51 protein-coding genes and 1 pseudogene (2 of these 52 running past the window's edge) are annotated in these 57,671 nt (G+C 66.0%); 26 read left to right on the top strand and 26 right to left on the bottom strand.

The window, feature by feature from the left end:
- Window positions 1–190, bottom strand: the 5' portion of a protein-coding gene (locus tag HYG77_RS31245; protein WP_109335113.1) for a hypothetical protein. Its footprint begins 89 nt before the window's first position; the window shows 190 of its 279 coding nt (coding positions 1–190); its start codon is at window positions 188–190; the stop codon falls past the left edge of the window.
- 777 nt (window positions 191–967) lie between these two features.
- Here HYG77_RS31245 and HYG77_RS31240 point away from each other — a divergent pair.
- Together HYG77_RS31240 and HYG77_RS31235 are read left to right on the top strand one after the other, a co-directional pair.
- The gene (locus tag HYG77_RS31240) at window positions 968–1,273 is read left to right on the top strand and encodes a hypothetical protein (protein ID WP_208961525.1); all 306 of its coding nucleotides are present in this window, start codon (window positions 968–970) and stop codon (window positions 1,271–1,273) included.
- 334 nt (window positions 1,274–1,607) lie between these two features.
- Complete coding sequence (locus HYG77_RS31235) at window positions 1,608–1,946, top strand: SRPBCC family protein (RefSeq protein WP_244373355.1); 339 nt, start codon at window positions 1,608–1,610, stop codon at window positions 1,944–1,946.
- Between the two features lie 415 nt (window positions 1,947–2,361).
- On the opposite strand, the gene HYG77_RS31230 is transcribed toward HYG77_RS31235, so the two are convergent.
- The 5 genes from HYG77_RS31230 to HYG77_RS31210 form a co-directional block, all read right to left on the bottom strand.
- Window positions 2,362–2,691: a hypothetical protein gene (locus HYG77_RS31230; RefSeq protein ID WP_208961524.1), complete on the bottom strand. Its 330-nt coding sequence runs from the start codon at window positions 2,689–2,691 to the stop codon at window positions 2,362–2,364.
- A gap of 274 nt (window positions 2,692–2,965) precedes the next feature.
- The gene (locus HYG77_RS31225; RefSeq protein WP_208961523.1) at window positions 2,966–4,615 is read right to left on the bottom strand and encodes a glycoside hydrolase family 13 protein; all 1,650 of its coding nucleotides are present in this window, start codon (window positions 4,613–4,615) and stop codon (window positions 2,966–2,968) included.
- 51 nt (window positions 4,616–4,666) lie between these two features.
- Window positions 4,667–5,491, bottom strand: coding sequence for a carbohydrate ABC transporter permease (locus HYG77_RS31220; protein WP_208961522.1), 825 nt, complete (start codon window positions 5,489–5,491; stop codon window positions 4,667–4,669).
- A gap of 2 nt (window positions 5,492–5,493) precedes the next feature.
- On the bottom strand, window positions 5,494–6,441 hold the full coding sequence (locus tag HYG77_RS31215) for a sugar ABC transporter permease (RefSeq protein WP_208961521.1): 948 nt from the start codon (window positions 6,439–6,441) through the stop codon (window positions 5,494–5,496).
- Complete coding sequence (locus tag HYG77_RS31210; protein ID WP_208961520.1) at window positions 6,438–7,787, bottom strand: extracellular solute-binding protein; 1,350 nt, start codon at window positions 7,785–7,787, stop codon at window positions 6,438–6,440. Before HYG77_RS31210 ends, HYG77_RS31215 begins: the two co-directional genes overlap by 4 nt.
- Window positions 7,788–7,889: 102 nt before the next feature.
- Between HYG77_RS31210 and HYG77_RS31205 the strand changes: the two genes are divergently transcribed.
- The 7 genes from HYG77_RS31205 to HYG77_RS31170 all read left to right on the top strand — a co-directional run bounded on the left by HYG77_RS31205 (window position 7,890) and on the right by HYG77_RS31170 (window position 13,916).
- Window positions 7,890–9,014 (top strand): LacI family DNA-binding transcriptional regulator, encoded by a 1,125-nt coding sequence (locus HYG77_RS31205; protein WP_244373351.1) that lies wholly within the window; start codon window positions 7,890–7,892, stop codon window positions 9,012–9,014.
- Window positions 9,011–9,940 (top strand): glycoside hydrolase family 68 protein, encoded by a 930-nt coding sequence (locus tag HYG77_RS31200; RefSeq protein WP_244373348.1) that lies wholly within the window; start codon window positions 9,011–9,013, stop codon window positions 9,938–9,940. Before HYG77_RS31205 ends, HYG77_RS31200 begins: the two co-directional genes overlap by 4 nt.
- A 94-nt stretch (window positions 9,941–10,034) precedes the next feature.
- Entirely contained in the window at window positions 10,035–11,111 is a 1,077-nt protein-coding gene (gene ugpC / locus HYG77_RS31195) for a sn-glycerol-3-phosphate ABC transporter ATP-binding protein UgpC (RefSeq protein ID WP_208961519.1), read from the top strand.
- 288 nt (window positions 11,112–11,399) lie between these two features.
- On the top strand, window positions 11,400–12,014 hold the full coding sequence (locus HYG77_RS31190; RefSeq protein WP_208961518.1) for a maleylpyruvate isomerase family mycothiol-dependent enzyme: 615 nt from the start codon (window positions 11,400–11,402) through the stop codon (window positions 12,012–12,014).
- Window positions 12,015–12,179: 165 nt separating this feature from the next.
- Window positions 12,180–12,740 carry a dihydrofolate reductase family protein gene (locus tag HYG77_RS31185; RefSeq protein ID WP_208961517.1) on the top strand — a complete coding sequence of 187 codons (561 nt, stop codon included), beginning with the start codon at window positions 12,180–12,182 and terminating at the stop codon, window positions 12,738–12,740.
- 345 nt (window positions 12,741–13,085) lie between these two features.
- Window positions 13,086–13,427, top strand: a complete 342-nt coding sequence (locus HYG77_RS31175; protein WP_208961515.1) for a metalloregulator ArsR/SmtB family transcription factor — start codon at window positions 13,086–13,088, stop codon at window positions 13,425–13,427.
- A 3-nt stretch (window positions 13,428–13,430) separates the two neighbouring features.
- Window positions 13,431–13,916 carry an SRPBCC domain-containing protein gene (locus HYG77_RS31170; RefSeq protein ID WP_109330147.1) on the top strand — a complete coding sequence of 162 codons (486 nt, stop codon included), beginning with the start codon at window positions 13,431–13,433 and terminating at the stop codon, window positions 13,914–13,916.
- A gap of 100 nt (window positions 13,917–14,016) precedes the next feature.
- On the opposite strand, the gene lexA is transcribed toward HYG77_RS31170, so the two are convergent.
- Entirely contained in the window at window positions 14,017–14,655 is a 639-nt protein-coding gene (lexA, locus tag HYG77_RS31165; RefSeq protein ID WP_244461398.1) for a transcriptional repressor LexA, read from the bottom strand.
- A 129-nt stretch (window positions 14,656–14,784) separates the two neighbouring features.
- Between lexA and HYG77_RS31160 the strand changes: the two genes are divergently transcribed.
- Window positions 14,785–15,402 (top strand): DUF1109 domain-containing protein, encoded by a 618-nt coding sequence (locus HYG77_RS31160; RefSeq protein WP_208961513.1) that lies wholly within the window; start codon window positions 14,785–14,787, stop codon window positions 15,400–15,402.
- Between the two features lie 452 nt (window positions 15,403–15,854).
- On the opposite strand, the gene HYG77_RS31155 is transcribed toward HYG77_RS31160, so the two are convergent.
- Entirely contained in the window at window positions 15,855–16,433 is a 579-nt protein-coding gene (locus HYG77_RS31155; protein ID WP_109335119.1) for a dihydrofolate reductase family protein, read from the bottom strand.
- Window positions 16,434–16,637: 204 nt separating this feature from the next.
- On the opposite strand from HYG77_RS31155, the gene HYG77_RS31150 reads away from it, so the two are divergent.
- Window positions 16,638–17,123 carry an SRPBCC family protein gene (locus tag HYG77_RS31150; protein WP_109330150.1) on the top strand — a complete coding sequence of 162 codons (486 nt, stop codon included), beginning with the start codon at window positions 16,638–16,640 and terminating at the stop codon, window positions 17,121–17,123.
- 291 nt (window positions 17,124–17,414) lie between these two features.
- On the opposite strand, the gene HYG77_RS31145 is transcribed toward HYG77_RS31150, so the two are convergent.
- The gene (locus tag HYG77_RS31145; RefSeq protein WP_208963584.1) at window positions 17,415–18,035 is read right to left on the bottom strand and encodes a hypothetical protein; all 621 of its coding nucleotides are present in this window, start codon (window positions 18,033–18,035) and stop codon (window positions 17,415–17,417) included.
- A gap of 173 nt (window positions 18,036–18,208) precedes the next feature.
- Between HYG77_RS31145 and HYG77_RS31140 the strand changes: the two genes are divergently transcribed.
- On the top strand, window positions 18,209–18,898 hold the full coding sequence (locus tag HYG77_RS31140) for a hypothetical protein (protein ID WP_109335121.1): 690 nt from the start codon (window positions 18,209–18,211) through the stop codon (window positions 18,896–18,898).
- 38 nt (window positions 18,899–18,936) lie between these two features.
- Here HYG77_RS31140 and HYG77_RS31135 read toward each other — a convergent pair whose 3' ends face one another.
- Window positions 18,937–19,461 carry a YceI family protein gene (locus HYG77_RS31135; RefSeq protein WP_109330152.1) on the bottom strand — a complete coding sequence of 175 codons (525 nt, stop codon included), beginning with the start codon at window positions 19,459–19,461 and terminating at the stop codon, window positions 18,937–18,939.
- Between the two features lie 217 nt (window positions 19,462–19,678).
- Between HYG77_RS31135 and HYG77_RS31130 the strand changes: the two genes are divergently transcribed.
- The gene (locus tag HYG77_RS31130) at window positions 19,679–20,458 is read left to right on the top strand and encodes a DUF899 domain-containing protein (protein ID WP_208961511.1); all 780 of its coding nucleotides are present in this window, start codon (window positions 19,679–19,681) and stop codon (window positions 20,456–20,458) included.
- 9 nt (window positions 20,459–20,467) lie between these two features.
- Here the strand turns inward: HYG77_RS31130 and meaB are convergent, their stop codons facing one another.
- The 3 genes from meaB to HYG77_RS31115 are packed head-to-tail and all read right to left on the bottom strand — an operon-like array spanning window position 20,468 to window position 25,651.
- Window positions 20,468–21,472, bottom strand: coding sequence for a methylmalonyl Co-A mutase-associated GTPase MeaB (gene meaB / locus HYG77_RS31125; RefSeq protein WP_109330156.1), 1,005 nt, complete (start codon window positions 21,470–21,472; stop codon window positions 20,468–20,470).
- Window position 21,473: 1 nt separating this feature from the next.
- The gene (gene scpA / locus HYG77_RS31120) at window positions 21,474–23,738 is read right to left on the bottom strand and encodes a methylmalonyl-CoA mutase (protein ID WP_109330158.1); all 2,265 of its coding nucleotides are present in this window, start codon (window positions 23,736–23,738) and stop codon (window positions 21,474–21,476) included.
- Complete coding sequence (locus HYG77_RS31115; protein ID WP_208961510.1) at window positions 23,735–25,651, bottom strand: methylmalonyl-CoA mutase family protein; 1,917 nt, start codon at window positions 25,649–25,651, stop codon at window positions 23,735–23,737. The genes scpA and HYG77_RS31115 overlap by 4 nt, the downstream gene beginning before the upstream one ends.
- A gap of 401 nt (window positions 25,652–26,052) precedes the next feature.
- On the opposite strand from HYG77_RS31115, the gene HYG77_RS31110 reads away from it, so the two are divergent.
- From HYG77_RS31110 to HYG77_RS31075, 8 genes are all read left to right on the top strand, one after another.
- Window positions 26,053–26,748, top strand: coding sequence for a TVP38/TMEM64 family protein (locus HYG77_RS31110; RefSeq protein ID WP_208961509.1), 696 nt, complete (start codon window positions 26,053–26,055; stop codon window positions 26,746–26,748).
- Between the two features lie 59 nt (window positions 26,749–26,807).
- Window positions 26,808–27,389 (top strand): hypothetical protein, encoded by a 582-nt coding sequence (locus tag HYG77_RS31105; RefSeq protein ID WP_109330161.1) that lies wholly within the window; start codon window positions 26,808–26,810, stop codon window positions 27,387–27,389.
- On the top strand, window positions 27,386–27,913 hold the full coding sequence (locus tag HYG77_RS31100) for a hypothetical protein (RefSeq protein WP_208961508.1): 528 nt from the start codon (window positions 27,386–27,388) through the stop codon (window positions 27,911–27,913). Before HYG77_RS31105 ends, HYG77_RS31100 begins: the two co-directional genes overlap by 4 nt.
- A gap of 150 nt (window positions 27,914–28,063) precedes the next feature.
- On the top strand, window positions 28,064–29,893 hold the full coding sequence (locus tag HYG77_RS31095) for a fatty acyl-AMP ligase (protein WP_244373342.1): 1,830 nt from the start codon (window positions 28,064–28,066) through the stop codon (window positions 29,891–29,893).
- Between the two features lie 37 nt (window positions 29,894–29,930).
- Window positions 29,931–30,215: an acyl carrier protein gene (locus HYG77_RS31090; RefSeq protein ID WP_109330165.1), complete on the top strand. Its 285-nt coding sequence runs from the start codon at window positions 29,931–29,933 to the stop codon at window positions 30,213–30,215.
- Window positions 30,212–34,567, top strand: a complete 4,356-nt coding sequence (locus HYG77_RS31085) for a type I polyketide synthase (RefSeq protein WP_208961507.1) — start codon at window positions 30,212–30,214, stop codon at window positions 34,565–34,567. The genes HYG77_RS31090 and HYG77_RS31085 overlap by 4 nt, the downstream gene beginning before the upstream one ends.
- 4 nt (window positions 34,568–34,571) lie before the next feature.
- Complete coding sequence (locus HYG77_RS31080) at window positions 34,572–35,345, top strand: alpha/beta fold hydrolase (RefSeq protein WP_208961506.1); 774 nt, start codon at window positions 34,572–34,574, stop codon at window positions 35,343–35,345.
- The gene (locus HYG77_RS31075; protein WP_208961505.1) at window positions 35,339–37,609 is read left to right on the top strand and encodes an MMPL family transporter; all 2,271 of its coding nucleotides are present in this window, start codon (window positions 35,339–35,341) and stop codon (window positions 37,607–37,609) included. The genes HYG77_RS31080 and HYG77_RS31075 overlap by 7 nt, the downstream gene beginning before the upstream one ends.
- Here HYG77_RS31075 and HYG77_RS31070 read toward each other — a convergent pair.
- The 3 genes from HYG77_RS31070 to HYG77_RS31060 are packed head-to-tail and all read right to left on the bottom strand — an operon-like array spanning window position 37,518 to window position 39,991.
- Window positions 37,518–38,711 (bottom strand): SPFH domain-containing protein, encoded by a 1,194-nt coding sequence (locus HYG77_RS31070; RefSeq protein ID WP_208961504.1) that lies wholly within the window; start codon window positions 38,709–38,711, stop codon window positions 37,518–37,520. The two genes, HYG77_RS31075 and HYG77_RS31070, sit on opposite strands and share 92 nt — an antisense overlap.
- The gene (locus HYG77_RS31065; protein ID WP_109330175.1) at window positions 38,712–39,143 is read right to left on the bottom strand and encodes an NfeD family protein; all 432 of its coding nucleotides are present in this window, start codon (window positions 39,141–39,143) and stop codon (window positions 38,712–38,714) included.
- Between the two features lie 8 nt (window positions 39,144–39,151).
- Complete coding sequence (locus tag HYG77_RS31060) at window positions 39,152–39,991, bottom strand: DUF3097 domain-containing protein (protein WP_109335124.1); 840 nt, start codon at window positions 39,989–39,991, stop codon at window positions 39,152–39,154.
- A gap of 67 nt (window positions 39,992–40,058) precedes the next feature.
- On the opposite strand from HYG77_RS31060, the gene HYG77_RS31055 reads away from it, so the two are divergent.
- Window positions 40,059–40,868: a hypothetical protein gene (locus tag HYG77_RS31055; RefSeq protein ID WP_208961503.1), complete on the top strand. Its 810-nt coding sequence runs from the start codon at window positions 40,059–40,061 to the stop codon at window positions 40,866–40,868.
- On the opposite strand, the gene HYG77_RS31050 is transcribed toward HYG77_RS31055, so the two are convergent.
- The 8 genes from HYG77_RS31050 to HYG77_RS31015 form a co-directional block, all read right to left on the bottom strand.
- Window positions 40,834–41,919, bottom strand: a complete 1,086-nt coding sequence (locus HYG77_RS31050; RefSeq protein ID WP_208961502.1) for a ferrochelatase — start codon at window positions 41,917–41,919, stop codon at window positions 40,834–40,836. The two genes, HYG77_RS31055 and HYG77_RS31050, sit on opposite strands and share 35 nt — an antisense overlap.
- Window positions 41,920–41,967: 48 nt before the next feature.
- Window positions 41,968–42,765, bottom strand: coding sequence for an NADH-dependent enoyl-ACP reductase InhA (gene inhA / locus HYG77_RS31045; protein WP_109330181.1), 798 nt, complete (start codon window positions 42,763–42,765; stop codon window positions 41,968–41,970).
- A 45-nt stretch (window positions 42,766–42,810) separates the two neighbouring features.
- Window positions 42,811–43,560: a 3-oxoacyl-ACP reductase FabG1 gene (fabG1, locus tag HYG77_RS31040; RefSeq protein WP_109330183.1), complete on the bottom strand. Its 750-nt coding sequence runs from the start codon at window positions 43,558–43,560 to the stop codon at window positions 42,811–42,813.
- Between the two features lie 57 nt (window positions 43,561–43,617).
- A complete protein-coding gene (locus HYG77_RS31035) occupies window positions 43,618–44,598 on the bottom strand; it encodes a VWA domain-containing protein (protein ID WP_109330185.1) in 981 nt (326 codons plus the stop codon).
- On the bottom strand, window positions 44,595–45,569 hold the full coding sequence (locus HYG77_RS31030; protein WP_208961501.1) for a DUF58 domain-containing protein: 975 nt from the start codon (window positions 45,567–45,569) through the stop codon (window positions 44,595–44,597). Before HYG77_RS31030 ends, HYG77_RS31035 begins: the two co-directional genes overlap by 4 nt.
- Window positions 45,566–46,810: a MoxR family ATPase gene (locus tag HYG77_RS31025; protein ID WP_109335125.1), complete on the bottom strand. Its 1,245-nt coding sequence runs from the start codon at window positions 46,808–46,810 to the stop codon at window positions 45,566–45,568. The genes HYG77_RS31030 and HYG77_RS31025 overlap by 4 nt, the downstream gene beginning before the upstream one ends.
- Before the next feature lie 129 nt (window positions 46,811–46,939).
- On the bottom strand, window positions 46,940–48,460 hold the full coding sequence (locus tag HYG77_RS31020; RefSeq protein WP_244461397.1) for an NlpC/P60 family protein: 1,521 nt from the start codon (window positions 48,458–48,460) through the stop codon (window positions 46,940–46,942).
- Between the two features lie 409 nt (window positions 48,461–48,869).
- A complete protein-coding gene (locus HYG77_RS31015) occupies window positions 48,870–49,475 on the bottom strand; it encodes a DUF6676 family protein (protein WP_230989854.1) in 606 nt (201 codons plus the stop codon).
- A gap of 304 nt (window positions 49,476–49,779) precedes the next feature.
- On the opposite strand from HYG77_RS31015, the gene acnA reads away from it, so the two are divergent.
- Together acnA and HYG77_RS31005 are read left to right on the top strand one after the other, a co-directional pair.
- A complete protein-coding gene (gene acnA / locus HYG77_RS31010) occupies window positions 49,780–52,584 on the top strand; it encodes an aconitate hydratase AcnA (RefSeq protein ID WP_109330191.1) in 2,805 nt (934 codons plus the stop codon).
- Between the two features lie 180 nt (window positions 52,585–52,764).
- A complete protein-coding gene (locus HYG77_RS31005; RefSeq protein ID WP_109330192.1) occupies window positions 52,765–53,331 on the top strand; it encodes a TetR/AcrR family transcriptional regulator in 567 nt (188 codons plus the stop codon).
- A 14-nt stretch (window positions 53,332–53,345) separates the two neighbouring features.
- Here HYG77_RS31005 and HYG77_RS31000 read toward each other — a convergent pair whose 3' ends face one another.
- Together HYG77_RS31000 and HYG77_RS30995 are read right to left on the bottom strand one after the other, a co-directional pair.
- On the bottom strand, window positions 53,346–53,561 hold the full coding sequence (locus HYG77_RS31000; RefSeq protein ID WP_109335127.1) for a helix-turn-helix domain-containing protein: 216 nt from the start codon (window positions 53,559–53,561) through the stop codon (window positions 53,346–53,348).
- Between the two features lie 72 nt (window positions 53,562–53,633).
- Complete coding sequence (locus HYG77_RS30995) at window positions 53,634–55,265, bottom strand: ABC-F family ATP-binding cassette domain-containing protein (protein ID WP_109335128.1); 1,632 nt, start codon at window positions 55,263–55,265, stop codon at window positions 53,634–53,636.
- 127 nt (window positions 55,266–55,392) lie between these two features.
- On the opposite strand from HYG77_RS30995, the pseudogene HYG77_RS30990 reads away from it, so the two are divergent.
- Window positions 55,393–56,178: pseudogene (locus HYG77_RS30990) on the top strand (SDR family oxidoreductase).
- 612 nt (window positions 56,179–56,790) lie between these two features.
- Window positions 56,791–57,671 carry the 5' portion of a lycopene cyclase family protein gene (locus HYG77_RS30985; protein ID WP_208961500.1) on the top strand. The gene runs 268 nt beyond the window's last position, so only the first 881 of its 1,149 coding nucleotides appear in the window; its start codon is at window positions 56,791–56,793; its stop codon lies beyond the right edge, outside the window.

Below are 57,671 nucleotides of genomic sequence, written 5' to 3'. Positions count from 1 at the left end.
GCCAGTCCCGAACACGGTCGACCGCCTCGATCGTCAGCAGCGGGGGCTTCGAGCGTGAGGTCGCAGCCTCGACCCCGTCCGGCCCGTGCCTGCGTCGAGATATCGCATCCGCGGTGACCGCGGCAGCAAGAGACACAGCGACCACGAACAGCGTGGCCTCGAGGACCGCGATCACCCAAAACATGTTCATACCGAACTCGACCTTCCTCGTATTCGGGCGCCCGTCACAGTCGGCGATTTCGCAGCCAATCGGTCGGCGCACCATTTTTGCGGGTCGTTCCGTTTACGTGAGATATCGCTCGAGCAATGGAGTACCCGTAACCGTCGACGCGGGGCCTGAGGCCGACGGTCGACGACTTTGGGTTGCTTCGATAAAATGGTCAGTTGCCCAAATCCATTCCGCTCTTGCACCCCATTGATTTGGGCGTTTGTTCAGTACGCGGCTATTCCAATCCTCGGGCTACGCGCGCAATGTCTGGTCCACACGAGTTTCGGCGCCCAGGGACTCCAGGGCGCCGAAACGCTCGGGTACGCTCGATGTCCCTGGTCAGCCCACGCCGATGTCGATCCCGAGCGCGATGCTCAGGAACTTGAGGAACGCGTCGATAGCCACACTGAAGTCGATTCCTGCAGAACCCATATCGGGATCGGGTCACCTCTTTCTGTTGAACTTTTTTCTGTGGATCCCCAACCTATTGCGTCTATCGCCATCAGCAGTCCCGGACGTTTCACCTTTCGGCGAATACATTCGAAGTAATTTCTTGAACACTCACCCAAATTTACTGGACGTCCGACTAGCTGAGGGTGCGCAATACGCGGTATCGGAAGACAGTGAATATGTGTTTAATCTCGTGTTTACAGGGAAATTCGAGAATGTCATGAGCGCGTGGGAACGGCCCGAGTTGGAAACCTGGGGTCGTTGCTCGCTCGCCCCAGAGTCGGGAATGTGCGAGACGAGGTGGGCACGATGAAGAAGATGGCAGTGCGGACGGCTGTTGCGTCGGCCGTGATCGCTCCGGCGATGGTATTCGGGGCGGGTACCGCTACGGCGGTACCGACCCTCGGTGTGGGCGCGGCCGGTGAAGTGACGGTGTCAGTGCCGGCCGGGGAGAGTTGGACCTGTTTCGGGTTCGACTCTGCCTTCAATTTCAAGACCGGTGCGTTCGGGGTGGGAAAAGGGACGCTCAGCGGTTTCGCGAAAGGCAATGCCACCGTGTTCTGCTTCGGTAATGCGGCGCCGTTCTTCTTCACCGGGAGCGTGATGGTCACGTAACCCAGATCGCACTGCACCGCACGTAGATGGCCGGGGCTTGGTAATCCCGGCCATCAACGAGATGGGTCCGGGCCAGCACCGACGAGGCAGTCTGCTCGATATCTCCCCCTTGCGTGTGCCTCTCGTCGAGGTGTCGTGACCACGAGGTTCCTCGAGTAGGGTGCAGATACTGGTCATCATCACCCCGCCCAGTTGATGTCACGACGGTGCGAGGTCGCACAGGAGGCCGTCATGATCGAGGTTGAGGACAGCATCGTTATCGCGCGTCCGATCGGCGAAGTGTTCACCTTTGTAGCGGACCCAGACCAACGCTCCCCGATGGCAAGAGGGACTGTTGGAGGTCCGCCGAGTTACAGAAGGACCGCCGGGGGTGGGTACCAAGCATGTTGTTGTCCGCAAATTCATGGGGCGGAAGCTCGAGCTGACGAACGAGTACGTCCACTATGAACCGAACACGAAGGTCACCTTCACTGGGGCTTCGGGACCGAGTCGTTTCGAGGCGGAGTATCTGGTCGAGGCAACTGCCGAGGGGACCCGATTGACGTGTCACATGCAGATGGAGCAGAAAGGCCTCTTCAAATTCGGTGACCCGCTGGTCGCGGCCAGCCTCCGCCGAGAATTCGCCGCGAACCTCCAGAAGCCCAGGGTCCTTCTCGAAACCACAGCAGATTAGCGCGCGAATGCCCGGACCCGCACGACAGCCGGATGATGCCCGCACCGATCATGCTGGGCACACCCTCGAAGATGACCGCGACCCAGAGGAATTGCGACCAGGAGGAGTCGACTGTCATGGCAGGAGTATGCACCCAGGCGACGCCGCTGATGATGGGGTCGTGGGCCCAGCGACGTAATGAAGCACCGGAAACGGATTCGTTTCCGATTCCGAGTCTCAGCGACCTGGATTCGGTGAACATGCCCGCTATGCGTTTGGCAAAATCGAATCACTAAGGAAGAGAGGGGCGTACGGCCGGATTGCTCAGCTCGGCTCGTCAGCTGAGCGGTGGTGAACGATGACAGCCGAAAGCGCCCGTGTCCGGCCCGGGTGTCGAGGACATCGACCAAAGGCTGTCGCGGTCGCGCTCAGTTGATCAACGAGCCGACTGAGCCGGTGGATTTACCTGCGGCGGCGTTCCGTAGAACCCGTAAGTGGTCCGGTACGTGGTACCGAGCAGCTTGTTTGATGCGTCGTACACCTTGCAGGATTCTTCCCGGTTGTTGCCGACCTTCTTAGTAGTGTGAACGCCGAGCACCGCCCCACTGGCATATGCCCCGGGATGGGCGACGCATGTTTCCTGGAATGTTGCTGCCTGGGCGGCGGGCGGCGGAAAGGCTGCGGCGAGTTGGTCTGCGTCGTACGGGCGGCGTCGGCGACCACGAAGGATTTCCCACAGTTTGTCGACGAAGCGTGATGTCGACATGCCGAAGTGGTGGAATGTCTCGTCGGCGGGGGCTCCACCGTATGGCGCCCAAATTCGGGCGAAGCGGAGGATCTCTTCAACCTCCCGATCGAGCGGTGGTGGTGGCGCTGAGCTGATCGGCCATCGACGATGGCGATTGTCGGCCACCGTGTCGTGGGGCTGGTGGGGGGATGGGTGTGGTCGGGGGTATGGGTTCACTGCGGTTCCTTCCTGGTCCGGTCCCGGGCTGTCCCTGCCCGACACCGTTCTTCGGTGGTGTGGTCGCGTCACCGCCCTATCGGTGTGTGCGCAGCCAGACGGCGGTGTCCGGTGGCAGATAGCCGACATCGGTCAGGTCGGCGGAGGCGAGCAGGACGGTGGTGTCCGGATCGATTGCAAGCGGTTGTCGAGACAGGTTCACGACGCACCGAAACGACGGCCCGCGGTCGAAGGCGAGGACATCGGTGGGCATCGGTCGCCAGGCGAAGCAGTCGCCGCGTAGGGCGGGCAGGGTGCGTCGGAAGTGAAGTGCGGTGCGGTAGAGGGTGAGCATCGAGTCGGGGTCGTTGGATTCGGCGGCCACGGTCTTCGATTTCCAGATGTCGGGCTGCGGAAGCCACGGTTGGGTCCCGCTGTTGCTGAATCCGAAGGGTGGGAGGTCACCGTCCCACGGCAGCGGGACCCGGCATCCGTCGCGGCCGCGGATGGTGTGCCCGGAGCGTTCCCAGGTGGGGTCCTGCAGCAGCTCTTCGGGGAGATCAGTTACTTCCTCGAGGCCGAGTTCTTCGCCCTGGTAGAGGTAGGCGCCGCCGGGCAGGGAGAGCGTGAGAAGTGCTGCGGCGCGGGCGCGTCGGGTGCCGAGAACGAGGTCGGAGTCGGTGCCGGCGATCAGGGTCATGGGCAAGGTGCTGGTGTCGGCGCGTCCGAATCGGGTGAGGTGGCGGGTCTCGTCGTGGCTCGACAGCACCCAGGTGGCGGGCGCGCCGACCTCGCGGAGCGCGTTGCGGCTGCGGTCGATGGCCTCGCGCAGCGCTGCCGGGTTCCAGCCTGCTCGGGGAAAGTCGAAGTTGAAGGCGGTGTGCAGTTCGTCCGGGCGCACGTAGCGGGCGAGGCGCTCGGGGCTGCGGACGATCGCTTCGGCGACAAACATGCGGTCGGGCCCGTAGGTGTCGGCGATGATGCGGAATTCGCGCAGGATGCTGTGAAGTTCGTCGACGTCCCAGTGTGGGTTGTCGACCCAAGTGCTGGATTCGAATCGGGCTCCGGGCGGGTGGCCCGCGTCCGGGAGTCCGGGGACCTTGGCCATCGCCGATACGGCGTCGATGCGCATGCCGTCGACTCCGCGGTCGAACCAGAACCGCAGGATGTCGGTGAATTCGGAGCGGACCTCAGGGTTGGTCCAGTCGAGGTCGGGTTGTTCGGGTGCGAACAGGTGCAGGTACCACTGGCCAGGTTGTCCGTCGGGTCTGGTGGTGCGGGTCCATGCCGGTCCGCCGAAGGCGCTGATCCAGTCGTTCGGAGGAAGTTCGCCCTCGTTGCCGCGCCCGTCGCGGAAGAAGTACCGGGCGCGCTCTCGGGAATAGGGAGCGGTGTGCAGGGCGTCCTGGAACCAGGGGTGCATGTCGGAAGTGTGGTTGGCGGGAAGGTCGATGATGACGCGGAGTCCGGCGGCGTGGGCGGCGGCTACCAGGGTGTCGGCGTCGTCGAGGGTGCCGAAGAGCGGGTCGATGTCGCGGAAGTCGGCGATGTCGTAGCCGCCGTCCGCCATCGGCGATCGGTACCAGGGGGTGATCCATACGGCGTCGATGCCGAGGTCGACGAGATAGGGCAAGCGGTCCTGGAGGCCTTTGATGTCTCCGATCCCGTCTCCGTTGGCGTCGGCGAAGCTGCGCAGGTACACCTGGTAGATGACGGCGTCGTGCCACCACTGACGTGCTGTGGGCATGGTTTCCCCTGAAGGTGTTGGTGGGAGTGGGCGTTCGAAATCCGGAGGTGGTCAGCCCTTCACGGCGCCGGCGATCATCGCCTTGACGAAGTGGCGCTGAAACAGCAGGAACACCACGACAGTTGGCGCCATGATCAGTAGCGATCCAGCGTTGAGGAGGACGACGTCGGTGGAGTATTGGCCGACGAAATTCTGCAGTGCGCCCGCCATGGTGCGTTTGCTGGGGTCGTCGATGAGGACGATGGCCTGGAGGAAGGTGTTCCAGGTCCACAGGAACAGCAGTAGGCACAGTGAGGCCAGCGCCGGGACGGCGAGCGGAATTTGGATGTGCCGGAAGGCCTGCCAGGGGCCCGCCCCGTCGAGGTCTGCGGCCTCGGTGAGCTCTTTCGGCATCGACAGGAAATGGGCACGCATCCAGAAGACGGCGAACGGCATGAACGTGCCGATCAGCACCAGGATGAGTCCGAGTCGGGTATTGAGCAGGTTCATCTCGCGCAGCTGGTAGTAGAGGGGAACGATCGTTGCTTCCTTCGGGAGGGTCAACCCGAGCAGCAGGAGCAGAAAGACGACGGTGCCGCCGGGGATCTTCAGCTGGCCGAGCGCGTAACCGGCCATGGCGGCGAACAGAGCTGCGACCGGGACCACGCCGGCGACGAGGATGATGCTCGAGACCAGAAGGGGGGTCACCTCGGCGACGCGCCAGGCGTCGAGGAAGTTGTGCCATTGCGGGTTCGCCGGCCACGACAGCCCGAGTGGGACGGTGCCCTGGGGCTGCAGTGCCGCCGTCAGCATGCTGAGCAACGGCAGGATCGAGAAGAACATGGTGCCGAACAGCAGGACGAGTCCGGGTATGCGTTCACGAACGGAGGTTTTCATGATCATTTCTCTCTGAAGAATCGCTGGATCGGCAGGATCACCAGCAGAATCAGTCCGGTAAGGACGACGGCGAGTGCACTGGCGAGGCCGACCCGGGATTCGGTGAAACCGAGTTGGTAGACGAGGACACCGGGAACGGTGGTCGCGTAGCCGGGTCCGCCCTGGGTGGACATGAACACGATGTCGAAGCTGGCGAGAGCGGCGATGATGGTGACGGTGACGCAGACGCCGATTTCGGCGCGGAGGGCGGGAACAGTCACGTATCGGAAGGTGCTGAAGAAGCCGGCGCCGTCGATTCGGGCGGCTTCGTAGATCGAGATGTCGATTTTGCCGATGCCCGCCATGAGCAGGATGGTGCAGAAGCCGAGTCCCAGCCAGGTGCCGATGATCCCGACGGCGGGCAGTGCCCAGTCGAAGTCGCCGAGCCAGGAGCGGGTGAGTCCGCCCAGACCGACGGCGGAGAGCAGTTGGTTCACGGTGCCGTTGCTCGAGAACATCCACACCCAGGCAACGGCCGCGGCCGCGCCGGGGATGATCTGCGGCAGGAAAAGCATGGTGCGGGTGAGGGTTCCGAGGCCGCGGATGCGGATTTCCTGGAGCAGAGCGGCGACGAGAAGGCCGCCGATCACCGGGAGGACTGTGAAGAATGCGATGAGGAAGAACGCGTGCCCGATCGAGGACAGCAGTTGCGGGTCGGTGAGTACGCGGCGGTAGTTGCCCAGCCCTACCCAGCTGCCGACAGATATCCCATCCCAGTTGTAGAGGGAGTACCAGATGGTGGTCAGCAGCGGACGGAGCACGAAGACGGTGTACACCGCCGCGGCGGGCAGAACGAACAGCCATCCGGTCAGTGCCCGTTTGGCGTGGGAGCTCCGCCTTGCCCGGGTCGCTGCCCGGTGCGGGAACGCCCCGGCAGGGGCTGCCTGGGGGGTATGTGCTGTGGAGGTCATCTCAGGAGGTCCTGCTCGTAGGCGGATTGGACGGCGGCCATCATCTCGTCGGGCGTGGTTCGTCCGGCGACGAGCATCTGGACCTGCGGTAACCAGGTGCCAGACATGCCGTTGGTGGCGTTCTGGACGAACTGCACCTGCCCGCCGGAGGCGACCAACCTGCTGAAGGCCACCTGGATCTGGGAACCCAGCGAGCCGGGTGCGGTGGCCGGGACCTCGCCGGTGCCGGACGGGGCGAAGCCGGCGTCGACCGCGACCTGCCGGCCGGCGTCGGAGCGCAGGAAGTTCAGGAAGGCCGCTGCAGCATTCTTGTCGTCCGACCCAGCGGGAATCGCGAAGTTCGACACCGGGTCGGACATGGCAAGGACTGGTGCCCCGGCAGGCGCGGGTGGGAGGGTGAAGCCAACGTTCTCGCCCATCTTCGTCTGCAGGGTCGCGGCATCCCAGTTCCCGGAGACGTAGAACAGTGCTTCACCGGCGGCGAACCGTCCGGCGGCGGTGGTGGCGTCGGTGCCGTTGGTGTCGCTGGGGAAGTAGCCCTTCGCCGCCCAATCGGCCACGACCGCAGCCGCGTCGACCCCGGCGGGGGTGTCGAGGGTAGCGCCGGGAGCGTTGAAGACCCAGTCGATGATCGTGTCCTGGCCGAGGGCGCTGTTCAACATCATCTGCACCAGGAATGTGACCTGCGCGCTCTTGTTGCCGGCCATCACAGGGATCAGTCCGGCAGTCTTCGCCGACGCCAGAGCCTGCTCGAATTGCTCGACGGTGGTCGGCGGTGAGGTCATTCCGATGCGGGTCGCGAGGTCCTTGTTGTAGTAGAGCCCCGTCAGGGTGAACCCGCTGGCCATCGTGTACTGCGGGCCGGTGCCGCGCACACCGTTCGCACCGACGCGGTACATGGCCATCTGCTCCTCCGGAAGCTCGTTCCAGCCGTAGGCGTCGGCCCACGAATCGAGTTCGGTGAGCTGGTGGTTGGCCACCGCGGCGGGGAGCGCGATGATCCGCGCGATGTCCGGCGGATTCTCCGACGCGAGCACCCGCGGGGCGTTGACGGCCTGAACCTCGTCTGGGTCGTAGCGCGCCGTGATGGTCACGTTCGGATGGCGTGCGGTGAACGCCGCGATCATCGCCTCATCGATCTTTTTCAAGCCTGCCCCGTCGTACAAGGTCAACTCGATCGGGTCGGTGCCGAGATCGATATTCACCGGTATCGGGTCGGTCGGTGCGGTCACGGTGTTGCCGCTGCCCGGCGGCGCGCACGCCACCACAGTCGGCAGCATCGCGGCGCCCGCGAGGGCGGCGAACCTGCGCGCCCACCCGGGCCGGGTCGAGTGGTGTGAGTCCATAACTCCTCCGCATTGAGACGCGCATCACATTTCGGAAGCGCTTCCGCAGCATATGTCGGAAGCGCTTCCGAAATCAAGGTCGTTCGCGCTACCATCAGCCTTGTGTCCGATCGACCTGCACCTTTGAGCCTCAGTGACGTCGCCCGCGAAGCCGGGGTCTCGCTGACCACAGCCTCACGCGCCCTCAACGACTCGTATGGCGTCTCCGCGGCCACGAAGGCGAAAGTTCTCGCCACCGCCCGCCGCCTCGACTACGTCATCTCCCCGGACGCAGTGCGCCTGGCCGGTGGCCCGACCCGGCGGGTGGCGTTGGTCGTTCCCCACATCGAGCGCTGGTTTTTCGGCGAGATGGTCAATGGAATCGAGAGGGTGCTCGCATCAGCAAACTTCGACCTGTTGCTGTACCAGGTCGGCGGCCCCGAGGATCGTCAGGACTTCTTCACCCGGTTGCCCGCTCGGCGGAAGGTCGACGCAGTCGTGGTGGTCGCGTTTCCAGTGGACCAACGCGAACGCGAACGGCTCGCACTGATGGGCGTCGGTATCGTCGCCGCCGGCGGCCAGAACGCCGACTACCCCTACGTCTGCATCGACGACTACCACGCCGGGCGGCTCGCAGTCGACCACCTCCTGGAGTTGGGCCACCGGCGGATCGCCATGATCGCCGCCCACGATCCCGATCAGCCTGGGTGGCCGGCACGGTCCGGTCGATCGGAGGCGTATGTCGACGCACTGACCGCCGCGGGCATCGCTGTGGACCACGCGCTCGTGCGCGACGTCGACTGGGGCGGCATCAACGCCGCAGAGGCGATGGCCGACACCCTCGAGGCCACCCCGGAAGATCCCCCGACCGCCGTGTTCGCGCACAGCGACGAACTCGCCCTCGGAGCGATCCGAACGCTGCGCCGCCGGGGCCTGCGGATTCCCGAGGACGTCTCCGTGGTCGGAATCGACGACCATCCGCTCGCCGCACTCACCGACCTCACCACCGTGCACCAATCCGTCCGCGAACAGGGCGAGATCGCCGCCCGACTCGTCCTCGACACACTCGCTCCCACCCCAGACGGAGACGCCCCCACCGCCGTCACCGCACCGACCACACTCGTCGTCCGCGGCAGCACCGGACCCGCACCGGATCACGCTCGGTCACTCGCGGCTTCTTCCGACGACCCACACCCCGAACGTTCCGGTCGCCGCCCCGCGGTTCCCGCGCACCCCAAGGAGACATGATGCGACTCGCCCTTCCGGATCACTGGGTCTGGGACAGTTGGATGACCGACGACGGCACCGATTACCACCTGTTCTTTCTCCGCGCCTCGCGCGCCCTCCAGGACCGCGAACGCCGCCACTACCGCGCGACCATCGGTCACGCGACGTCTCCGGACGGCGAGGCATGGACCCTCACCGCCGACGCGCTGGCGCCCTCCGACGCCCCGGCCTTCGATGACCTTGCCACCTGGACCGGCTCCGTCGTCCGCGGCGCGGATGGGCTCTGGAACATGTTCTACACCGGGGTGAGCCGGGCCGAGAACGGCCTCAAACAACGCATCGGCCGGGCGACCTCCACCGACCTGCTGAGCTGGACCAAGGACCCCGACCTCGTCCTCGAGGCCGACGGCCGCTGGTACGAACTCCTCGGCGACGGCACCTGGCCGGACGAAGCGTGGCGCGATCCGTATGTCTTCGAACACGCCGGTCAGTGGCACATGCTGATCACCGCCCGGGCCTGTGTCGGCGATCCCGAGGGCCGCGCCGTGGTGGGCCACGCGACCAGCGCCGACCTGAGCCACTGGCGCATCGAACCCCCACTCTCGACTCCAGCCGGGTTCGGCGAGATGGAAGTCCTGCAGGCGCATACCGTCAACGCGAAGCCGATCCTGTTGTTTTCCTGCGCACCCAAGAACACCAGCCTTCACGCGGGGCACGATGCGGGGACCTGGATCGCCGAGGGACAGTCGCTGCTCGGACCGTGGACAGTCACCGACGCGACGAATGTCGATACCGCGGACCTGTACGCGGTGCAGATGCGGCGGACACGAAACGGCAACTGGATGACCTGGGGATTCGACAACACCGACGGGCCGCAATTCGGCACCATCACGTCCTCGCGCTACTCGCCGCACACCGACACAGAAAGTCCGACACCGGCGACCTGACACCACCCCTACCCCACGCGCTACAGGCGCACCAACCCACCTCACTCACTCGGATCGTCCGGCACGTTCCTGCCGGTGGAGGGATTCATTACTCATGGCAACAATCACGTATGACCGCGCGACCAGACTCTTCCCTGGGTCCGACGTCCCCGCGGTCGACCAACTCGACCTGCATATCGAGGACGGCGAGTTCCTTGTTCTCGTCGGCCCGTCCGGCTGCGGCAAGTCCACGTCGCTGCGGATGCTCGCCGGCCTCGAGGAAGTCGACGGCGGCCGAATCCTGATCGGCGGCCGCGACGTCACGAATTCCGAACCCAAGGACCGCGACATCGCGATGGTATTCCAGAACTACGCGCTCTACCCGCACATGAGCGTCGCGGAGAACATGGGTTTCGCCCTCAAACTCGCCGGCACAGACAAGTCCGAAATCCGCAGGCGCGTCGGGGAAGCCGCCGACATGCTCGACCTCCGCGACTATCTGGACCGCAAACCCAAGGCGCTGTCGGGAGGACAGCGGCAGCGAGTTGCCATGGGGCGAGCCATCGTTCGCCAGCCACAGGTATTCCTCATGGACGAGCCGCTGTCCAACCTCGACGCCAAGCTGCGCGTACAAACCCGCACCCAGATCGCACAGTTGCAGCGACGTCTCGGCACCACCACCGTCTACGTCACCCACGACCAGGTCGAGGCGATGACAATGGGTGACCGGGTCGCCGTGCTCAAGGGCGGCATCCTGCAGCAGTGCGCGAGCCCCCGCGAGTTGTACCGGCGCCCGATGAACGTGTTCGTCGCCGGATTTATGGGCTCTCCCTCGATGAACCTGTTCACGCTACCCGTTACCGATGGGGGAATCAGCTTCGGCGATCAGCTTATTCAGGTGCCCAGGAACACGCTGGCGGCCGCAGGCCGCGAGGTGGTCCTCGGGATCCGACCCGAGCACATCGAACTCGCCGACTCCGGGCACGAAATCGAGATCGACGTAGTAGAAGAACTCGGCTCGGAAGCCTTCATCTTCGGGCGCACTCGGGTGGGCCGACGGTACGAACCAATCGTGGCCCGAGTCGACTGGCGCAACCCCCCGGAAAAAGGCCAGGTCGTGCACGCCCGCATCGACGCCTCTCACGCCCACGTCTTCGCCACCACCCCCGACGGTGCACGGCTATCGAAATAGCAGACGCCGCCACTGAGGGCTTCATGTCTTCTCGTCACAACCGTCATCGACTTCGAACGCAGCACGTGGACGGCCAGCATTGGTCTCCCGCACTGAACTTCTCTGACCAGTCGATCTCGCCGGCGGGCGGCACCTGCCGCCCGCCGGGGCATCAGACCGAGCTGGAGTCTCACGACGCCGTTGGTTGCGGAGCCGTCATCGTCGGTGAGCGAGGTGATCTGGCTGAACGTGGCCGTACAAAATAGCCCAGGCCAGCCGGTGACGGACAGTCTTTGCCAGACTGTGTCCATGAATGCTGTCTGGTCGATGGTGCATGCCGAGCGTGCGGCGCTGATCGATGACCTCACCCACCTCACCGACGACCAATGGGCCCTGCCCTCGCTGTGCGGCGACTGGACCGTGCACGACGTCGCCGCACACCTCATCAACAACGCGAAGACCACCCGACTCGGCATCGTGCGCAACATGGTCCGAGCGCGTTTCGACTTCGATCGCCAGAACGCCCAGGGCGTCGAACGTGAACGCGGCGCCACACCCCAGCAGACGCTGGCCCGACTTCAGCAGGTAGCCAACTACACGTCGACGCCGCCGGCACCGCTCGACAGCAGACTGGTGGAAGAGGTCGTCCATGGCGAAGACATCCGACGGCCGCAGGGCATCAACCGCATGTATCCGTCGGAGGCGGTCGTCAGGTCGTTGCAGTATCAGGCGCGGACCCCGGTATCCCTGGGCGGTGCGAAACAACTCATTGCCCCCGTCCGATTGCGGGCCACCGACGCAGACGTGTCGATCGGTGATGGCCCAGAAGTCTGTGGCCCGGCACTCTCACTGCTCTTGGCGATATCGGGGCGCAAGTCGGCGCTGGGTGACTTGGACGGACCCGGAGTACCTGCGCTGGAGTGATCACGCCCGTGGCGTCCCCAGCACCATTCCGCTTGCGGGGCGACCCGTCCGCGCGCAAAGTCGGCCTGGCTGTCCCACTGGTGGTTCCGGATTAATTCCTCTCTCGGTCAGAGCGTTTCGGCTGAACGACGACTACGCGTGGTCGTGGGCATTATCGTTGCTCGCGTGGGCAAGCTGATCTATTCGTTCCTGGCGTCGCTCGACGGCTACATCGCCGACCGGGCCGGCGCCTTCGATTGGGCCGTCCCCGACGAGGAAGTACTCGACTTCATCAATGTCGCCGAACGGGAGGTTGGGACATACCTCTACGGCCGCACTATGTACGAGATGATGACTGGCTGGGAGAACGATCCGGCAGTGGCCGCCCAGTCACCCATGAGCGCAGAGTTCGCCCAGATTTGGCAGGCGACCGAGAAAGTAGTCTTCTCGCGTAGTCTCGACTCGGTTTCCACGACACGCACGCGGATCGAACGCACCTTCGACCCGGGCTTGGTGCGGGACCTCAAGGCCACTACGGCGAAGGACCTCAACGTGTCCGGCGCCACCCTTGCTGCCTCCGCATGGAAGGCACGGCTGATCGACGAGTGCCACCTGTACCTTGCGCCCACGCTGATCGGGGGCGGTAAGCGGATGTTCCCGGACGACATCCGTCATTCGCTGGAACTGCTCGACGAACGCCGGTTCGGCAACGGCATGGTCTTCCTCCGCTATGCCGTAAAAACATGAGTCAGCGCTGAGGGTTCCATGCCATGTGGCGACAGATTATGTCGAAGCCGTTGCGCAAGTACGACTTGTGAGCCGCATGCCGGGTGTGCCCGGTGTCCGGGTGCAGTTGGGCGCAGCCACGAGGGCCGGCTTGTTCCTGAAGGTGCTCGAGTAGTTTGGCTCCCAGCCCTGTGCCACATCGTTCGGGTAGCGCGATGAGGTCGGCGATCAGGACGACTCGATCTTTCACGGCCTCGCGTCGGCGAAAACCCCCCGATCGGCAAAAGGGAAGGCGCTCCCCCGCCCACCCGCATCCGAGAATCGACCACCCTTGCACATACAACCGATTGGTTGTATATTTTGGGTGTGTCAGAATCAGACGAGGATCAGGCGGATGCCCTGTTCCACGCGCTATCCGACCGAACGAGGCGCGACATCATGCGTCGCGTACTGGCCGGCGAGCATTCCGTCTCGGCACTCGCAGCGAAGTACGACATGAGCTTCGCTGCGGTACAAAAGCACGTCGCCGTCCTCGAGAAGTCCGGTTTACTCGTGAAACGACGCAGTGGCCGTGAACAACTCGCCAGGGGCGATGTCGAAGCAGTGCGCGCGGTGTCGTCCATGCTCACCGAGCTGGAACAAGTCTGGCGTGGGCGGGTCGCACGCATCGACGAACTGATCGCAACGCAACCTCAACGGAAGGAATGAACGATGCCTGTCACCAATGTCAGCCACGACATCGATGCACTGACCCTGACCATCACCGCCGAGTTCGCGGCGCCTCGGGAGCGAATCTGGCAAATCTATGCCGATCCTCGCCAGCTCGAGAAGATTTGGGGTCCGCCGACGTACCCGGCAACAGTGGTCGACCATGAGTTCACCCCGGGCGGTCGGGTCACCTACTACATGACCGGCCCCGAGGGCGACAAGCATGCGGGCTACTGGAACATCATCTCCATCGATGAGCCGACCGGCTTCAGCTTCACCGACGGATTCGCCGATGCGGATTTCAGCCCGATCGAATCGATGCCAGTGTCCACCAACGATTTCTCCTTCCGTGAGGAGGGCGGCAGCACCATCGCCACCTACGTGAGCACCTACGCAACTGCCGAAGGTCTCCAGCAGGTGCTCGACATGGGCGTGGTCGAGGGTGCTTCGCAGGCGATCGGCCAGATCGACGACCTCATCAAGAGTTGAGGCTGCCGGGTCACCACAGTGGCCGATCTCGTCGCCTCGCCCTTCGCGTGCGAGGCGACGAGCCGGCACGACGAGTTGCATCGTTCAGGTTGTGCGAACCTCAGATGCGGCGCATCACCGACACAACCTTGCCCAGGACGACTGCGTCGTCACCGTCAATCGCGGCATAGGCAGGATTGCGGGGCTCGAGGAGAACGTGGCCATCGCGGCGCCGGAGCACCTTGACCGTGGCCTCGCCATCAATCATCGCGGCGACGATCTCGCCGGAGTGGGCTTCGTCCTGGCGGCGCACCACGACGACATCGCCATCGCAGATTGCGGCGTCGATCATCGATTCGCCGCGTACCCGCAACCCGAAGACGGTGCCGGAGCCGACGAGCTCGCGAGGGAGCGTCAGTGTCTCATCGGCGTGCTCTTCCGCGAGGATCGGTGTGCCGGCGGCGATGTCGCCGACCACCGGTACCGTCACATTGTTGTCGGACGAGTGACCCTGCTTCGCCTCGGTGAGGAACGGGCGCACGTCCAATTGCCGAGCCATGGCCGAACCCCGGCGAAGAAAGCCCCTCTCCTCGAGACTTTTCAGATGCTTGGACACCGACGACGTCGACCGCAGGCCCACCGCATCCCCGATCTGCCGGGTGCTCGGCGGGCATCCATGTGCAGCCACCCAGTCCCGGATCGTTGCCAGGATCCGCTGCTGGCGGGGTGGCAGGGTGGAGGCGTCAAGGCCGCCGAACATGTCGAGATCGTCGTAATCGGTCACCGGAGAATGGTAGGGGGTGGCCACTGATCGTCGCGAAGGCCACTACTTCTCTCCCGATTGCTCCGGCCGCATTTCTATGCGCCGGACAGCGGCTAACGTGAACCAATGATCAGCGCCGCCGGACCGCCCGTTCGCGCGCAGAGTGACGTCAAGCCGAACAAGCCTCCCGGACCGATCCATCTGGCGGTGACCGCTGCCTCACTGCTGATTCTGGTGTGTATCTACTACGACTGGTGGCCCTCTCGCTACGGCACCTCGAGTTGGGCCGATCCGATGTTGTTCGGTGCAGCGGCGCTGCTGATCCTCGCCGTCCTAGGGCTGGTGTGGGCAGTGAAGACCTTGTATGTCATCGGCCAAGACCGGCGGTGGTCATGGTGGATCGCGGCTGCGCCGGCGGTCCTACTCGTCGCTGTCGTCACGGTGATGCCGGCACCACGGCCGTCATTCGACGACACCCGCGCAGAGTTCGAGCGGGTGGCGCTCGAGTTGCTGGCAGATCCGGAGCCGCTCCACAGCCACCTCGAGATTGGCCGGTTCGATATCCGCACCGCCATGTCGGGCGACGATGGCGTGGTCTACTTCATCGAGGACGGCGGACTCGGACTGACGGTGAGCAGTGGTTGGGCGTACAGCCCGCACGGTGTGCCCGCCGGGTTCGATGATTTCACTGCGACTCACCTAGGGGGGCCGTGGTATGAATTCATTTCAGTGTGGCGAACTTGACCGCCCATCCGTCCCATCGTCTTCCCGCCTCGCGACGAGGATTCCCCGGATGACCACTTCCCGACGTCTCCGGCAGGTAGCGTCCGAACTACGGTCACCGTGGCATCTGCCCAGCTTCGGCAACCGTTCGCTCCCGACGAGCGCCAGAAACGCATTCTCGTCGAGGGGGCTGCGCGCGGCGTGCCCCTGGTCCGCAACATGCCAAGCGATCACCTGACCGGCACTGCCGGGCTCGGGCGGACATTTCGGACGACGATCATGGTGCGGAAGCATCGGTGCACACCACGACACCGGAGCGGTCACACTGGTCTGCGACATCGATCCTCACTTCGCGTCGATCGGTGCCGGCTCGGATGCGGTCGATCGGCTCCTGGCCGACCCACGGGTCGACGTCGTCGTCGATGATCCCGACAGGGAAGCCCGTACTACTCCTGAATGGACCGCTGACCCTTTCAAGCATGCAGGGTGGGCCGGTAGATGAGCTCTTGGATGTTTCCGTCGAGCGTCCGGCTCTCGATCAGCTCGAGGTCGAAGTCGGCCGCGCCCTGAAAGATCGGATCCAGCCCGGTCTGACCGGTAATGACGGGGAAGATCGTCACCTGGACGCGGTCGACCAAACCGGCGGCCATCAGCGCCCGGTTCATCGACAGACTGCCGTGTGAGCGCAACGGCACCTCGGACTCCTCCTTGAGCCGGGCGACGACGTCGACGGCGTCACCGCTCACGAGGGTCACGTCCGGCCAGTCGAGCTGTCCTTCCAGGGTGGTCGATACCACCGTTGCCGGCAGACTCCGCATCCGGGTGACCCAGGGATCACGAACCTCGGACTCCTCCGTGCTCGAGGCCAACATCTGCGCGAACGCGCGGTAAGTGTTGGCGCCGAACACCATCCGCTGTTCGGTGCCGTACAAGGCGAGGCGGTGGTCGAGCAGTTCGGGGCCTTGCTTGCCCCAGTAACCGGTCCAGTTGCCGCTGGCGGCGCCGAAGCCGTCGAGGCTGGAAAAGACGTCGAAGGTGTAGGTGGCGGTCATGATGCTCTCCTCGGGTGCGGTCGATCGGGTATGTGGATACAGACTGGAACTTTCGGCGAAACTCATCACGCTCTGTCCCGCGGGAAGTCCGAGCTTCGACGTTATTCCGTCCAGCCGACCGATGAATTCCGGTTCGTCTTGCAGTCTGCATTGATGAAGGTTCTTTCCGCGCCTGCGGGAGGCTCGAGACTGGTGACAAGGAGCGTGCACACCGTGGACCGAGAGGACGTCTGCGCCACCGTGGCCGTTGCCGCCCCCGCCACCAGGGTGTTCGCGCTGCTGGCCGACCCGAGGACCCATGCTGCGATCGACGGCACCGGGTGGGTGCAGGACGCGGCCGACCAGGCGCCGCTCACCGAGGTGGGGCAGATCTTTCGGATGGACATGTATCACCCCCACCACCCGAACGGTGACTACAGAGTGGCCAACCAGGTCCAGGTGCTCGACCCGCCGCGGGCCATTGCCTGGCGGACCGGGCAGGAAAAGGAAGACGGTCAGCTGGAGTTCGGCGGCTGGGTCTGGCGTTACGACCTGGTGCCGCTCGGTCCGTCCGAGACCGAGGTCACGCTCACCTACGATTGGTCGGCGGTGCCGCAGTTCATCCGGAAGTACCTTCAGTTCCCGCCGTTCGGTCCCGATCATCTCACCAACTCACTGCATCACCTGGCAGAGCTTGCGGCCCACTCCTGAGGTCTAGGCATCTCCCGGTCGCCTATAACGGTCGGCCGACCGTCGATTGCAAAACAATTGCGTCGCACCGTGGCCGCGACGGCGTCCGAGGTTACGGTGTGGTGAGTACGACGCAAACCCACAATGCACTTGTCGTCCTGTGTCGGCGATTGCCGCAGACCATGTTGTCCACGTGATGAAGCGGTCGGGTCGTCCTCGAATCTACCGAGCACCCGGGCGCCGAGTACGACACCAAGTCCCGATCGGAGTGGTAGATGCCGGCGCCCGGTGTGCCGTGATCAGGTCGGGTGCTTATGCCGTGTCGGCTTTCTCGACCGCGTCACGAGTGAGATCAGTGAGTTTTCCAATGTTCTCGGCATTAGCCGGGTAGCCGGCCGAGGTCACACCGATGACGTACTCGCCTGCGAGGGCGCCGTATCCGATGTGCGTTTCTTCACCCTGCGTGACGGCGCCGGCGAACGCCTTCTCGCCCACACCGGATGGCGTCGGTAGCGCTACGAAACCCTGAACCTCTTCGCTTTTGTCGATCGCTTGCTCGAATGCGGTCGATGCGGAGTCGGGGCTGGAATACTGATCGACAGACACGGTGACCCGCCTGCCGTCAGCCCCTTCGTAGATCACCATTCTCGTCGCCTCGGGGACACCGGCAGCATTGGCGTTCGCACTTGTTGTGGCCTGTCGATCTATCTCCGGGAAGTACTTCTGAACGACTTCCATCCCCACCAGGACTTCCTGAGGCACGAGGTTCGGGGTGGATGTCGTCGCGTCCTGTTGCGATTCCCCACCAGGCTCCGTGCGCTGTTGTCCACACCCGCCCGCCGTCAACGCTCCGATCACAACGATCGAGAGAATGGCGAGAGCCGCGCGACGGCCGATGCGGCGCGGCCGGTATTTCTCCGTTGGTTGCGCCACGCCGGGAATAAGCATGACACCAAGTATCACCGCTCCCCCGTCCTCGGACAATCGTCGCGCTTCGTTGGACGAATCCTGAAAGTCGGTGCCTCGCGATTGCGGTCGGAAAGTCTCTTTGGAAACCTCGAAGAAGCAGGTGTCGACCGAACAACGTGGAAGGTGACCTCCGATTCATGACGCTGGCGAATGCCTGTGAGCTCTATAGAGGCACAGGCCTCATCGGTCAGCCGGCGGCCGCTGTCACCAGCCTGGCCTTCGTGGTTGCCGGCGTCGCGGTGATCGCGCGCCGTCGGAACGGTGCGCCGACCGTGATCTACGGCCTGCTCGTCGTCGCCGTCGGTGCCGGGTCACTTGTTCAGCACGGACCCAACCCGTCGTGGCAGGCCTACGCACACGACTTGCCGATCGCGACTCTGCTCGCCTACGTCGCCGTCGAGGCCGCGTCCGACCGGTTCGGCAGTCGGCTGTCGCCCGGGTGGTGGCTCGTTGTTCCGCTCGTGATGGTTCCCGCCGTGGCTGCCGGATCGGCTGTATCCACGATCGTGCAGGCAATGCTCGCCGCGCTGGCTGTAGGACTGAGCATGGAACGCGCGCGCGTCCATCCGCAGTTGAGACGCGCGACGGTCGCCGCGGCAGTACTTCTGGCGTCCGGCGCTCTGCTCGGCGCCATCGGTGACCGGACGTCGATCTGTCGGCCGAGCAGTGTCGTTCAGGGCCACGCGCTGTGGCACGTTCTGGCCGCCGCCGGATTATGGCGACTCGCGTCCACAATCGGTGCATCCGCCGAAAAGGCGCCGAGGCGCCCGGAGCCGGATTCGCCGCCGACCAGTTCCGACGGCACGTTTCGTCGACCGCCGACGTGACGGGCGTAGCCCCGCGAGTGAGAGAAAGGCGCGGTGGATCAGGACTTGACGAAGACGGCGTTGATCACGACACGGGTGGCGAGGCGCGAGCCCTTCTTCGTGTAGGTCATGCCCCAGTTGCTGCGGTCGAGGAGTAGTTCGGCGCTGACCGTGGCGGTGTCGTCGGTGGCGACAACCTCTGCGGGCACGGTGAGCGGTCGAGTCTGCCCGTGAACGGTCAGGTCGCCGTCGAGATGTACGTGTCCCGGATCGGCGGGTCGCGCTCCTGCCGCGGTGAAGACAATGGTGGGGTACTTCTGAACATCGAAGAAGTCAGCGGAACGCAGGTGCTCGTCGCGTTTACCGTTCTTGGTATTCAGCGAGGTGGCGTCGACGACCAGCCTTCCGGTGATACCTCCGTCATCACCGACCGTTGCGGTGCCCTCGACGGTGTGGAAGCTGCCGGTGACCCCGAAGATCCACAAACCCTTCGTGTGGAAGGTGATCGAGGTCCGGGACGGGTCCAGAGTCCAGGACCCGGCGAGCGTAGACAGTTGCGGGACGGACTCCATCGGCGATGTCATGTGTACCTCCGGTAGGTGATGATCGGTAGCCAGACGCGGTGTCGAGAGAGCGCGGGGGCGTCACGACAAATCGGTCTCGGCTGGACTCCATCCCCAACGGACACCCTCTAAAAAGCATGCTAGCTGCGGGGCCGACTGTCTCGTGGAAGTTCTGGAGGTAGCCGCAACCGAGTGCCGGCTGAGACCATTACGTGTGTCCTACGAGAGGAGACGAACGATGACAGCGTCCGATCCACAGGTCACCACCCGCGAGCAATGGCTCATCGCGCGGCGCGAGCTACTCGCACAGGAGAAGGAGCTGACCCGACACCGCGACCGGGTCAACGCCGCCCGACGCGCGTTACCCATGGTCGAGATAACCAAGAAGTATGTATTCGACGGTCCCCACGGCAAGGTCGAACTCGAGGACTTGTTCGACGGCCGCAGTCAACTCCTTATCTACCACTTCATGTTCGAACCCGACGCCGACGAAGGTTGCCCGTCCTGTTCGTTCACGATGGACAATGTGGGCGATCTGCGCCACCTGTACGCCCGGGACACCTCGTTCGCGGCCGTGTCACGCGCACCGCTGCTCGCGCTCGAGCGCTACCGGCAGCGGATGGGTTGGGCACTCCCCTGGTACTCCTCGCACGGCAGCGACTTCAACTACGACTTCCACGTCACCCTCGATTCGGCGGTCGCACCGGTCGAATACAACTACAAGGACCAGGTCGAGCTGGAGCGGATGAACCCCGCCTGGAAGGGCTGGTCCGGCGAAGAGCACGGTGTCACCGCCTTCCTCCGCCACGGTGATCGAATCTTCCACACCTATTCCGGCTACGCGCGTTCGACCGAAACGCTCCTCGGCACCTACCAGTGGCTCGACCTCACCGCCCGCGGCCGGCAGGAGGACTGGGAACAACAACCCCGCCGCGGCGACGACCCCGCCATGAGTTGGCTGCGCCGCCACGACGAATACGAAGCAGACGTCATCGCAGGATCGAAGAGCGCTGAGTGACCTGCCCGGTCATTCCACGGAGGCGTCGGAACCGTCGAAGGTGTCGAGGATCTGGGCCGCGGCCAGCGCCGCCGTCAGGGAACCGTCCCGCACCTGTTGCTCGACCTGCCCGCGAATGTCCTTGACCCGCGGGTTGGATGCCAGTCGACGCAGCAGCTGATCGTGGACCATGGTCCACGTCCAGTCGACCTGCTGGCGACGACGGTTCTCTTCGAACCGTCCGGCCTTGGTGAGCACCTCACGGTGTTGCTGGACGGTGTTCCAGAACTCCTCGAGCCCGATACCTTCGAGTCCGCTCATCGTGATGACGGGCGGCTTCCAGATGGCGTCGTGGGGGTAGATCAGCCGCAGTGCGCCCGCCAATTCGCGGGCAGCTCCCTTCGCTTCGCGTTCGTGCTTGCCGTCGGCCTTGTTGACGGCGACGAGGTCGGCGAGCTCGAGTACACCCTTCTTGATGCCCTGCAACTGGTCACCGGTCCGGGCGAGAGTGAGGAAACAGAAGCAGTCGACCATGTTCGCGACCGTCACCTCGGACTGCCCGACCCCGACCGTTTCGACGAGAATGACGTCGAAACCGGCTGCCTCGAGGAGCACGATGGTTTCCCGGGTCGCCTTCGCGACACCGCCGAGGGTGCCCGAGGTCGGCGACGGCCGGATGTAGGCGTCCTTCTCCACGGTCAGCCGCGCCATGCGGGTCTTGTCGCCGAGGATCGACCCGCCGGTGCGCGTCGACGACGGATCCACCGCGAGGACCGCCACCCGATGACCTTTCCCGATCAGGTACATCCCCAGTGCGTCGATGAACGTCGACTTGCCGACGCCGGGCACACCGGTGATACCCACCCGGTGCGCGTTGCCCGACTCCGGAAGCAGTTCGAGGAGCAGACGCTGCGCCGCCTCCCGGTGGTCGGTGCGTGTCGATTCGACCAGGGTGATGGCCTTCGCCAGGCCGGCGCGCTGGTTGGCGCGCACGGCCTGGGCGAGGGCATCGATGTCGACTGGAGGGCGCCCCATGTTATTCCGGGGTGCCCGTCAGGTCGTGCCCGAGCTGGGCGGCCAGCTTCTCGAGCAGACCGGTGGCCGCCTCGGCGATCACCGTGCCGGGCGGGAAGATCGCGGCGGCGCCCGCCTGGTAGAGCTCGTCGAAGTCGCCGGGCGGAATGACACCGCCGACCACGATCATGATGTCGGGACGCCCCACCGCCGCGAGCGCATCCCGCAGTGCAGGCACCAAGGTGAGGTGACCTGCAGCCAACGACGACACACCGACCACGTGGACGTCGTTGTCGGCCGCCTGGTTCGCGACCTCTTCCGGGGTCTGGAACAGCGGTCCGACGTCCACGTCGAAGCCGATGTCGGCGAAGGCGGTGGCGATCACCTTCTGTCCGCGGTCGTGCCCGTCCTGGCCCATCTTCGCGATGAGGACACGCGGGCGGCGGCCCTCCTCCTCGGCGAACTTCTCGACGAGTTCCGTTGCGTTACTGATGTTGTCCACCTTCCCGGCCTCGTCCCGGTACACCCCGCTGATGGTGCGGATCTCGGCCTGGTGACGTCCGAACACCGTCTCGAGTGCGTCGGAGATCTCGCCGACGGTGGCGTGCGCACGGGCAGCGTCGATGGCGAGCGCGAGCAGGTTGTTCTCCATGCCGCCCTCCGACGAGGCAGCGGCGCGGGTGAGCTCGGCGAGTGCCGCCTGCACCGCGACGGGGTCGCGTTCCTCACGCAGGCGTGCGAGCTTCTCGAGCTGTTCCTTGCGGACCCGCGAATTCTCGACCTTGAGGACCTCGATCTTCTGATCCTCTTCGGCCCGGTACTTGTTGACACCGATGACCGGCTGACGACCGGAATCGATGCGCGCCTGGGTGCGGGCGGCGGCCTCTTCGATACGCAGCTTCGGGATGCCCTCGCTGATGGCCTGCGCCATACCGCCGGCCTCTTCGACCTCGGCGATGTGCGCCCTGGCGCGGTTCGCCAGCTCGTGAGTGAGCCACTCGACGTAATGGGAGCCGCCCCACGGGTCGATCGGGCGGACCGTCCCCGATTCCTGCTGGAGCAACAACTGGGTGTTGCGGGCGATGCGGGCGGAGAAGTCCGTCGGCAGCGCCAGCGCCTCGTCGAGTGCGTTGGTGTGCAGAGACTGGGTGTGCCCCTGCGTGGCGGCCATGGCCTCGACGCAGGTGCGGGCCACATTGTTGTAGACGTCCTGGGCGGTGAGCGACCAACCCGAGGTCTGCGAATGTGTGCGCAGCGAAAGCGATTTCGCCGACTTCGGCTCGAACTGGGCAACCAGTTCACTCCACAGGAGACGACCGGCCCGCAGTTTGGCGACCTCCATGAAGAAGTTCATGCCGATGGCCCAGAAGAACGACAACCGCGGCGCGAACTTGTCGATCTCCATGCCGGCGTCGAGGCCGGCGCGGAGGTACTCGACACCGTCGGCGAGCGTGTACGCCAGCTCCAGATCGGCTGTGGCACCGGCCTCCTGGATGTGGTACCCGGAAATGGAGATGGAGTTGAACCGCGGCATCTTCGTGCTGGTGTACGCGAAGATGTCCGAGATGATGCGCATCGACGGCTTCGGCGGATAGATGTAGGTGTTGCGGACCATGAACTCTTTCAGAATGTCGTTCTGAATGGTTCCGGCCAGCTGTTCCGGAGCGACACCCTGCTCCTCCGCCGCCACTACATACAGGGCCAGGATCGGCAGAACGGCACCGTTCATGGTCATCGACACACTGACGCTGTCGAGGGGAATGTGGTCGAACAGCTGCCGCATGTCGAGGATCGAGTCGATGGCCACACCGGCCATGCCCACGTCACCGGCGACGCGCGGGTGGTCGGAGTCGTAGCCGCGGTGGGTGGCCAGGTCGAACGCCACCGACAGACCCTTCTGCCCCGCCGCGAGGTTGCGGCGGTAGAAGGCGTTGGACTCGGCGGCCGTCGAGAATCCGGCGTACTGACGGATGGTCCACGGCTGGTTGACGTACATGGTGGGGTACGGCCCACGCACGAACGGCGCGGCACCGGGGAAGCTGCCCACCGGGTAACCCTCGGACTCGGCGGCGTCGCGGTCTGCCTTGGTGTAGACCGGTTTGACGTCGATTCCCTCGGGTGTGGACCACACCACCTGTTCCGGGGTGTAGTGGTTCGCCGCCGCGGCAGCGGCGATCAATGCGTCCGTCTGTTCCGCGGTCGGTGCGGCCGGCTGCGGAAACTGAGGATCCTCCAGCGGCACGTCGGCGAAGCTGCCGATCGTGTGCTTGACCTCGCGAGTAGTCACTTCTTGCTCCCTGTGTCGCCCGAGGTGTTCCCCGCGCTCTCGATGATGTCGAGCAGATCGGACAGGACCGAGACTGCATCGATGCGTGCTGTGACGAATCCGTCGGGGCGGGCAGCCCCGTCCACGTCGGCAACAACCTTCTCCGGACCCGCCAGGAGAACGGTGCCCACACCGGCAGCGCGCAGTTCCTCGACTGCGGCCGCGGCGTCGGCGGTGTACCGCTTGTCGGTACCGCAGATCACCGCGATACCGGCCCCGGACTGTGCCGCTGCGGCCGCGATGCTGCCGTCACCGACGGCGAGGGGTCCGGGATTGACGGCGGCGATGCCACCCGATGCCAGCAGGTTCGTGCTGAAGGTGGTGCGCACGTTGTGCTCGGCGACCGGTCCGAGCGGAGCCAGGAACGCGGTGGGCCGGACCCCGTGGAGCGCCAGATAGGTGTCGGAGCGATCGCGGAGCCTTTCGAAGGCGGCGGCGTACCGCGCCACCCGTCCGGTGTCCGCGGCACCGGGAGGCAGTGGCGCCTCCTCCAGATTGGGATACTCGTTGACCCCGGTGACCGCGGTCTTGCGGTGTGCGATGTCCGATTCGCGTTGCGCCCGCGTCGAGTTGATCCGTTCGGTGATCTGTCCGGCGCCCAGGCCCGCGAGATATCCGCCGGCCGACTCGATCTGCTGGAAGAATTCCCACGCCTTCCCCGCGATCCGCTGCGTGAGATCCTCGACGTACCACGATCCGGCGGCGGGGTCGAGCACGCGGCCGAGGTGCGATTCCTCGAGCAGCAACAACTGGGTGTTGCGGGCGATCCGATCGGCGAAGGTCTGCGAGACCCCCAGCGCCCCCGCGGGCAGCGCGGCATCGAACGGCAACACCGTCACCGCGTCGGCACCGCCCACCCCGGCGCCGAACGCGGCGAGGGTCGTGCGGAGCATGTTCACCCATGGATCACGTTGCGACATCATCGCGGCGGACGTGACCGCATGCTGCGGCGCGCCGCCGAAGTCGGAGGCACCGCATACCTGGGCGATCCGGGCCCACACCAACCGGGCGGCGCGGAACTTCGCGATGGTCTGGAATTGGTCGTCGGTCGCCGCGAATCGGAAATCGATCTGGCCGAACGCTTTTCCGATGGGCAGCCCACTCGCGGTGAGCGCCCGCAGGTACTCGAGCCCGGCGGCGACGGACGCACCGAGCTCCTCCGAGTCGGAGGCGCCCGCGTCGTGGAAGACGGTGCCGTCCACGGTGATCGCGCGCACCTGTTCCGGTCGACTGGACGCCTCGGTGGCCAGTGCCACCGCATCACCGAGCTCGATGTCCGTCACACCGGCGAAGGCACTCGTCAGCGGCGCCGCACCGAGGTGGACGCGCACCGTGGTGCGATCGGTGACGCCGTCACCGGCGGACGCACGCGCGTCGAGCAGTGCGAACAATGCGTGGGCCGCGGCTGTCACCTCGGTTCCGGCATCGAGGGTGAGCGGGGCGAGGTCGAGCAGCACGCCGTCGAGCGCCGTCTCCAGCGACCTGACGGGCAGCGTGTTCTCACCGACGGTGAGCCAGACCGCGCTGACCCCGTTTTCCAAGGCGTCGAGGATGGACCGGTTGACGTCCGCCGGATCGGCGCCGGCACCGAATCGGGCGCTGACGAGCCAGCCGGAGTTGACGTCCCGAGTGGCGTCGACGCCCCGAACGTAAGGGAATGCGCCGGGAAGCGGCTGCTCGGGGCGCTCGTCCCGGGGACTGTAGAGCGGCGCGACGGTGACACCGTCGTAGGTGGTGGTCTCGAGGAGCTTCTCGGGTTCCGGACCGAGGTCTGCCGCGTCGACTCGCCGCGATTTCGCGAGGACTCCCGCCACGGAGCGCTGCCAGTCGGTATATGCCCGCGCAGCTTCCTCGGTTTCTGAAGCTAATGACACGGTGTCCGCTTCCTCTCCCTGCATGGCCCTGATGAGCGATCGATCAATATGTTGTGTTGGTGTGATGCTAGCCGCAGACTCCGCTCTCCTATCGTGAGGATCACCACATGATGGATAACCTCAGGTCATGAGCATGACGCCGGAACCGTTCGGCGCCCAGGGCGCCGTGACTCCGCGATTCTTCGGGCTGACCTTGCCCGTCAGGGGAGATCATTTTCCGCGGCGAACTACTCCATCGTAGGAGGATGGCCGCCGCCGCGCTGGCCCGAATTCTCGTCCCGCGGGCGGGGGTCGCACCTGCGCGGCGGCGGTGTCGGGATGAGACGGCCTCCGCTACGACCGTGCTCTCGACGGTTTCCTCGCACGACCCTTCGCGGTGCGGCCGGGTAGCCTGGTGCCCTGTGAAGAGACGCCTGGGGAACCGCAGGGTCATCGGCGTCGCCGCACTGGCAATCGTGCTGGTGGTCGTCGCGGTGGTGGCACCCCATCCGTCCGTTCTGCAGATCCGGGAATGGGCGCAGTCGGTGGGCCCGGCTTTTCCGCTGGTCTTCTTCGTCGCGCATGCGCTGGTGACGATATTCCCGTTCCCCCGCACCGTGTTCACCTTGAGTGCCGGGTTGCTGTTCGGGGCCTGGCTCGGCATCGCGATCACCGTCGCGGCCGCAACGGTCAGCGCGGTGCTTGCTCTGTATCTGGTGCGCGCCATCGGCCGGGACGTCGTGTGGCAACGCATCTCCAGCCCGACGATCCGGCGGGTGGACGAGCGGATCGCCCGACGGGGGTGGCTCGCCGTCGGCTCTCTCCGGCTGATCACATTCGTCCCGTTCTCCGTGGTCAACTACTGCAGCGGCGTCTCCTCCATCCGCCTGCTCCCCTACGTGCTCGCCACGGTCGTGGGCATCCTCCCCGGAACGGTGGGGATCGTGGTTCTCGGGGACGCCCTGAGCGGTGAGACGAATCCAGCCCTCCTCCTGCTGTCCGGTGTGTGCGTCGTCGTCGGCATTCTCGGGTTGATCGTCGATTCTCGGCGTCCCCTCGATCGATCCGACGCCGAGGAGTTGCTGCTGACCGAGGGTGTGTCTACCCCTCATCCTTGAACGCACGATGTCAAGTTACGAGTCTTGACAGGCAAGTTTCCAGGTTCTAGCCTTGACGAATGTTCGTCCTCACCGTCGACCAGCGCGGAAGTCGCCGCGACGTCGACCGTGTCGGCGACCTGATCGCCGAACTCGGCGATCACCGACTCGTCCGCCCGTTTCAGCGCACGGCCGGCGACGAGATGCAGGCGGTCGTGGCAGATCCCGGGACCGTGGTGGCTCTCGCCCTCGATCTCGTCGGTCGCGAACACTGGAGCATCGGCATCGGTGCCGGAGCCGTGGAAGAACCGCTTCCCGACGAGACGCGTGCCGGCCGAGGACCGGCGTTCGAACTCGCCCGCGTCGCCGTCGAGCGGGCGAAAAGTGCCCCGGGCCGGGTCGCGGTGGAGGGTTCCGACACCGACTTGTCCGCGGACGCCGACACCGCACTCACCCTCGTCGCAGTTCTCCTCACCCGCCGTACCGACGAAGGCCGCGAAGCCGTCGCACAGATGCGGCGCGGGCTCACCCAGACGGAGGCGGCCAAAACCCTGGGCATCAGCAAGCAGGCCGTCTCGCAACGCCTCGCCACCGCGGGGTGGCAGGTCGAGACGGCAGGCCGCCGACTGGCCGAACGACTCCTACAGAAGGCGGATTCATGACGGTGGTCGCGCTCCTCGCCCTCGGCGTCGCGGCGCTGGCACCGTTGGTGCTTGCCACACAGCGCGTTCCCCGCTGGGTGTCCCAGTGGGCGGCCCCGCTCGTCGGGCTCGCCGCCCTCGCCGCGGCCGCGGTCGCCGGCTCCGCCACCACACCGGTGAAGGGATTCGCACTGGGTGCGACGCTCGTGCTGTGTGCAGCAGCGGCCATCACCGGCGGGGCGCCGATGGTGCTCGCCGCCTTCAGGATCGCCCGGCGCCAGCCCGATTCCGGTGACGACCCCCGGCCCGAGGCGGGCCCGTTGCGAGGCGGCCGGGTGATCGGACTGCTCGAGCGTGCCGCCGTCGCCGCCGCGATCCTCGCCGGGTGGCCGGAGGGTATCGCCGTGGTCCTGGCTGTCAAAAGCTTGGCCCGCTACCCCGAACTGCGCGAACCACACGCCTCCGAGCAGTTCATCATCGGCACGTTCACCAGCGTGCTCTGGGCCATCGCCGTGTGCGGCGTCGGGCGGGCGCTCATCACCTAGCCCTTGGCCTCACCGAAAATCCCTGCGGCACAGAAAGATCAACCTTCCGAGGCACTTCAATACCCGGTGACACTGCCCATCCCGCGGTGACGCGAGACCAACCGGAGGTGGGGGTGATTCCACCCCTGGGGTTGATGGAATCCCCCGGTGATGCGGACGAGAGTAGGAATCGTCCACTTCGAGGGAGAAGATCAAGTGCATTCCGACTTCGTGTCACACGTTCGAGCCCAGGCCGCCACCTACGGTGAGGAACGCTCCTACACCTACCATCGCGAGGTCGGCCGCGAACTCGTCGAAGAGGTTCTCACCTACCGCCAGTTGGACCAGGATGCGCGGGCGATCGCGTCGTGGTTGTCGACGCAGCCCGAGGCCCACCGCCCGGTGATGCTGCTGTACGTCGACGGCATCGACTTCCTTCGCGCATTCCTCGGCTGCCTGTACGCCGGTGTCGTCGCCGTACCGGCCCCCGTGCCGCACGACGCCCGCAGCATGGCGCGGGTGGCCACGATGTTCGAGGACGCCGACGTCGGTCTGGTGCTCACCACGTCCGCCATCGAAGAACTGCTGACGGCGTGGATCGGCAACTCCGGACTCATCGGCACGGTCGCCGTCGCGTCGACCGACGCCGCCGAACTCGGAGACCCCGACGAGTGGCAGATGCCCGAACTGGACGGCGACACCCTCGCCTTGCTCCAGTACACCTCGGGATCCACCAGCGAGCCCAAGGGCGTGATGGTGACCCACGGGAACCTCCTGCACAACGCCGCGGCCATGGTCGAGGCCATGTCTGCGGCCATCAGGGAAGGCGACGCCGGCAGCGTTGTGGGCTGGCTTCCACACTTCCACGACATGGGGCTGATCGGCATGCTGCTGCTCCCCCTCTACGCCGGCAGCAACCTTGCCTTCATGTCACCGATGACCTTCCTCAAGCGCCCGGTGCGCTGGTTGCAGTTGATCGATCGCTACCGCGCCGACATCACCGTCGGCCCGAACTTCGCGTACGACCTCCTCGCCCGCCGGATTCCCGACGACCAGTTGACCGGCCTGGACCTCTCCTCGGTGCGGGTCGCTCTCAATGGGGCAGAACCTATTCGCCCCCGTACCCTCGAGGCCGTCCTCGACCGGCTCCAGCCCTACGGGTTTCGGGCGGACGCGTTCTTCCCGGCTTACGGAATGGCCGAGGTGACGTTGCTCGCCACCGCCGGAGCCGTGGGCAGCCCGCCGGTGTACCTCGACGTCGACCCGGCCGCGCTCGAGCGCAACGAGCTCACGCCGATGGCCGGTGGCACCCGACTGGTGAGCAGCGGCCGCGCATTCGGTGTGGACATTCGCGTCGTCGATCCGGACACCACCGACGAGCTGCCCGAGGGCCGGGTCGGGGAACTGTGGATCCGCGGTGGCAGCGTCACCGCCGGCTATTGGAATCGGCCCGAGGACACCGAGGAGAAGTTCCACGCCACCACCCTGGGCGGGGACGGGCCGTTCCTGCGCACCGGTGACCTCGGCGCTTCCGTCGGCGGTGAAATCTATGTCACCGGCCGGCTCAAGGACCTGCTGATCGTCAACGGACGCAACCTGTACCCCCAGGACATCGAGGAGGCGGTGCGCGAACTCCATCCAGCCCTCACCGGATCGGCCGGAGTGGTGTTCTCCATGGACACCGGACGCCACGAGCGTCTACTGGTGATCCACGAGGTCAAGACCGGATTGCTCGATCAGGGTCACGGAGAGAACGACACCGTGACGATCACGGACCTCGCCCGAAGGATCAAACTCTCCGTCGCCCGGGCCTTCGACGTGCCGGCGCCGAGCGTCGTCCTGGTCGACCGGCACGGGGTGCACCGCACCACCAGCGGAAAGGTTCAACGCCGATCGATGCGCGCGTCGTTCCTCGAGAACCGGGTGGATGCGGTGCTGCACGAAGAAATCGATCCGGCGGTCCAGGGCCTCCGCCGAACCGCCACACCTGCACTCGCCTGACGTCCACCCCCACCCTCGCCGACAAGGAAATATCCCCATGCCTGCTTTCGTGAACCCCACCCGCGACCTCACCCCGGCTATCGACTGGCTCACCCGAAGGGTGGCATTCTATACAGAGCAGCCGGTGCACAATGTCGACCCCGACATCCCGCTCGCCGAGCTGGGAATCGAATCGGTGTCTGCGGTGAGCCTGTGCGGCGAGATCGAAGACCAGTGGGAACTCGAACTGGACCCCACTGTGGTATTCGACTACCCCACCATCGCGGAGATGGCTGTCTTCATCGCCACCGAAGTCGAGGACCGGTACGAGAGGGCCGCATGATCGACATCGCCATCGTCGGCCTCGACTGCCGATTCCCGCAGGCAACGGACGCCGACGCGCTCTGGAGGCTGTTGATGGCCGGCGGCGACGGAATCGTCGACGTCCCCGAAGACCGATGGCACCCGAACGACTTCTACAACGAAGCCGGTGGACCGGGTGCGATCAACAACTGTAGCGGCGGATTCCTCAGCGACGCAGACGCTTTCGATCACGAATTCTTCGGAATCGCCCCCCGCGAGGCCCAGGCGATGGACCCGCAGCAACGCCTGCTCCTGCAGACGGCGTGGCGTGCCCTCGAGGACGCCACTTTGGATCCGCGGGGCCAAGCCGGTTCGAACACCGGCGTATTCGTCGGCGTGATGGCCAACGAGTGGAATCTGCAGATGAGCGACCTCTCGCGGATCACGCCGCAACTCGGAAGTGGCAACGGCTACTTCATGACCGCCAATCGAATCTCGTATCAACTGGACCTCGAGGGCCCGAGTATCGCGGTCGACACCGCGTGTTCGTCGTCCCTGGTCGCCGTCCACCTGGCCTGCGCGGCGCTGCGAGCCGGCGAGTGCGACCAAGCGCTCGCCGGCGGCGTCAACATTGCCCTCACCCCCGCCCTGAACGTCTTCTACACCCAGGCCGGGCTGTCGGCACCGGACGGACGATGCAAACCGTTCAGCGCCAAGGCGAACGGTATCGGCCGGGGTGAAGGTGCCGCCGTGCTCGTGCTGCGCCGCCTCGCGGACGCGCAGGCCGAGGGGTTGCCGATCTACGCGGTGATCAAGGCGAGCGCGGTCAACAACGACGGCCGCAGCAACGGAATCACCGCACCCAACCGGTGGGCCCAGCAGCAGGTCATCGGCGAAACCTATCGGCGCGGCGGGGTGACGCCGGACCGCGTCGCGTTCGTCGAGGCGCACGGCACCGGAACCGTGCTGGGCGACATGATCGAGATCAAGGCACTCGGTCACCTCCACGGCGTTCCCCGCCCGCAGCCGTGCGCGATCGGATCGATCAAGGGCAACCTCGGTCATACGGAGGGTGCGGCCGGGGTGGCCGGGGTGATCAAAGCAGCGCTGGCTCTGCACCACCGTGTGGTACCGCCCACCCGCTGCGCGGAGGACGAGAACCCTCGACTTCGACTGGCCGACAACGGGCTCCGTCTCGCAAAGGAGCCAATGAGCCTGCCCGACGGCGACGTCTACGGTGCGGTCAGCAGCTTCGGGCTCGGCGGCACCAACGCCCACCTGCTCCTGGCCGCCGCGCCCGCCGACGAGGCCGTCCCGGTGGGCGTCGGCGGCGGCGTACTCACCCTGGCGTCGAACAACAGCGAGGGCCTGCGACGCAACGCCGCCGTCCTCGCCGACCATCTCGCCACCCGCCCCGCTACCGAACTGCCCAGGGTGTGCTGGACCTCCAACCGGGTGAAAGCCTCCGGACGCCACCGCCTTGCGGTGCCCGTACAGGACCGCGACGAGGCCGTGTCCGCCCTGCGCAAGTTTGCGACCGACCCCAGCCTGCTCGAGGTGTCGTCCGGAACCGCACGGCCGGTGAGCATCGGCTGGCTCTTCACCGGTCAGGGCGCACAATACCCGGGAATGTCGCGTCAGCTGCACGAGCGGTCCGCGGCGTACCGACTGGCATTGGCGGACGTGGACGAGCAGATGGCACCACATCTGGGCCGATCGGTCCGCGCGCTGCTGCTCGACGCCGGTGACGACGACATCCGTCGAACCGAGTTCGCGCAGCCCGCCCTCTTCGCCGTGGAGTACGCGCTGGCGCGAGTGCTCACCGAGATCGGCATCGAGCCCGCGTGGCTGGTAGGCCACAGCGTCGGCGAATACGCGGCCGCGGCGCTGGCCGGCGTTTTCGACCTGGACGACGCGTGCCGCCTCATCGCCGCCCGGGGGCGGCTCATGCAGCAGTTGCCCGAGGGTGGTGCGATGCTGGCCGTGCGCGCCGCCCGGGAGGAGGTCGCCGATCTCCTCGCCGATGAATCGTCGGTCGCGCTGGCAGCGGTGAACGGGCCACGGGACGTGGTGCTTTCCGGGTCGGCGGGCGCACTCGAGGCGATCCGAAAGTCTCTGGCCGGGAGGCGTTTCGCGGTCCGGCCTCTCGCCGTCTCCCACGCGTTCCACTCGCCGCTGATGAGGCCCGTGTCGGACGCCTTCGCCGAGGTCGCGGTCGGCTGCACCTACCGGCCACCGACCATCCCGATCTTCTCCACCGTGCACGGACGGCTACTCGACGTGGACGAGCCGATGGATGCCACGTATTGGACCGACCACATCGAGGCGACCGTGCAGTTCGCGGACGCGGCAGCCGCCGCGGTGGCGTCCGAACCGACGCATCTGATCGAGGTGGGACCCGCACGGGTCCTGGCTCCGATTCTCACCCGTGCTCATCCCGACCTCGCCGCGAAGTACCTCCTACCGTGCCCCGGCCCGGCGGCCACCGGTCACGAGCTCACCGACACCGTCGCTGCCCTGTACCGGGACGGTGTCGACCCGAACTGGGATGCGCTCTACGAACCGGGCGCGCGTGTGCGCCGACGACTGCCCGGCTACTCCTTCGCAACCACCGCCCGCTTCTGGACGTCGGTTTCCACCACTGTCGGGGTGACCACAGCGACCGAGGCGGCCGACGCTCAACCGCCCACCACGCCGTCCACCGACGCACCGAAAGCAGAGGACTCCACCATGGAGCACCTGATTGCACTGTTCCGGGAGCAGGCCGCCGTCCTCGCCGCCGTCGCCCATACCGGCGCCGACATCTCCGCGCCCGCATCGACGACACCCCACGCCGACACCGCCACCCGCGAACGCGTTTCCGGAGAGATTGCCGAGGGAATCCGCGGCGAGGCGGCGCGTGTCAGCGGGTTCCCGGCCGGGTCGTTGCGGACCGCACACACCATCGTCGGCGACCTCGGATTCGACTCGATCATGGTCGCCGACCTCTTCAGCGGGCTGAGACGAACCTTCCCGGAACTCGTCATCGACCCCGAGTGGTTCTCGTCGTCGACGACCCTCGGCGACCTGATCGACCACGTGAGCACGCAACTGCAACCCGCAACGTCGCCGGCCGCTGCCCCGACCCCCGAACCTGCGGTGGCGTCGGCGGGCCCCGCAACCGCCCCCCGCATAGTCCGGCCCGAGTACCGCATCTCCGACTTCCCTGAGGTCAAGACACTTTCCGAGCGCCTAACCATGACCGAAGGGTTCGGCGTCACCAACCCCTACTTCCTGGTCAACGACGGGGTCACCCGCGACACCTCGATCATCGGCGGGAACGAAGTTCTCAACTTCTCGAGCTACAACTACCTCGGTATGTCCGGCCATCCCGCCGTGGTCGCCGCCGTACAGGACGCCGTCGCCCGCTACGGCAGTTCGTGCTCGGCCAGCCGGCTGCTCTCCGGCGACAAGCCGGTCCACCGCGAGCTCGAGACCGAACTCGCCGCACTACTCGGCACCGAGGACGCCATCGTCCTGGTCAGTGGGCACGCCACCAACGTGACCGTGATCGGGCACCTCGTCGGTGAAGGTGACCTCGTCATTCACGACAGCCTGGCGCACGACAGCATCCTGCAGGGCTGCACACTGTCCGGCGCCACCCGCCGCCCGTTCCCCCACAACGATCACGACGCGCTCGACACCCTGCTCACCGCGATCCGGCCGCAGTACCGGCGGGTCCTCATCCTCATCGAGGGCGTGTACAGCCAGGACGGCGATATCCCCGACCTTCCGGCCATGATCGCAGTGAAGAAGAAGCATCAGGCGCTGATGATGATCGACGAGGCGCACAGCATCGGGGTGCTCGGGGCAACCGGCGGCGGTATCGGCGAACATTTCGGCGTCGACCGCGGTGATGTCGAGTTGTGGTCCGGCACCATGTCGAAAGCCCTGGCCGGCTGCGGCGGATACGTCGCCGGGAGTTCCGAGCTGATCCAGTTCCTCAAGTACACCACCCCCGGCTTCGTCTACAGCGTCGGCATGACACCCATGAATGCCGCGGCGTCGCTGGCCGCGATTCGTCAGATGCGCGCCCAGCCGGAGGTACTCGACCTTCTGCGACACAATGCGCAGCTGTTCCTCTCACTGGCCACCGAGGCTGGCATCGATACCGGTGACACGCGGGACACGCCTGTCATTCCCTGCATCGTCGGTGACTCGCTGAAAACGCTGAAGTTGTCGAACAGGCTGCTGGAGCGCGGAATCAACGTGAACCCTATTCTCTATCCCGCCGTACCCGAGGATTTGGCGCGGCTGAGATTTTTCGTCACCTCGTGCCACTCCGAGGACCAGATCCGCTACACGGTGAAGACTCTGGCCGAAGAACTCGCTGCACTCCGGGACGGCGACTAGTGCCATGCGCAGCCGCTATCTCGACCAGCCGGGGGCCGATGCGGCACTACGCCTGTTCTGCTTCCATCACGCCGGTGGCGGGTCGTCGATGTACCGCCCCTGGCATCGTGCACTCCATCCCTACGCCTCGGTGTGGCCCGTGCAGCTGCCCGGCCGGGAGGGCCGCGCCGGAGAAACTCGATTCGTCGACCTCGAGTCACTCCTCACCGACCTGGAGTCCGAACTCGACGACGCCCTGACGGTTCCGCATCTCTTCTTCGGACACAGCCTGGGCGCGCTCGTGGCCTATCGGCTGGCCTGCCGGCGTCGATCCCGGCATCGTCTCCTGCCCAGGGCCCTGCTGCTGTCGGGGTACGGGGCGCCGCACCTTCCCGCACCGTTCCCGCCGGTCGACAGCCTGGACGACACCATCTTGATCCAGTTCCTCCGCGATGTGGGTGGTGTGCCGGCCGAGTTCCTGGACTGGCCCGATTGGGTGCGGCACTGGCTTCCGGTGGTGCGCGACGATCTGCGCGTCTGTTGCAACTACGTCGACCCCGGTGACCCGCCGCTCGAATGCCCGATGCATCTCTTCGGGGCGGACGCCGATCCGCTCGTCAACGAACACGACCTGCACGCCTGGAACCGTCACACCACACAACCGTGCGAGGTACAGATTCTCGCGGGCGACCACTTCTACCTCACGCAGTCCCCCGAACAGCTGTTCCGTCTGCTGCGGCCGTTGCTGCGGCGCTACGCCCCGGTGACCGGCCGTGACGAAGCGGTAACGTCGTGCTGAGGCGCCTCGCCACCCTCATCGTGTCCTTCCCGCGCCGCGTCCTGACAGTCGCGGTGGCCCTGCTCGTACTGTCCGCAATCTTCGGGGCGGGGGTGTCCGAGCACCTGAAAGTGGGCGGCTTCGACGACCCGGGCTCAGAGTCCGCGCAAGCGGAGCAATTCCTCGAGGCGGAGTTCGGCACCGCGAGTCCGAATCTGGTGCTCCAGGTCACGGCGCGCAGCGGCGACGTGAACACCCCGGACGTCGCCGCAGCCGCACAACAAGTGCGACGGTCGATCACATCGGAACCGGACATCACCGAAGTGGCCTCCTACTGGGTGGCGAATTCCCCTGAGCTCCGCAGCAACGACGGACGCTCGGCTCTGTTGCTGCTGCACGTCGGGGGCAACCCGGAGCAGGCGGCGCGGCGCACCCACACGCTCGTCGAGGCATTGCCCTCCGACGACCCCTCGATCGAGGTGGTGGCCGGCGGCAAGCTGGGCCTCGCCGACGCCATCGAGCAGCAGGTCGCCGACGATCTCCTCCTGGCCGAATCGATCGCCGTTCCGGCAACACTCGTCCTCCTCGTGGTGGCGTTCGGCAGCGTGGTGGCCGCGCTCCTGCCGTTGACGCTGGGGGTCATCTCGATCCTCGTGACGATGGTGGTGCTCTTCGGCCTCGCCCAGATCACCGACGTCTCGGTGTACGCGCTCACCGTGGCCACCGCGTTCGGGCTGGGCCTGGCGATCGACTTCGGATTGCTCCTGGTCTCTCGGTTTCGTGAAGAACGAGCCGCCGGCAGCGATCCGCAGGAAGCGGTCGTCGACACAGTGACGACCGCCGGGCGCACGATCGTCTTCAGCGCCGCGACAGTCATGGTCGCGATGACCGGAATGCTGGTGTTCCCCACCTACTTCCTGCGATCGGTCGGTCTGGCCGCGATGGCGGTGGTCGCCGTTGCGGCGCTGGGCGCCGTCGTGGTGTTACCCGCGCTGCTCGCTGTGCTCGGAACCCGGGTAGACCGGCTGACGGTGCTCCGACGAAAGAAGACACCGGCATCCGACTCGCTGTTCTGGCGGCGCACCGCGGCTGCCGTCACCCGTAGACCGGTGCGAACAGCGCTTCCCGTCGTCGCACTCCTGCTGGTGCTGGGAATCCCGTTCCTCCACGCGCAGTATGCGACACCGGACGAGCGCGCCCTGCCCAGCGGGTCGGCGGCCCGCCAGGTCACCGTCGACATCCGAGAGAACTATTCCGCCGGCGGCGCCGACGCCGTGACGGTGACAACCCCACAGGACGGAAGGGCGCTCGAGCCACTCGCCCGGGAGATCTCCACCATGACCGACGTCGCCCGGGTCGACGGCGTATTCGGCCGCTACGAGGAGGGGAATCTCGTCCTCGGCCCGGGACCTGCGAGCGCTCGGTTCGCGGCGGGAGAGGCCGGTTTCCTGCTCGTGCAGCCCTCGGTCGGCGCACAGTCGGACGCCGCGCAGGACTTGGTCCGCGCGATCAGAGAGCTGCCCGCGGTAACCGGAGACGACCTTGCGGTAGGCGGACCCACCGCCACGCTCATCGACAGTCGCACCGCCATCATGGACCGGCTACCCCTGGCCATCGGTCTGATGGCGGTCGCGACTTTCGTGCTGCTGTTCTTGTTCACCGGCAGCGTCATCCTGCCGCTGAAGGCGTTGGTGCTCAACGTATTCACACTGTCGGCCGTCGTCGGTGCGATGGTATGGGTGTTCCAGGACGGCCACCTCGCCTGGCTCACCGGCGCGACACCCGCCCCATTGAACATCGGCATGGTGGTGTTGTTGTGCTGCATCGCCTTCGCGCTGTCCGTGGACTACGAAATCTTCCTACTCAGCCGCATCAAGGAAGCCCACGACGCCGGCGCGAATACCACCGAGGCGACCGTCGAGGGACTCGGCCGTGTCGGGCGCATCGTCAGCAGCGCGGCGGCACTGCTCACCGTGACGCTGCTGTCGTTCTCCACCGGTCTGTCGTTCATGCAGATGTTCGGGATCGGCACCGCGCTCGCCATCATCGTGGATGCCACACTGATCCGCGGTGTCCTGGTACCGGCGTTCATGCAGATCGCCGGCGACCTGAACTGGTGGGCGCCGCGCCCGCTGCGGTGGGTGCATGCCCGCATCGGGCTGAGCGACACCCCGGGGTCCGGTCCGCCCGAGGTCACCGATCCTGCGGCGGCACCGGCGGCGGAAGCTGTCCCGGCGCCGCACTCGACCCGAGCGAATGTTCCTCGGCCCCACCAATCTTCGTGAGCGGACCGTCGACGGGCTGACGCGCCTCCACCTCTGCGGCGCGCACCGCCTGGGCAATGGCCGGGTCGGACTTGGTTTCGAACCACTCGGCGACCTCGTCGGAGTCGTCCTCCGGCTTCGGTAGATCCTCGTCCGCCGCGGACGGCTCGTACCGGAACACGCCGTCCTGGCCCTGAGCTCCGAGGGTCTTCGCGAATCCCTTGAGCGCGTCACCGAAGTCGCTGGGCACCAACCACACCTTGTTCGCGTCGCCCTGCGCCATCTGCGGCAGCGTCTGCAGATACTGGTACGCAAGCAGCTCGGGGGTCGGTTTCCCCGCCTTGATCGCGGCGAACACCTTCTCGATGGCCTTCGCCTGACCCTGCGCCTGAAGGTATTTGGCCGCCCGTTCACCCTGGGCGCGCAAGATCCGGGACTGCCGCTCCCCCTCAGCGGTGAGAATCGACGCCTGCTTGGCGCCCTCCGCGGCGAGGATGCGGGACTGCTTGTCGCCCTCGGCGGTCTTGATGGCCGACTCGCGGTGTCCCTCGGCCGTCAGAATGGTGGCCCGCTTCTCGCGGTCCGCCTTCATCTGCTTCTCCATCGACTCCTGAATCGAGGGTGGCGGATCGATACTCTTGAGCTCGACTCGGGCGACCCGAAGCCCCCACCGGCCGGTGGCCTCGTCGAGCACACCCCGTAGCTGCCCGTTGATCGAGTCGCGTGACGTCAGCGTCTCTTCCAGAGTCATGCCACCGACGACGTTGCGGAGCGTGGTGGTGGTCAGCTGTTCGACACCGACGATGTAGTTGCTGATCTCGTACACCGCGGCCTGCGGATTGGTGACCTGGAAGTACACCACCGTGTCGATGGACAGCGTCAGGTTGTCCTGGGTGATCACCGGCTGCGGCGGAAACGACACCACGCGCTCGCGCAGATCCACCTTTGCCCGGACGCGGTCCGCGAACGGGATGAGGAACGTCAACTGTCCCGACACCGTCCTCGAATACCGGCCGAGCCGCTCGATCACTGCGGCCTCGGCCTGCGGCACCAGAGCCACCGATTTCGCCACCACCAGGGCGACGAACAATACGAGCACGACCAACACGATGAGTGCTGCCATCTACGGTCCCCTCCACACGACGGCGGTAGCGCCGTCTATTTGCATCACCGTCACGGTCGTTCCCGGTGGATATACCTCGGTGCTGTCGAGCGGACGCGCAGTCCACACGTCACCGCCGAGCTTGATCTGTCCCGCGTGCTCCGCGACTTCCTCGAGAACCAGCGCCTGTCTACCGGTGAGCGCCTCGATCCCCATCGGCGTCGACGGCGGGGTCGCGAACCTACGCAACAACACCGGCCGCACTCCGAGGATCAGCACGAGAGACAGAACGCCGAACAACACCGCATCGACCCACACGGGGAAGTCGGTGACTGCGGTGACCCCGGCCGTGGCGAGAGCACCGCCGGCCAGCATGAGGAGGAAGAAGTCCCCCGTCAATGCTTCCGCTGCAGCGAGCAGGACACCCGCCACCAGCCAAATCAATGCAGCCACAACACCATCTAACCAGAACCCGGGTGTGAGGCGGTGACGAAGTCGACCAGCTGTTCGACCGCCCCGATCAGCGGGGCTTCGAGGTCACGGAAACTGTCGACCGCCGAATAGACCCGACGCCAGCCGTCGCGCGGCGTGCCCCAGCCCAACTCCCGGCAGACCCCGGTCTTCCAGTCCTCACCGCGCGGGATCTTCGGCCATGCCTCGATCCCGACCGCGCTGGGACGCACCGCCTCCCACACGTCGATGAAGGGATGCCCCGTCACCAGCACATTCGGGCCGAGTCCCGTCGTCAGCTGTGTCTCCTTCGACCCGGTCACCAGATGGTCGACCAGAACGCCGACGCGCCGGCCGGGCCCGGGCCGGAACTCTGCCAGTCGTTCCGCGAGATTGTCCAAGCCCTCGAGATGCTCGACGACGACACCCTCGACGCGCAGGTCGTGGCCCCACACCCGCTCGACGAGTGCCGCGTCGTGGACACCCTCCACCCAGATCCGGCTGGCCAGCGCGGTGCGGGCCCGCAGCCCTTCGACTTTGGTCGATCCCGACGCCGACCTCGTTCGCGCGGGCCCGGCCGGCTTCGCCGCGGGGCGCACCAACGTGACCGGTTTCCCGTCGATCAGGAACGCGGCTTCCCGCATCGCGAACAACCTGGTACGCCGCGCTCCATCCTCGAGCCGGACGAAGTCGCCGTCGTAGGTTCGCTCGAACCCCACCACCGCCCCGCAGAACCCGGTGCCCGCGTCCTCGACCACCAGATCACGTTCGGCGGGCACCGTGGGCGTCACCGGCTTCCTGGTCCGCGGGTGTCCGGAAAAGATGTCGCCGTATCTGTCGCCTCCGCTCACGGGCGCTGACGCTATGCCAGAGGTGCCGTTACACACACCCCGCCACGCCGACATATGCTCGTTTATCGTGACTTCACCCAGCGCCACTCTCACCGTGTGGGCCAGTTCCTGGCTCGCCGGTAACAGTGCACCCGACGACGTCATCGACGCACTGCATGCGTGGGCGCCGATGCATCTGGTCTGCGCGGGTGACCATGTGACGGCCGGCCGCACCGGCCTGCCCTGGCCCGACCCGCAGGACCGGGGTGCCGCGGCGTTGTTGCAGACGATCCGCCGCGCCGTCTCCGAGCCGGACACCGAGATCCGGCTCGTTCTACCCGGCCCGGGCGACGTGCGCGGCATCCCCGCAGGAACCACCTTCGCGGCCGCAGCGGTCAGTGCCGGCGAAGGCATCCTCATCGGGCCTCAGGGCCGTTTCGGAACGGGTCTGGTACCCCAGGTGGAAGGACCCGACGTGCTGCGCTGGACTGTCTCCTGCCTCGAACAGCTCCCCGTCGACGCTCATCACACGGGTCTCGGGGAGGCCGAGTTCACCATGCGGGAAACGGTGCGCGACGCCGCGGCAGCGCTCGAAACCCTGCACATGCTCGATTCCGGCTTCGGCGCCGACCCGCGCGCCCTCATCGCGGATGCGTTGGCCGAGTCGGCGTTGCACCGGTACCCGGCCACCATCCCGGCGCGCGCCCTCCGAATCCTGGACTCCGCGGATCAGGTGGCGGCCATCCTCACCGTCGCCGAGCAGATGGCGCCGGCCCGAACCGTCACCGCATCGGCCGCAGCCTCCCTCGAGGACCTGCTTCGTCCACTGCGTTCCGCCGTGCGTTCGGCCCGCACCGCCGCAATCAATGCGTGTGCGCGGGACGCCCGGCCGGCCTGACCACGGCCTTGCAGCAGTCGACAGCACAGGACCTGCCGTCGGAAGTGGAACCGAGGAGCGGTTCGGTACCGAGACGCCGGGCCGGTCTACCGTCGAGGTGCTCGCCCAGCAGCTCCAGCACGAGTTCGGCGAAACGAGGATCCGTACCCGGAGTGGCCGCGCGCACGAAGTCGATACCCACGTCGGCCGCCTTCTCGCGGGCCTCGGTGTCGAGGTCCCACACGACCTCGAGATGGTCCGACACGAAACCCACGGGGCAATTGATGACCGAACGCACTCCCCGGGCTGCCAGAGCCTCGAGGTGATCACAGATATCCGGCTCGAGCCACGGCACCTGGGGTGGGCCGGACCGGGACTGCCACACCAGGTCGAAGTCACCGAAGCCGGCGGCGTGCGCGATCAGCCGTGCCGCCTCGGCCACCTGCCTGCTGTACAGATTGCCGCCCTCGTCGGGAGGGCCGGCGTTGGCATCCGCGGCGGCAGGTACCGAATGCGCCGTGAAGACCAGACGGGCGGCGGCGCGGGTTTCGGCCGGAAGCTGCGTGCTCACCTCCCGCACCGCGTCGGCGAACGCGTCGATCAGGAGGGGATGGTCGTAGTACTGGCGCAGTTTCACCAAGTGAGGTGCCGCGTCCCCGAAGGCGGCGCGCGCCCGTGCGATGTCCTCGTGATACTGACGGCAACCCGAATACCCGCCCCACGCCGACGTGGGAAACACCAATGCCGACCGGACACCGTCCGCGGCCATCTGCGCCACCGTGTCCTCGACCATCGGATGCCAGTTGCGGTTCCCGAAATAGACGGTCAGATCGACACCGGCTTCGGGCAGCGCCGCCTCGACCCGGGCGATGATGTCGCGATTGAGCGCGTTGATCGGCGACACACCGCCGAAGTGAAGGTAGTGCTCGGCCACCGCGTCGAGCCGCTCCGGCGGCACTCCCCTTCCCCGGGTCACATTCTCGAGGAAGGGGCGCACGTCCTCAGGCTTTTCGGGACCGCCGAACGACAACACGAGAAGGGCATCGAACTCTGTTTCCCGTTTCTGGACCATGGTGCCAATCCTGCGCGCTGCCGTCGGTGACCCTTACTGCGGGTCCTGCTATCCGGCCATCGCGTGGGCGCCGCCGTCGACGTAGATGATCGACGCCGTGGTGCCGGGCAGCCAGTCGGACAGGACAGTGCACACGGTCTTCGCGACCGGCTCCGGATCGTCGACGTTCCAGCCGATCGGCGCCCGCTCGGACCAGGCGGTGTTCAGCTTGTTCATCTCTTCGGCCGGTCCGGTGGCGGTGCCGGCGATCGCCTTGGCGGCGAGCGTCTTGATCGGTCCTGCGGCGACCAGGTTGGAGCGAATTCCGCGCTCGCCCACCTCCTTGGCCACATAGCGGTTGACCGACTCGAGCGTCGCCTTCGCCACACCCATCCAGTTGTAGAACGGCACGGCCCGCGCCGGGTCGAAATCCATGCCGACGATCGACGCGCCGTCGTTCAGCACAGGAAGCAGCGCCTTGGCCACCGACGCGTACGAGTAGGCGGACACCTCGAAAGCGACCCCGACGTCCGACCACGGTGCATCGAAGAACGGGCTGCCCAGGCAGGACCGCGGCGCAAAGGCGATGGAGTGCACCACACCGTCGATGCCCTCCGGGGCGAGTTCGCGAACCCGGTCGGCGAGCGACTCGAGGTGAGCGGGGTCCTGCACGTTCAGTTCGACGGCCGGCGGCACCGGCTGCGGCAGGCGCTGCGCGATGCGGTCGATCAACCGGAGACGGTCGAACCCGGTGATGATCACCTTCGCGCCCTGCTCCTGCGCCACCTTCGCCACGTGGAAGGCGATGGACGCGTCGGTGATGATGCCGGTGACGAGAATGGTCTTACCTTCGAGCAATCCGCCCATGAGGTGTCCTCCTGTAGGAAAAGTCCGGGAAGTGAAGTGGGTGGGTCAGTGACCCATGCCCAGGCCGCCGTCGACGGGGATGACCGCTCCGGACACGTAGGCCGAATCGTCGGATGCCAGGAAGCTGACCACCGCGGCCACGTCCTCCGGCTGGCCGACGCGCTGCAGCGGGATGGCCTGCACGGCCATGTCCCGGTACTTGTCCTCCATCGCTGCCGTCATGTCGGTGTCGATGAACCCCGGGGCGACCACGTTCGCGGTGATCGATCGAGAACCCAACTCGCGGGTGAGGGACCGCGCGATGCCGACCACACCGGCCTTCGAGGCCGCATAGTTCACCTGGCCGGGTCCGCCCGCGAGACCGACGACGGAACCCAGGAACACGAAACGGCCCCACCGCGCCCGCAGCATCGACCGGGTAGCCCGCTTGGCAACCCGGAACGCACCGGTGAGGTTGGCATCCACGACACTCGTGAACTGCTCCTCCGACATCCGCATGATGAGGGTGTCGTCGGTGATCCCCGCGTTCGCGACCAGTACCTCTACCGGACCCTGATGCTCCTCCACTTCCTTGAAGGCGCGATCGATCGACTCGGCGTCGGTGACATCGCACTGAACGGCGAAGAGCCCGTCGGGCGCACCCGAACCGCGGTGCGTGACGGCGACCTTGTGGCCGTCCGCCGCGAGACGCTGCGCGACGGCGAGACCGATCCCGCGGTTACCGCCGGTGACCAGCACCGAGCGAGGAGAGGACACCGTCCTTACCGACGAGTCAGTAGATTCTGGGTTAGACATGGAGAACAACCTATCTGTTCGAAATCGCTGGAAGAAAACGCCGGTCCGAATGGAACGTCAGGGCAGGCGTTGACGCAGAACAAGTGCAAGGATCAGCCCGGCGGTCGCCGACAGGACCCCGAGCACCAGCCAGGGCCGGCTGGCATCGCCACGGGTGGTCTCGAATCCGATCTGTTCCTCGAGGGTGTCGTAGACGTCACGCAACTCCTCGAGGCTGGACGCGGTGAAGAAGCTTCCGCCGGACAGGGAAGCGATCTCCCGCAAAGAGGGGTCGTCGACCGGCACCGGAATCCGCTCGTCCTCGATCTCGACCTTGCCGTAGCTCGTCCCGAAGGAGATGGTCGAAATCGGCACGTCCTTCTCCTTGGCCTGGCGTGCCGCAGTGAAACCGCCGCGGGGATCGTCCGGATTCTCGGGCACCGTCTGCTTACCGTCCGACAGCAGCACGATGCGGGCCGGCGGGGCCTGATCGCTGCCGCCGAGCACCGCTGCCAACGTCTCGATCGACTGCAGCGACGTGAAGATCGCCTCCCCCGTCGCGGTGCGCTCACTCAACTGCAGATTGTCGATGGCAACCTTCGTCGCTTCCCGATTGGTCGTCGGCGAGACGAGCACCGACGCCGTACCCGCGAAGGCAACGAGACCCAGGTTGATGCCCGGGGTCAGGCCGTCGGCGAACGACTTCGCCGCATCCTGGGCCGCGGCCAACCGGGTCGGTTCCACATCGGTTGCCTTCATCGAGAGCGAGACGTCGATGACGAGAATCACGGTGGCCCGGTTACGCGGAACCCGCTTGTCCTCGGTGGGTCCGGCGAGCGCGACGCTGAAGAACACCAGCGCCAGCACCATCAGCAACGCCGGAATGTGGCGAATGCGGCCGGGTCTGGACGGAGCCACCTTCTCGAGCAAGGCAAAGTTCGTGAACCGCAGGGTGTGCTTGTGCCGTTGCCGCTGCACCCACACATACCCGGCCACCAACGCAGCCACGACGAGGAGGAAGAGCAGCCACCACGGCGAGGTGAATTGAGAAAGGCTCACCGGCGAGCCCTCTGCGTCGTCGCGGTTCCGAAACTGTGCTTACGCGCCGAGACGAACCGGACGACGTCCGCGATCCAGTCCCGGTCCGTCCGCAGACTGAGCACCGGTGCGCCGCAACGTCGCAACGATTGCTGCACCTGCAGGCGATGTCCTTCCGCAGCCCGCGCGAAATCGGCGCGGAGCTGCGGTGTGATCGAGAATTCGCGGGTCCGTCCGGACTCCGGATCGTGCAGCACTACATCCCCTATGTCGGGTAGTTCCAGATCTCTCGGATCGAGCACCTCCACGCCGAGGACGTCATGGCGGCCCGAGATTGCCCGCAGTGACCGTTCCCAGTCGATCGGCCCCAGAAAGTCGCTGATGACGACGGCGAGGCCCCGGCGCCGCTGAGGCCGGCGCAGCGACTCCACCGCGCTCTGCAAGTCGCCCCGGACACCATCCGGGGCGTGCGGGGTGGTCGCGATCTGCCGCAGCATGGCCTGGGCGTGAATGCGGCCACCGCGTGCAGGAATGCGGGTGGTCTGCGCACCGGTGGCCACGATGGCACCGACCCGGTTGCCCCCACCACTGGTCAAGTGGGTGACAGCCGCCGCAGCTGCCACGACGAGGTCCCGTTTCTCGCACCCGGCCGTGCCGAAGTCGAGGCTCGAGGATAGGTCGATCACCATCCACGTCTCGAGTTCCCGGTCGGCCACCGACTGGCGAACATGCGGATGCGTGGTCCGCGCGGTGACCGACCAGTCCATCTGGCGGACGTCGTCGCCGGGCTGGTATTCGCGGGCATCACCCGGTTCGGAGCCCGGGCCGGGAATCAGACCGAGATGATCCCCGTGCAGCACCCCGTCGAGGCGTCGACGAACGGTGAGCTCCAAGGTTCGCAGCGCGGCGGACAGTTTCGGGTCACGCAGCTCGCCGGAACGAAAGGACGGCGGTGGACCGGCGCTCTGCGCACCCGCAGTACGCGCACTCACCGTGGCTGGCTCATTGCCGTCGGTCCGGGCACCGACGCAACCGGACCGGGTCCGGGATGCCCGGCCGGAGCGACCTGCGCAGTGGGCTGAGCGGCGATCTGCGGGAGCCCTACGGTCTGCAGAACCCGTGAGATGACGTCGTCCGGGGACACCTCGTCCGCCAGGGCGTCGTAGGACAGAACGAGGCGGTGACGCAGCACGTCCGGAATGACCTCCAAAACGTCCTGCGGCACGACGTAGTCACGCCCCCGCAGAAGTGCCAGTGCGCGCGCCGACGAGATGATGCCGAGAGTGGCACGCGGCGACGCTCCATACGCGATCCAGCCGTCGACATCGGCGAGGCCGAACTGTGCCGGGGTACGGGTGGCCGCGATCACCCGGACGACGTAGTCGACGAGCGCATGATGCACGAACACACCACTGGCCACCTTCTGCAGACGGACCAATTCCTCGGGATCGAGGACCTGTTGCGGCTCCGGCGCCGCGACACCCATGCGGTAGACGATTTCGCGCTCCTCCTCCACCGAGGGGTAGTCGACGAGAATCTTGAAGAGGAACCGGTCGCGCTGCGCCTCCGGCAGCGGATAGACACCCTCGTTCTCGATCGGGTTCTGGGTGGCCATCACCAGGAATGGGTCCGGCATGTGGTACCGCTTGCCACCGATCGAGACGTGCCGCTCCGCCATGACCTCGAGAAGGGCCGACTGCACCTTCGCGGGCGCCCGGTTGATCTCGTCGGCGAGTACGAAATTGGCGACGACCGGACCGAGTTCGGTGTCGAACTCCTCCCGGCCCTGCCGGTAGATGCGCGTACCGATGAGGTCGGTGGGCACGAGATCGGGCGTGAACTGGACGCGCGAGAAGGAACCGCCGACCACCTTCGCGAACGTCTCGACGGCGAGCGTCTTCGCGACTCCCGGCACACCTTCGAGGAGCACGTGCCCCTTGGCGAGCAGACCGACGAGGATCCGCTCCACCAACCGGTCCTGACCCACGATCACCCGCTTGACCTCGTAGATCGCGCGTTCCAACGTCTGAACGTCCGCGGCGAGGCTGGGCGCGACGGCGTTTGCCGCAGTCTTCGGGGCGGCGTTCTGCACGGATGCACTCGCCGCGCTGGGAGCGGTCTGAGGGCCCGACCCATTGGCCGTGCCACCATTCTTTACTCCGTCCGGCGACGCTTTCGCGAGCGTCTCCTTCCGGGCTGCGCCCTCCGATACCGCATCATCACGTGAGGTCACCAAGAATCCACCGCTTTCACCTAGATCGTTCCGCCCGTTCACGTACTTGCTCAACTATTCCAGGTGCAAGCAACCCCCGCCGCAACCAAGCACGATCCGCACTGCGAACTACTTCGTCGACACCATGGCTTACGAGACCATACGCACAGCGTAGGGGGTCATGCCATCCCACCGCACGGGCGAAATCCGGACGGTGGATCCGGACTGCGGAGCCTCGAGCATTTCGTTGTCACCGAGGTACAGGGCGACGTGCTGACTGGCGTTGGGGCCGTAGAAGATCATGTCGCCGCGCTGCATCTCCTCCGAGGGCACCTGTTCACCGGCCGTGTACTGGTAACCCGTGTAGTGCGGCAATGAAATCCCGATGCCCGCGAATGCATAGATCATCAGACCCGAGCAGTCGAAACCCACCTTGTTGAAATCGCCGTAACTGTCGGCGACACCCCCGTCGCGAATGCCTTTGGTGGGCCCGTTCTCGTCGCCGCCCCCCCACGCGTACTCGACACCGATCTGGGAAAGCCCCCGGTCGATCACCGTCTCGATCGCGGCGCTGCCGGTAAGGCCGGAGCCACTGTTCGAGGACTCGCTGTCGGACTCGTCAGTCGTGGTCTCTTCGTCGTACTCGCCAGTCGACGTCTCGTCGTCGGCGGAGTAGTCCTCGCCCTCCTCGGTCGAGTCCTCCTCGATGGCGGTATGCGCCCGCTGACCGGCGGCGAGGGCCGCTGCGCGTTCGCGCGCCGCTTCGTTGGCCGCCACCCGGGCGGCGGCCTGCGCGGCCGCCTCACGGGCCGCCGCGGCGACAGCTGCCCTCTGAGCTTCCTCGGCCCGCCGCTGCTCGTCCCACGCCGCGTAGGCCTCACGCTGGCCTTGCAGTCCTGCGACGCTGCCGCGAGCCGCTTCCAACTGGGCCTGTGCGGATGCTCGTTCGCTTTCGATCTGCGCCTTCTTGGCTGCCTGATCTTGCAAGGCCGCCCGGGCGATGGCGATGGCCTGCTCGGCAAGTGACTTCTTCGCCTCGGCCTGCTCGGCTGCGACATCCGCCTGCTGCTTCGCCTCGCGGGCCGAGGAGTCCCTGTTCGCCTGCTCCGTCCGCGCCCTCTGCAGTCCTTCGAGTACGGCGTTCTGGCTCGCTGCCAGAAGCTTCAACACCTGTGCTCGGTCCAGTACGTCGCCGGGTCCCTTCGCTCCGAGATAGGTCGAGATCGACGAGACGTTGGTGCCCTGGGTGTAGCTCGACCGGGCGTACTTGTCGAAGTCCTTCTGGGCGAGTTCGATCTGCGCGCCCGCGTCGCGCAGTGCCTGCTGTGACGCCCCGACGACCCGCGCCGCAAGGTCGGCGGCACCGCGCGCGTTCTGTAGATCCACCAGAGCGCGATTGACGTCTTCCCGTTTGATCGCCACCTCGTTGTCGAGCTGGGCGAGTTGCTGGTCGGCAGAAGCCACCCGATTGATGAGATCGCTCACCTGCCCGACGCCCGCGGCTACTCGGGCGCCGGCCTGAGCGAGGTCGGAATCGGACGGATTGGGCGGCGGAGGGGGAACCGCGGCCGCCAAGCCCGGAGTGCTTCCCACCAGCGCCGCGACGATGCCCAGCCCGATGATGAGGCGTACAGCTCGATGTCGCCTGCGGGAGAAGCCACGGTGCCCCAGTCCACCTCGTGCTTGTCGCTTCACAACTCTCTCCCTCGGTTCTGCACCGACCACGCAACCGCGCTTCACGCGAAGTGGCGCGCCGCGCCGTGCTCGTTGGGGGGAAGGAGATCCGGCAAGCCACATCGTTTCCGTGACTCGGACGACACCGATCGACACAAAAATTGCCGTCACCAATGACGTCAATGCACCGCCTGCGACACTTCTTCCCCAAGAGCGCCAAATGCACCGTACGACACTTGCGGACTCTATGGAAACTTTAGTCACAAATAACACATGGGTAATTTGACCAGCGGAAATGTGGGAAGAACACGATCGGGGACCGCTGTCGGCCATCGGTGCAGGCAGAGACGATCGAGGCCGCAGCGGATCGAATGCGCCGCCGGGAACAGGTGAATCTATGCGTCGGTCACGGTTTCGGATGCTCGACAGGTGCGGACGTCGACGCGGCGGCGCCACTTCCGTCCCCCGGCGCGGCGTCCGGGGAGGCGCGCCGGCGTGACTTCGCATAGAACGTCGCTGCCGCGGCGACAGCGACAACGGCCACGATCAATGCCGTCATCAGCGCCCACGGGGGTCCGGGCGCGACGATCTCGTCCACGAACTGATCCGCCGCCACCACCGAATCGCTGGTATAGGTGCGGTCCTGGCCTGATTCGAGCAAGACCCGGCTGATCGAGTCGCTGTACGTTCCGACCCAGCTAGGACTCAGAACGAGAACGGTGCCGCCTTCTTCCTGACCGACCTCGGTCGCGAGGTCGCGTAGTTGCGAGACGCGTTCCGGATCCTCGTCCAGAACCACGATGCTCAGCTCGATGCCGTGATCGGCGGCACGATCGACGACAGCGACGAGGTCGCTCACTTCGTCGGCCGGCGCCGAGACACCGTCATCGGACACATCGGTGACCACGGCCGCCACATCGAGGTCTTCCGGAAGATCCGTCGACAACGGCAGAGCCGTCGGGGCGGGAAATGCGGCACTGGAGGGAAGCACGGTGGCGACTGGGGCAGACATCTCTCATCCGGGTTTGCTGTAGGAACGTGGAGCCTCGCGTGAACACTACGTGAGGACAGGGCGATGTTTCGTTCCATCCGGCTGCACGGCTCGGCGGTGTCTGCTGAGATCGGGAGGTGACGGGAGTTTCCCGCCCCGAATTCTCACAGGACAAGCGTACTGTTAGACTATCGGAGGCACCGCGGTATCAGCCGAGTCCGTTCATCGCTAGCACCACAGCGCGCCCGGATCAGCCTGCCCGCAGTGCCTCCAGCCGTCGACACAGCCCCGTCGGCGGCGACCCTCATAGACGAGTGGAGCTGACGTGAGCACGAGTATTGATTCGTTCGGCGCCAAAGGCACCCTCGAGGTCGGTGAGAACTCCTACGAGATCTTCCGCCTCTCGGCCGTGCCCGGTACCGAAAAACTTCCCTATGCACTGAAGGTTCTCGCCGAGAACCTGCTTCGTACCGAAGACGGCGCGAACATCACCGCCGACCACATCCGCGCCATCGCGAGCTGGGACCCGTCGGCTGAGCCGAACGTCGAGATCCAGTTCACGCCTGCCCGCGTGATCATGCAGGACTTCACCGGCGTTCCCTGCATCGTGGACCTCGCCACCATGCGCGAAGCGGTCACCGCACTCGGCGGCGACCCCGACAAGGTGAACCCCCTCGCGCCCGCCGAGATGGTCATCGACCACTCGGTCATCATCGACGTCGCAGGCCGCGCCGACGCCTTCGAGCGCAACGTCGACATCGAATACCAGCGCAACGGTGAGCGCTACCAGTTCCTGCGCTGGGGTCAGGGCGCATTCGACGACTTCAAGGTCGTCCCCCCGGGAACGGGCATCGTCCACCAGGTCAACATCGAGCACCTGGCACGCACCGTCATGGTCCGGAACGGCCAGGCGTACCCCGACACCTGCGTCGGCACCGACTCGCACACCACCATGGTCAACGGCCTGGGCGTGCTGGGCTGGGGCGTCGGCGGCATCGAGGCCGAGGCTGCCATGCTGGGCCAGCCCGTGTCGATGCTGATCCCGCGCGTCGTCGGCTTCAAGCTGACCGGTGAGATCAAGCCGGGCGTCACCGCCACCGACGTGGTCCTCACTGTCACCGACATGCTGCGCAAGCACGGCGTCGTCGGCAAGTTCGTCGAGTTCTACGGCAAGGGTGTGGCCGAGGTTCCCCTCGCCAACCGCGCAACTCTGGGCAACATGAGCCCCGAGTTCGGTTCCACCGCCGCGATCTTCCCGATCGACGCCGAGACCGTCAGCTACCTCCGTCTCACCGGCCGCACCGACGAGCAGCTCGCGCTCGTCGAGGCCTACGCCAAGGAACAGGGCCTGTGGCACGACGCCGACCGTGAGCCCGAGTACTCCGAGTACATCGAACTCGACCTCGGTGACGTGGTCCCGTCCATCGCCGGCCCGAAGCGCCCGCAGGACCGGATCCTGCTGTCGGAGTCGAAGACTGCGTTCCGCAAGGACATCCACAACTACGTGGAAGAGAACTACCCCACGGGCCACTCGCAGCTCGACGAGGCCGTCGAGGAGTCGTTCCCCGCGAGCGACCCCGCCGCCCTGTCGTTTGCCGACGACGGTGCCGTCGACGTGCAATCCGCAGCCAACGGGTCCGAGGGACGCCCGAGCAAGCCGATCAAGGTCGTCTCCGAGGAGAAGGGCGAATTCGTCCTCGACCACGGCGCCGTCGTGATCGCCTCGATCACCTCGTGCACCAACACCTCCAACCCGTCGGTCATGCTCGGTGCGGCACTGCTCGCCCGCAACGCCGTCGAGAAGGGGCTGTCCGCCAAGCCATGGGTCAAGACGTCCATGGCCCCCGGTTCGCAGGTCGTCACCGACTACTACAACAAGTCGGGCCTGTGGCCGTACCTCGAGAAGCTCGGCTTCTTCCTGGTCGGTTACGGCTGCGCCACCTGCATCGGTAACTCCGGACCGCTCGACGAGCAGATCTCGCAGGCGATCCAGGACAACGACCTCACCGCCACCGCGGTGCTGTCCGGTAACCGCAACTTCGAGGGACGCATCTCCCCCGACGTGAAGATGAACTACCTCGCGTCTCCCCCGCTGGTCATCGCCTACGCGCTGGCAGGCACCATGGACTTCGACTTCGAGCACGACGCCCTCGGTCAGGACACCGACGGCAACGACGTGTTCCTGAAGGACATCTGGCCCTCCCCTCAGGAGATCCAGGAGACGATCAACTCTTCGATCAGCCAGGAGATGTACGTCAAGGGTTACGCCGACGTCTTCAAGGGTGACGAGCGCTGGCGTGGTCTGCCCACCCCCGAGGGCAAGACCTTCGAGTGGGCTGAGGATTCCACCTACGTGCGGAAGCCACCGTACTTCGACGGAATGCCGAAGGAGCCCACCCCGGTCAGCGACATCAAGGGCGCCCGCGTCCTAGCGTTCCTGGGCGACTCGGTCACCACGGACCACATCTCCCCTGCCGGAAACATCAAGGCGGGAACGCCGGCGTCGCAGTACCTCGACGCGAACGGCATCGACCGTAAGGACTACAACTCCTACGGCTCGCGTCGCGGCAACCACGAGGTCATGATCCGCGGAACGTTCGCGAACATCCGTCTGCGCAACCAGCTCCTCGACGACGTCTCTGGTGGCTACACCCGCGACTTCACCCAGGACGGTGGACCCCAGGCCTTCATCTACGACGCGTCGCAGAACTACCAGGCCGCGGGTATCCCACTCGTCGTCCTGGGCGGCAAGGAGTATGGTTCCGGATCGTCCCGTGACTGGGCGGCCAAGGGCACCAGCCTCCTCGGCGTCAAGGCCGTCATCACCGAGTCGTTCGAGCGCATCCACCGCTCCAACCTCATCGGCATGGGCGTCGTTCCGCTGCAGTTCCCGGCCGGCGAGTCCGCCGCGTCGCTGAAGCTGAACGGCACCGAGGTCTTCGACATCGAAGGCGTCGAGAAGCTCAACGAGGGTGTCACGCCGAAGACCGTCAAGGTCACGGCAACCCGTGAGAACGGCGAAAAGGTCGTCTTCGACGCTGTCGTTCGTATCGACACCCCCGGTGAGGCCGACTACTACCGCAACGGCGGCATCCTGCAGTACGTGCTCCGCAACATGATCAAGAGCTGAGTCGCACTAGGCGCTCCGCGCCTGTGAGCACTTTCGGCCCAGACAGGCACAAAGCGCTCACGACCACCGATAGTCGACCGTCTCGCCGACGGAGTGGTCGTGAGCGCTTTGCGCACGACGTGAGTTACCGCGCTCACGGCCGAAAGTGCTCACAGGCACCCAAACGAAGGAAGGGTGCCTGTGCCCAAGGTCAGTGAAGACCATCTCGCGGCACGGCGCAGTCAGATTCTGGACGGCGCCCGCCGATGCTTTGCGGAATACGGATACGACGGTGCCACGGTCCGCAGACTCGAAGAAGTGACCGGCCTGTCGCGCGGAGCGATCTTCCACCACTTCAAGGACAAGGACGGATTGTTCCTCGCGCTCGCACACGAGGACGCAACGAGAATGGCCGACGTCGTCGCGCAAGAGGGCCTCGTTCAGGTCATGCGCGACATGCTCGCGCAACCCGACCAGTTCGACTGGCTCGGCACCCGGCTCGAGATCGCCCGCCGCCTACGCAACGACGCCGATTTCCGCCGAAGCTGGTCACAGCGCTCAGCTGAACTGACCGAGGCCACGATGGCGCGCCTCGCACGGCAGAAGTCCGCCGGACGTCTGCGTGACGACGTGCCCACCGACGTCTTGATCGGATATCTGGATCTCGTTCTCGACGGACTGGTCGCACGAATCGCGTCGGGACAGGCAGGCGACAATCTCTCCGCCGTCCTCGACCTCGTCGAGGAATCGGTCCGGCGCCGGGACTGAACCCCGGGGAACCCTCAGGTCGGGCGGCGGTGCGCTCCACCCCTCCCCCGAAGCTCTACATGCGACTCGGCGAGCATGTTCCGTACAAACCCGTAGGAACGTCCCATCTCCCGGGCGAGCGAACGAATACTCGCACCGGCCTGGTACCGATCCTTCAACTCCGCCTGCAAATCGGCGCGGGGCGACCCCGTGATGCGAGCACTCTTGGCGAAAACACCGATGTCAGCCATGAATTCCTCCAGTCGACGAGCGACGGTGGTGGCTTCCACGGTAGAACGTCGCCGCGACGGGATCAACGCACGTCAGGCGAGCTGGATCAGTTCCAGATACTCCTGAGACCAGTGATCTTCGGTGCCGTCCGGTAGCAGGATGACCCGTTCCGGGTCGAGCGCCTCCGCCGCACCCGGGTCGTGTGTCACCAGCACCACAGCGCCCGTATAGCTGCGGAGGGCATCCAGAACCTGTTCGCGCGATACCGGATCGAGGTTGTTGGTGGGTTCGTCGAGCAGCAGCACGTTGGCCGACGACGACACCAGACCCGCCAACGCGAGACGGGTCTTCTCACCACCGGACAACGTGCCGGCGGGCTGCTCGAGCTGCGGACCGGTGAACATGAACGCACCGAGCAGCGAACGCAGCTCCTGCTCCCCCGTGTCGGGCGCCGCGTGGCGGATGTTCTCCCACACCGAGGCGTTGTCGTCGAGTGTGTCGTGCTCCTGCGCGAAATACCCGATCTTCAATCCGTGCCCGGGGACGAGACCGCCGGCGTCCGGCGTCTCGACGCCACCCAGAATGCGCAGCAACGTGGTCTTACCGGCACCGTTGAGGCCCAGGACCACCACGCGGGAGCCCCGGTCGATTGCGAGATCCACTCCGGTGAAAATCTCGAGGGAACCGTAGACCTTGGTCAGGTTCTCCGCCATCAACGGCGTCTTCCCGCAGGCAGCGGGTTCGGGGAACCGAATGCGAGCAACCTTGTCGGAAACCCGTTCGGCATCGAGCTCGGACATCATCTTGTCGGCGCGCTTCGCCATGTTCTGCGCAGCAACGGCCTTCGTGGCCTTCGCGCCCAGCTTCGCGGCCTGAGCGCGCAGGGCACCGGCCTTCTTCTCGGCATTGGCCCGCTCGCGGCGTCGGCGCTGCTCGTCCGTGGCCCGCGCGTCGAGATACTTCTTCCAGGTCATGTTGTAGACATCTGCCTCACCGCGCACGGCGTCGAGAAACCACACCCGGTTGACGACGTCGTTGAGCAGTTCGACATCGTGGCTGATCACGATCAGTCCACCCTCGTGGCTCTGCAGGAACCCGCGCAGCCACGTGATGGAATCGGCGTCCAGGTGGTTGGTCGGCTCGTCAAGCAGAAGCGTCGTGTCCGACCGTCCGCCGCTGCCGTCCGAGGCCGCGAACAGAATCCGGGCCAACTCGACACGGCGGCGCTGCCCGCCCGACAAGGTGTGCAACTGCTGGCCGAGGATGCGGTCGGCGAGACCGAGACTGTTGCAGATACGCGCCGCTTCACTCTCCGCTTCGTATCCGCCCAGCGCGGAGAACCGTTCCTCGAGATTCCCGTACTTGCGTACAGCTTTGTCCCGTTCGGCGTCGTCGACCACTTCGGCCATCAGAATCTGCTGCTTCTCCATGTCACGCAGCAACGCATCGAGGCCCCGCGCCGACAGAACGCGATCTTTCGCGAGAACGTCGAGATCGCCCTCCTTGGGATCCTGCGGGAGGTAACCGAGGTCGCCGGTCCGGACGACGGAACCGGCGTAGGGTTCCCCCTCCCCGGCCAGGATGCGAAGCGTCGTCGTCTTACCGGCACCGTTACGGCCGACCAGACCGATCCGGTCGCCGGGCTGCACCCGCAAGGCCGGCCCGGGCGCAGACAGCAACGTCCGCACTCCGGCTCGAACTTCCAGGTCGGTAGCGGTGATCAACAAGACTCCTAGGAAAAGCTCAAATTTCGATGAGAGAAACGCGCACAGAACGCACGAACCCCCGATTTTACCTCGAGCTTCGATCCAGCTAGAACACGCCTACCAGTGATTCCGCTAACGTTCGCCCATGACAACGGACACAGGAGTGAACTCCTCGAAGGATCTACCCGGACTCACCGCCCTCGTGACGGGCGCGAGCCGGGGAATCGGCAAGGCGATCGCGGCGGAGCTGCTCGGCCGCGGCGCCGACGTCGTGATCACCGCCCGCAAACCGGAACCGCTGGAGGGACGCAGCTCGGGAACTGCGGACACTGGGTCCCACCGGCAGGGTCGCTATCTACCCGGGCAACGCAGGCGACGCCGCAGCGCGCACCGAAGCCGTTGCGCTTGCAGTCGAACAATTCGGCTCACTCGACATCCTCGTCAACACCGGCATCAATCCCGTGTTCGGCTCGCTCATGGACGCCGACCTCGACGCCGTCCGCAAGATCTTCGACATCAACGTGGTAGCCGCGCTCGGCTACGTGCAGGAAGCTCACCGCGCCTGGATGGGCCGGCACGGCGGCGCCATCGTCAATCTCGCCAGCGTCGCGGGCATGCGATCCACCGGCGTAATCGCTGCGTATGGCGCGTCCAAGGCTGCGCTCATCCGGCTCACCGAAGAACTCGCGTGGCAACTCGGACCCGATATCCGCGTAAACGCCGTGGCGCCGGGAATCGTCAAGACGCAATTCGCCGCCGCACTCGTCGCCGCGGGCGAAGAGCAGGTATCCGCCGGCTATCCGATGAAGCGGCTCGGCACACCGAAGACGTCGCGACCCTCGTAGCATTTCTCGTCTCACCTGCCGCCACCTGGATCACCGGCGAAACCGTCCGCGTCGACGGCGGTCTCCTCGCTACCGGCTCGATGTAGCCCATCAGATCGGTGCCGGTGCATCTCCCCCAGGACGGCAGCATTCCGTCGGGCCGCACGGCGTAGGCCGACGTACTCCCAACTTTCCGAGTGCAGATCGACTCCGCCGAGCGGACAGACCTGGGCGGCTGTTGTTTGCTGATGCTGGCGGTGGTACGTCGAGTCGGCAACGGGGGTTCTGAGGGTGATGACGATGTTTCAGGAATAGCGGGCCGTGGTATCGATTCGGGATATTAGGGTGTTCCGTCCCGTTCCGAGTCGTATGGCGGATTCCGCCGAGTTATCTCCGCAGGAATGCCGTCTTGCGCTCGCCGTGCCGACGCCCGGTAAGCGCAAGAGGTCCGCTATCGCGGCGGCGCGACTACTACACTGCCGACTCCCCTACCCCGCCGGCAATGCAGCGCGTGAGGCCTTCGGCCTCCCCATTCAGGTTCGGCACTGGCAGCGGCGTTTCGGACCGGCGATGTACGTGGGGTGCGGTGATGCTGGAAGGGTGCCACTACTGCCCCGCATCTATACCGCACAACTGCCTGAATTCGGTTAATAGTGCGGTTCCGTCCTGGTCGGACTCGGAAGCACCTCTACCGCGGTGTTCGTGAAAAGCTGGTCATCGTGGCAGCTGCATCACATCCGCCGAACTGGGACGTCGCGATCGTCGGGCTCGGCCCTGCCGGCCGCGCACTCGCCCACCGGGCCGCACTCCGTGGCCTCACCGTGGTGGCGATCGACCCCCACCCCCGGCGTAGTTGGACCGCGACCTACGGCGCATGGGAGGACGAGCTCCCCCACTGGTTGCCGGAAGCGGCGATCGCTACCCGGACCCAGCTGCCGACGGCATGGACTACACGCCGGCAGTCGATATGCCGCACCTACTGTGTCTTGAATACACCTATGCTGCAGTCAATGCTGTCTGACGGAACAGCGACCTTAATCGCAGGTAGAGCCGTCGACCTCTCCCCCACTGCCGTGCTCCTCGGTGACGGGACGACTGTGACAGCGCGCGTGGTGGTGGACGCGCGCGGCACCGGGGACAGCCCCGACCTGGCCCAGCAGACCGCGTACGGCGTTGTAGTCGACACCGGCACGGCCGCCGGCGCTCTGGACGGCGAGCACGCCCTGTTCATGGACTGGCGCACCGACAACGGCACCTCGCCGTCAGATCCGCCGTCCTTTCTCTACGCCGTGCCGCTGTCCGCCGATCGGTTCCTCCTCGAGGAAACGTGTCTCGTCGGTCGTCCGGCTCTGCCGGTGTCGGAGCTCGCGACAAGGCTCCACCGGCGGCTGCGACACCGCGGAGTTTCCGTTCCGTCACGCTCCGACGTAGAACGCGTCCGGTTTGCGGTCGAACCGCCCCACGACGCCGGCCGGACGGCAGGATCGGGGCAGGTCCGCTTCGGCGCCCGTGCAGGCCTGATGCATCCGGGCACCGGTTACAGCGTTGCCGCATCGCTCAGTTGCGCGGACGCCCTGACCCGCGACCTCGTGGAGGGCAC

The sequence above is a fragment of the Rhodococcus sp. ZPP genome (assembly GCF_017656075.1).
In the GTDB taxonomy this organism is placed as follows: Bacteria; Actinomycetota; Actinomycetes; order Mycobacteriales; family Mycobacteriaceae; genus Rhodococcus_F; species Rhodococcus_F oxybenzonivorans.
The sequence above is the reverse complement of the archived record's forward strand: the minus strand, read 5'-3'. Positions and strand labels throughout refer to the sequence as shown.

Excerpts from the sequence above, each read along its gene's own strand:
- HYG77_RS31000 (WP_109335127.1), bottom strand. The coding sequence starts at position 53,561 with ATGGCTGACATCGGTGTTTTCGCCAAGAGTGCTCGCATCACGGGGTCG.
- HYG77_RS31070 (WP_208961504.1), bottom strand. The coding sequence starts at position 38,711 with ATGGCAGCACTCATCGTGTTGGTCGTGCTCGTATTGTTCGTCGCCCTG.
- HYG77_RS31140 (WP_109335121.1), top strand. The coding sequence starts at position 18,209 with ATGACGCTGGCGAATGCCTGTGAGCTCTATAGAGGCACAGGCCTCATC.
- HYG77_RS31135 (WP_109330152.1), bottom strand. The coding sequence starts at position 19,461 with ATGACATCGCCGATGGAGTCCGTCCCGCAACTGTCTACGCTCGCCGGG.
- HYG77_RS31085 (WP_208961507.1), top strand. The coding sequence starts at position 30,212 with ATGATCGACATCGCCATCGTCGGCCTCGACTGCCGATTCCCGCAGGCA.
- inhA (WP_109330181.1), bottom strand. The coding sequence starts at position 42,765 with ATGGGCGGATTGCTCGAAGGTAAGACCATTCTCGTCACCGGCATCATC.
- HYG77_RS31160 (WP_208961513.1), top strand. The coding sequence starts at position 14,785 with ATGATCAGCGCCGCCGGACCGCCCGTTCGCGCGCAGAGTGACGTCAAG.
- HYG77_RS31080 (WP_208961506.1), top strand. The coding sequence starts at position 34,572 with ATGCGCAGCCGCTATCTCGACCAGCCGGGGGCCGATGCGGCACTACGC.
- HYG77_RS31015 (WP_230989854.1), bottom strand. The coding sequence starts at position 49,475 with ATGTCTGCCCCAGTCGCCACCGTGCTTCCCTCCAGTGCCGCATTTCCC.
- HYG77_RS31220 (WP_208961522.1), bottom strand. The coding sequence starts at position 5,491 with ATGAAAACCTCCGTTCGTGAACGCATACCCGGACTCGTCCTGCTGTTC.
- HYG77_RS31240 (WP_208961525.1), top strand. The coding sequence starts at position 968 with ATGAAGAAGATGGCAGTGCGGACGGCTGTTGCGTCGGCCGTGATCGCT.
- HYG77_RS31050 (WP_208961502.1), bottom strand. The coding sequence starts at position 41,919 with ATGGTCCAGAAACGGGAAACAGAGTTCGATGCCCTTCTCGTGTTGTCG.
- meaB (WP_109330156.1), bottom strand. The coding sequence starts at position 21,472 with ATGGGGCGCCCTCCAGTCGACATCGATGCCCTCGCCCAGGCCGTGCGC.
- HYG77_RS31215 (WP_208961521.1), bottom strand. The coding sequence starts at position 6,441 with ATGACCTCCACAGCACATACCCCCCAGGCAGCCCCTGCCGGGGCGTTC.
- HYG77_RS31100 (WP_208961508.1), top strand. The coding sequence starts at position 27,386 with ATGACGGTGGTCGCGCTCCTCGCCCTCGGCGTCGCGGCGCTGGCACCG.
- ugpC (WP_208961519.1), top strand. The coding sequence starts at position 10,035 with ATGGCAACAATCACGTATGACCGCGCGACCAGACTCTTCCCTGGGTCC.
- lexA (WP_244461398.1), bottom strand. The coding sequence starts at position 14,655 with ATGTTCGGCGGCCTTGACGCCTCCACCCTGCCACCCCGCCAGCAGCGG.
- HYG77_RS31090 (WP_109330165.1), top strand. The coding sequence starts at position 29,931 with ATGCCTGCTTTCGTGAACCCCACCCGCGACCTCACCCCGGCTATCGAC.
- HYG77_RS31105 (WP_109330161.1), top strand. The coding sequence starts at position 26,808 with ATGTTCGTCCTCACCGTCGACCAGCGCGGAAGTCGCCGCGACGTCGAC.
- HYG77_RS31095 (WP_244373342.1), top strand. The coding sequence starts at position 28,064 with ATGCGGACGAGAGTAGGAATCGTCCACTTCGAGGGAGAAGATCAAGTG.
- HYG77_RS31155 (WP_109335119.1), bottom strand. The coding sequence starts at position 16,433 with ATGACCGCCACCTACACCTTCGACGTCTTTTCCAGCCTCGACGGCTTC.
- HYG77_RS31230 (WP_208961524.1), bottom strand. The coding sequence starts at position 2,691 with ATGTCGACATCACGCTTCGTCGACAAACTGTGGGAAATCCTTCGTGGT.
- fabG1 (WP_109330183.1), bottom strand. The coding sequence starts at position 43,560 with ATGTCTAACCCAGAATCTACTGACTCGTCGGTAAGGACGGTGTCCTCT.
- HYG77_RS31210 (WP_208961520.1), bottom strand. The coding sequence starts at position 7,787 with ATGGACTCACACCACTCGACCCGGCCCGGGTGGGCGCGCAGGTTCGCC.
- HYG77_RS31225 (WP_208961523.1), bottom strand. The coding sequence starts at position 4,615 with ATGCCCACAGCACGTCAGTGGTGGCACGACGCCGTCATCTACCAGGTG.
- HYG77_RS31130 (WP_208961511.1), top strand. The coding sequence starts at position 19,679 with ATGACAGCGTCCGATCCACAGGTCACCACCCGCGAGCAATGGCTCATC.
- HYG77_RS31170 (WP_109330147.1), top strand. The coding sequence starts at position 13,431 with ATGCCTGTCACCAATGTCAGCCACGACATCGATGCACTGACCCTGACC.
- HYG77_RS31200 (WP_244373348.1), top strand. The coding sequence starts at position 9,011 with ATGATGCGACTCGCCCTTCCGGATCACTGGGTCTGGGACAGTTGGATG.
- HYG77_RS31190 (WP_208961518.1), top strand. The coding sequence starts at position 11,400 with ATGAATGCTGTCTGGTCGATGGTGCATGCCGAGCGTGCGGCGCTGATC.